This window comes from Microlunatus antarcticus, from assembly GCF_014193425.1.
GTDB classification, from domain to species: domain Bacteria; phylum Actinomycetota; class Actinomycetes; order Propionibacteriales; family Propionibacteriaceae; genus Microlunatus; species Microlunatus antarcticus.
Genome location: NZ_JACHZG010000001.1, coordinates 2616073 through 2672349, shown reverse-complemented (window position 1 = coordinate 2672349; position 56277 = coordinate 2616073). Strand labels below are relative to the sequence as shown.

The 56277-nt window shown below is 73.9% G+C and carries 53 protein-coding genes, 1 tRNA gene and 1 pseudogene (2 of these 55 cut by a window edge); 21 read left to right on the top strand and 34 right to left on the bottom strand.

All coding sequences use genetic code 11. From position 1 onward, the window contains the following. Positions 1 to 1048 carry the 5' portion of a MinD/ParA family ATP-binding protein gene (locus FHX39_RS12495; RefSeq protein ID WP_183338885.1) on the bottom strand. Its footprint begins 422 nt before the window's first position, so only the first 1048 of its 1470 coding nucleotides appear in the window; the start codon lies at positions 1046 to 1048; the stop codon falls past the left edge of the window. Positions 1049 to 1097: 49 nt separating this feature from the next. Continuing rightward, a complete protein-coding gene (locus tag FHX39_RS12490) occupies positions 1098 to 2354 on the bottom strand; it encodes an MFS transporter (protein WP_183338884.1) in 1257 nt (418 codons plus the stop codon). A 45-nt stretch (positions 2355 to 2399) separates the two neighbouring features. Between FHX39_RS12490 and FHX39_RS12485 the strand changes: the two genes are divergently transcribed. Further along, positions 2400 to 3404 (top strand): ArsR/SmtB family transcription factor, encoded by a 1005-nt coding sequence (locus FHX39_RS12485; RefSeq protein WP_198423380.1) that lies wholly within the window; start codon positions 2400 to 2402, stop codon positions 3402 to 3404. Here the strand turns inward: FHX39_RS12485 and FHX39_RS12480 are convergent. Both FHX39_RS12480 and FHX39_RS12475 read right to left on the bottom strand, forming a co-directional pair. After that, complete coding sequence (locus tag FHX39_RS12480; protein WP_198423379.1) at positions 3388 to 3756, bottom strand: hypothetical protein; 369 nt, start codon at positions 3754 to 3756, stop codon at positions 3388 to 3390. The two genes, FHX39_RS12485 and FHX39_RS12480, sit on opposite strands and share 17 nt — an antisense overlap. Then, positions 3753 to 4799: a medium chain dehydrogenase/reductase family protein gene (locus FHX39_RS12475; protein WP_332836804.1), complete on the bottom strand. Its 1047-nt coding sequence runs from the start codon at positions 4797 to 4799 to the stop codon at positions 3753 to 3755. Before FHX39_RS12475 ends, FHX39_RS12480 begins: the two co-directional genes overlap by 4 nt. 103 nt (positions 4800 to 4902) lie before the next feature. Between FHX39_RS12475 and FHX39_RS12470 the strand changes: the two genes are divergently transcribed. Next, the gene (locus tag FHX39_RS12470) at positions 4903 to 5556 is read left to right on the top strand and encodes a TetR/AcrR family transcriptional regulator (RefSeq protein ID WP_183338880.1); all 654 of its coding nucleotides are present in this window, start codon (positions 4903 to 4905) and stop codon (positions 5554 to 5556) included. Between the two features lie 48 nt (positions 5557 to 5604). Here the strand turns inward: FHX39_RS12470 and FHX39_RS12465 are convergent, their stop codons facing one another. The 7 genes from FHX39_RS12465 to FHX39_RS12435 all read right to left on the bottom strand — a co-directional run bounded on the left by FHX39_RS12465 (position 5605) and on the right by FHX39_RS12435 (position 12632). Then, positions 5605 to 6639, bottom strand: a complete 1035-nt coding sequence (locus tag FHX39_RS12465; RefSeq protein ID WP_183338878.1) for an SDR family NAD(P)-dependent oxidoreductase — start codon at positions 6637 to 6639, stop codon at positions 5605 to 5607. Positions 6640 to 6691: 52 nt separating this feature from the next. Next, on the bottom strand, positions 6692 to 7552 hold the full coding sequence (locus FHX39_RS12460; RefSeq protein WP_183338876.1) for a glycosyltransferase family 2 protein: 861 nt from the start codon (positions 7550 to 7552) through the stop codon (positions 6692 to 6694). 2 nt (positions 7553 to 7554) lie between these two features. After that, positions 7555 to 8925 carry an MFS transporter gene (locus FHX39_RS12455; protein ID WP_183338874.1) on the bottom strand — a complete coding sequence of 457 codons (1371 nt, stop codon included), beginning with the start codon at positions 8923 to 8925 and terminating at the stop codon, positions 7555 to 7557. Beyond that, on the bottom strand, positions 8900 to 10210 hold the full coding sequence (locus FHX39_RS12450) for a glycosyltransferase (RefSeq protein ID WP_183338872.1): 1311 nt from the start codon (positions 10208 to 10210) through the stop codon (positions 8900 to 8902). Before FHX39_RS12450 ends, FHX39_RS12455 begins: the two co-directional genes overlap by 26 nt. A gap of 84 nt (positions 10211 to 10294) precedes the next feature. Then, entirely contained in the window at positions 10295 to 10798 is a 504-nt protein-coding gene (locus tag FHX39_RS12445; RefSeq protein ID WP_183338870.1) for a DinB family protein, read from the bottom strand. Positions 10799 to 10827: 29 nt separating this feature from the next. Then, positions 10828 to 11607, bottom strand: coding sequence for a TIM barrel protein (locus tag FHX39_RS12440; protein WP_183338868.1), 780 nt, complete (start codon positions 11605 to 11607; stop codon positions 10828 to 10830). Then, entirely contained in the window at positions 11604 to 12632 is a 1029-nt protein-coding gene (locus FHX39_RS12435) for a Gfo/Idh/MocA family oxidoreductase (RefSeq protein WP_183338866.1), read from the bottom strand. The genes FHX39_RS12440 and FHX39_RS12435 overlap by 4 nt, the downstream gene beginning before the upstream one ends. Before the next feature lie 83 nt (positions 12633 to 12715). Here FHX39_RS12435 and FHX39_RS12430 point away from each other — a divergent pair, with 83 nt between their 5' ends. Next, positions 12716 to 13717 (top strand): LacI family DNA-binding transcriptional regulator, encoded by a 1002-nt coding sequence (locus FHX39_RS12430; protein WP_332836803.1) that lies wholly within the window; start codon positions 12716 to 12718, stop codon positions 13715 to 13717. A gap of 182 nt (positions 13718 to 13899) precedes the next feature. Here the strand turns inward: FHX39_RS12430 and FHX39_RS12425 are convergent, their stop codons facing one another. Genes FHX39_RS12425 through FHX39_RS12400 form a run of 6 tightly spaced genes read right to left on the bottom strand, consistent with a single transcriptional unit; the run spans position 13900 to position 20121 of the window. Beyond that, positions 13900 to 14664: a maleylpyruvate isomerase family mycothiol-dependent enzyme gene (locus tag FHX39_RS12425; protein WP_183338864.1), complete on the bottom strand. Its 765-nt coding sequence runs from the start codon at positions 14662 to 14664 to the stop codon at positions 13900 to 13902. 43 nt (positions 14665 to 14707) lie between these two features. Beyond that, the gene (locus tag FHX39_RS12420) at positions 14708 to 15880 is read right to left on the bottom strand and encodes an epoxide hydrolase family protein (protein ID WP_183338862.1); all 1173 of its coding nucleotides are present in this window, start codon (positions 15878 to 15880) and stop codon (positions 14708 to 14710) included. Between the two features lie 9 nt (positions 15881 to 15889). Further along, positions 15890 to 16843 (bottom strand): PfkB family carbohydrate kinase, encoded by a 954-nt coding sequence (locus FHX39_RS12415; protein ID WP_198423378.1) that lies wholly within the window; start codon positions 16841 to 16843, stop codon positions 15890 to 15892. Next, complete coding sequence (locus tag FHX39_RS12410) at positions 16840 to 17898, bottom strand: ADP-ribosylglycohydrolase family protein (protein ID WP_332836802.1); 1059 nt, start codon at positions 17896 to 17898, stop codon at positions 16840 to 16842. Before FHX39_RS12410 ends, FHX39_RS12415 begins: the two co-directional genes overlap by 4 nt. Next, entirely contained in the window at positions 17876 to 18616 is a 741-nt protein-coding gene (locus tag FHX39_RS12405) for a GntR family transcriptional regulator (RefSeq protein ID WP_183338860.1), read from the bottom strand. Before FHX39_RS12405 ends, FHX39_RS12410 begins: the two co-directional genes overlap by 23 nt. Continuing rightward, positions 18613 to 20121, bottom strand: coding sequence for a purine-cytosine permease family protein (locus FHX39_RS12400; RefSeq protein ID WP_183338859.1), 1509 nt, complete (start codon positions 20119 to 20121; stop codon positions 18613 to 18615). The genes FHX39_RS12405 and FHX39_RS12400 overlap by 4 nt, the downstream gene beginning before the upstream one ends. 124 nt (positions 20122 to 20245) lie before the next feature. Here FHX39_RS12400 and FHX39_RS12395 point away from each other — a divergent pair, with 124 nt between their 5' ends. Further along, the gene (locus FHX39_RS12395; RefSeq protein ID WP_183338857.1) at positions 20246 to 20455 is read left to right on the top strand and encodes a DUF5302 domain-containing protein; all 210 of its coding nucleotides are present in this window, start codon (positions 20246 to 20248) and stop codon (positions 20453 to 20455) included. A 20-nt stretch (positions 20456 to 20475) separates the two neighbouring features. Here FHX39_RS12395 and FHX39_RS12390 read toward each other — a convergent pair whose 3' ends face one another. After that, the gene (locus FHX39_RS12390; protein ID WP_183338855.1) at positions 20476 to 20715 is read right to left on the bottom strand and encodes a hypothetical protein; all 240 of its coding nucleotides are present in this window, start codon (positions 20713 to 20715) and stop codon (positions 20476 to 20478) included. Further along, complete coding sequence (locus FHX39_RS12385; protein WP_183338852.1) at positions 20712 to 20948, bottom strand: hypothetical protein; 237 nt, start codon at positions 20946 to 20948, stop codon at positions 20712 to 20714. Before FHX39_RS12385 ends, FHX39_RS12390 begins: the two co-directional genes overlap by 4 nt. Positions 20949 to 21180: 232 nt before the next feature. Here FHX39_RS12385 and FHX39_RS20715 point away from each other — a divergent pair, with 232 nt between their 5' ends. The 3 genes from FHX39_RS20715 to FHX39_RS12370 all read left to right on the top strand — a co-directional run bounded on the left by FHX39_RS20715 (position 21181) and on the right by FHX39_RS12370 (position 23416). Then, entirely contained in the window at positions 21181 to 21537 is a 357-nt protein-coding gene (locus FHX39_RS20715) for a DUF3099 domain-containing protein (RefSeq protein ID WP_198423377.1), read from the top strand. Then, positions 21534 to 22478 (top strand): ring-cleaving dioxygenase, encoded by a 945-nt coding sequence (locus tag FHX39_RS22150; RefSeq protein WP_183338850.1) that lies wholly within the window; start codon positions 21534 to 21536, stop codon positions 22476 to 22478. Before FHX39_RS20715 ends, FHX39_RS22150 begins: the two co-directional genes overlap by 4 nt. Before the next feature lie 65 nt (positions 22479 to 22543). Beyond that, entirely contained in the window at positions 22544 to 23416 is an 873-nt protein-coding gene (locus FHX39_RS12370; protein WP_183338849.1) for an aldo/keto reductase, read from the top strand. Positions 23417 to 23474: 58 nt separating this feature from the next. On the opposite strand, the gene FHX39_RS12365 is transcribed toward FHX39_RS12370, so the two are convergent. The 6 genes from FHX39_RS12365 to FHX39_RS12340 form a co-directional block, all read right to left on the bottom strand. Further along, positions 23475 to 25211, bottom strand: coding sequence for a CocE/NonD family hydrolase (locus tag FHX39_RS12365; protein WP_183338848.1), 1737 nt, complete (start codon positions 25209 to 25211; stop codon positions 23475 to 23477). A gap of 68 nt (positions 25212 to 25279) precedes the next feature. Next, on the bottom strand, positions 25280 to 26629 hold the full coding sequence (locus FHX39_RS12360) for a dihydroorotase (protein ID WP_198423376.1): 1350 nt from the start codon (positions 26627 to 26629) through the stop codon (positions 25280 to 25282). A gap of 40 nt (positions 26630 to 26669) precedes the next feature. Then, a complete protein-coding gene (locus tag FHX39_RS12355) occupies positions 26670 to 28169 on the bottom strand; it encodes an aldehyde dehydrogenase family protein (protein WP_183338846.1) in 1500 nt (499 codons plus the stop codon). Further along, positions 28166 to 29200, bottom strand: coding sequence for an amidohydrolase family protein (locus FHX39_RS12350; RefSeq protein ID WP_183338843.1), 1035 nt, complete (start codon positions 29198 to 29200; stop codon positions 28166 to 28168). The genes FHX39_RS12355 and FHX39_RS12350 overlap by 4 nt, the downstream gene beginning before the upstream one ends. Then, the gene (locus FHX39_RS12345; RefSeq protein ID WP_183338841.1) at positions 29197 to 29814 is read right to left on the bottom strand and encodes a cysteine hydrolase family protein; all 618 of its coding nucleotides are present in this window, start codon (positions 29812 to 29814) and stop codon (positions 29197 to 29199) included. Before FHX39_RS12345 ends, FHX39_RS12350 begins: the two co-directional genes overlap by 4 nt. Before the next feature lie 43 nt (positions 29815 to 29857). After that, the gene (locus tag FHX39_RS12340) at positions 29858 to 31132 is read right to left on the bottom strand and encodes an MFS transporter (protein ID WP_183338839.1); all 1275 of its coding nucleotides are present in this window, start codon (positions 31130 to 31132) and stop codon (positions 29858 to 29860) included. 186 nt (positions 31133 to 31318) lie between these two features. Between FHX39_RS12340 and FHX39_RS12335 the strand changes: the two genes are divergently transcribed. Both FHX39_RS12335 and FHX39_RS12330 read left to right on the top strand, forming a co-directional pair. Next, on the top strand, positions 31319 to 32341 hold the full coding sequence (locus FHX39_RS12335; RefSeq protein ID WP_183338837.1) for an asparaginase: 1023 nt from the start codon (positions 31319 to 31321) through the stop codon (positions 32339 to 32341). Between the two features lie 50 nt (positions 32342 to 32391). Continuing rightward, positions 32392 to 33066 carry a GntR family transcriptional regulator gene (locus tag FHX39_RS12330; RefSeq protein ID WP_183338835.1) on the top strand — a complete coding sequence of 225 codons (675 nt, stop codon included), beginning with the start codon at positions 32392 to 32394 and terminating at the stop codon, positions 33064 to 33066. Between the two features lie 18 nt (positions 33067 to 33084). Here FHX39_RS12330 and FHX39_RS12325 read toward each other — a convergent pair whose 3' ends face one another. Beyond that, positions 33085 to 34596, bottom strand: a complete 1512-nt coding sequence (locus tag FHX39_RS12325) for a glycosyltransferase 87 family protein (RefSeq protein WP_183338833.1) — start codon at positions 34594 to 34596, stop codon at positions 33085 to 33087. Between the two features lie 134 nt (positions 34597 to 34730). Here FHX39_RS12325 and FHX39_RS12320 point away from each other — a divergent pair, with 134 nt between their 5' ends. Next, complete coding sequence (locus FHX39_RS12320) at positions 34731 to 35363, top strand: DedA family protein (RefSeq protein ID WP_183338831.1); 633 nt, start codon at positions 34731 to 34733, stop codon at positions 35361 to 35363. Here FHX39_RS12320 and FHX39_RS12315 read toward each other — a convergent pair. The 3 genes from FHX39_RS12315 to FHX39_RS12305 form a co-directional block, all read right to left on the bottom strand. Then, positions 35342 to 37474 carry a glycoside hydrolase family 36 protein gene (locus FHX39_RS12315; RefSeq protein ID WP_183338829.1) on the bottom strand — a complete coding sequence of 711 codons (2133 nt, stop codon included), beginning with the start codon at positions 37472 to 37474 and terminating at the stop codon, positions 35342 to 35344. The two genes, FHX39_RS12320 and FHX39_RS12315, sit on opposite strands and share 22 nt — an antisense overlap. A 32-nt stretch (positions 37475 to 37506) precedes the next feature. Further along, complete coding sequence (locus FHX39_RS12310) at positions 37507 to 38904, bottom strand: ABC transporter substrate-binding protein (protein WP_183338827.1); 1398 nt, start codon at positions 38902 to 38904, stop codon at positions 37507 to 37509. Positions 38905 to 39187: 283 nt separating this feature from the next. Further along, positions 39188 to 40210 (bottom strand): LacI family DNA-binding transcriptional regulator, encoded by a 1023-nt coding sequence (locus FHX39_RS12305; RefSeq protein ID WP_183338825.1) that lies wholly within the window; start codon positions 40208 to 40210, stop codon positions 39188 to 39190. Positions 40211 to 40336: 126 nt separating this feature from the next. Between FHX39_RS12305 and FHX39_RS12300 the strand changes: the two genes are divergently transcribed. Next, positions 40337 to 41575 carry a COG4705 family protein gene (locus tag FHX39_RS12300; RefSeq protein ID WP_198423375.1) on the top strand — a complete coding sequence of 413 codons (1239 nt, stop codon included), beginning with the start codon at positions 40337 to 40339 and terminating at the stop codon, positions 41573 to 41575. A 122-nt stretch (positions 41576 to 41697) separates the two neighbouring features. Here the strand turns inward: FHX39_RS12300 and FHX39_RS12295 are convergent, their stop codons facing one another. Then, positions 41698 to 42372, bottom strand: a complete 675-nt coding sequence (locus FHX39_RS12295) for a response regulator transcription factor (protein ID WP_183338821.1) — start codon at positions 42370 to 42372, stop codon at positions 41698 to 41700. A gap of 113 nt (positions 42373 to 42485) precedes the next feature. On the opposite strand from FHX39_RS12295, the gene FHX39_RS12290 reads away from it, so the two are divergent. The 6 genes from FHX39_RS12290 to FHX39_RS12265 all read left to right on the top strand — a co-directional run bounded on the left by FHX39_RS12290 (position 42486) and on the right by FHX39_RS12265 (position 48170). Beyond that, entirely contained in the window at positions 42486 to 43676 is a 1191-nt protein-coding gene (locus FHX39_RS12290; RefSeq protein ID WP_198423374.1) for a glycosyltransferase, read from the top strand. Next, complete coding sequence (locus FHX39_RS12285) at positions 43673 to 45145, top strand: sensor histidine kinase (RefSeq protein ID WP_183338813.1); 1473 nt, start codon at positions 43673 to 43675, stop codon at positions 45143 to 45145. The genes FHX39_RS12290 and FHX39_RS12285 overlap by 4 nt, the downstream gene beginning before the upstream one ends. Before the next feature lie 19 nt (positions 45146 to 45164). Further along, positions 45165 to 45965 carry an ABC transporter permease gene (locus FHX39_RS12280; RefSeq protein WP_183338811.1) on the top strand — a complete coding sequence of 267 codons (801 nt, stop codon included), beginning with the start codon at positions 45165 to 45167 and terminating at the stop codon, positions 45963 to 45965. 99 nt (positions 45966 to 46064) lie between these two features. Continuing rightward, a complete protein-coding gene (locus tag FHX39_RS12275) occupies positions 46065 to 46862 on the top strand; it encodes a COG4705 family protein (RefSeq protein WP_183338809.1) in 798 nt (265 codons plus the stop codon). After that, the gene (locus FHX39_RS12270; protein WP_183338807.1) at positions 46859 to 47755 is read left to right on the top strand and encodes a DMT family transporter; all 897 of its coding nucleotides are present in this window, start codon (positions 46859 to 46861) and stop codon (positions 47753 to 47755) included. Before FHX39_RS12275 ends, FHX39_RS12270 begins: the two co-directional genes overlap by 4 nt. A gap of 118 nt (positions 47756 to 47873) precedes the next feature. Continuing rightward, positions 47874 to 48170 (top strand): antibiotic biosynthesis monooxygenase family protein, encoded by a 297-nt coding sequence (locus FHX39_RS12265; RefSeq protein ID WP_183338805.1) that lies wholly within the window; start codon positions 47874 to 47876, stop codon positions 48168 to 48170. A gap of 64 nt (positions 48171 to 48234) precedes the next feature. Here the strand turns inward: FHX39_RS12265 and FHX39_RS12260 are convergent, their stop codons facing one another. Next, the gene (locus FHX39_RS12260) at positions 48235 to 49755 is read right to left on the bottom strand and encodes a DUF5129 domain-containing protein (protein WP_183338803.1); all 1521 of its coding nucleotides are present in this window, start codon (positions 49753 to 49755) and stop codon (positions 48235 to 48237) included. 185 nt (positions 49756 to 49940) lie between these two features. Here FHX39_RS12260 and FHX39_RS22145 point away from each other — a divergent pair. Then, positions 49941 to 50129, top strand: a pseudogene (locus FHX39_RS22145) (sigma factor); the annotation flags it as partial. 26 nt (positions 50130 to 50155) lie between these two features. Here the strand turns inward: FHX39_RS22145 and FHX39_RS21180 are convergent. From FHX39_RS21180 to FHX39_RS12240, 3 genes are all read right to left on the bottom strand, one after another. Next, positions 50156 to 51529 carry a HupE/UreJ family protein gene (locus tag FHX39_RS21180; protein ID WP_232530622.1) on the bottom strand — a complete coding sequence of 458 codons (1374 nt, stop codon included), beginning with the start codon at positions 51527 to 51529 and terminating at the stop codon, positions 50156 to 50158. Continuing rightward, positions 51526 to 52722, bottom strand: coding sequence for a DUF3500 domain-containing protein (locus tag FHX39_RS12245; protein WP_198423373.1), 1197 nt, complete (start codon positions 52720 to 52722; stop codon positions 51526 to 51528). Before FHX39_RS12245 ends, FHX39_RS21180 begins: the two co-directional genes overlap by 4 nt. Positions 52723 to 53582: 860 nt before the next feature. Beyond that, positions 53583 to 53656 (bottom strand) — tRNA-Met (locus tag FHX39_RS12240). A 209-nt stretch (positions 53657 to 53865) separates the two neighbouring features. Between FHX39_RS12240 and FHX39_RS12235 the strand changes: the two genes are divergently transcribed. The 3 genes in view from FHX39_RS12235 to serA are tightly spaced (at most 34 nt apart) and all read left to right on the top strand, a layout consistent with a single transcriptional unit that may run on beyond the window. Continuing rightward, the gene (locus tag FHX39_RS12235) at positions 53866 to 55113 is read left to right on the top strand and encodes a SpoIID/LytB domain-containing protein (RefSeq protein ID WP_183338801.1); all 1248 of its coding nucleotides are present in this window, start codon (positions 53866 to 53868) and stop codon (positions 55111 to 55113) included. Positions 55114 to 55147: 34 nt separating this feature from the next. Continuing rightward, positions 55148 to 56158, top strand: a complete 1011-nt coding sequence (locus FHX39_RS12230) for a P1 family peptidase (protein ID WP_183338799.1) — start codon at positions 55148 to 55150, stop codon at positions 56156 to 56158. A 23-nt stretch (positions 56159 to 56181) separates the two neighbouring features. Continuing rightward, positions 56182 to 56277 carry the 5' end (the start) of a phosphoglycerate dehydrogenase gene (serA, locus tag FHX39_RS12225; RefSeq protein WP_183338797.1) on the top strand. Its footprint extends 1107 nt past the window's final position, so only the first 96 of its 1203 coding nucleotides appear in the window; its start codon is at positions 56182 to 56184; its stop codon lies off the right edge, out of view.

Genomic DNA, 56277 nt, shown 5'->3' with positions numbered 1-56277 from the left:
ACGCGTCCGCGTCGATGGAGGCCGACGCGGCCGGGTCCTCGTCCGAGGCGAGCACGTCGAACTGGGCCGCCCCCTGCGTACGGACGTAGTTGTCGAGGTCGCCGACGCGGGCGCCGCGCACCTGTTGGAACCGTTCCAGGTCGGCCAGCAGGTCGACGGCCGTGTTGGTGTGGCGGGCCGGGACGGCGCGCCAGCCGAGCGTGCCGCGGGTCTCGTTGTTGTCCCAGGCGAGGGTGTAGCCGCCGCGCAGCGTCGCGAACGTGGCGGCCAGCAGCATGACCGCCGTCGTCTTCGACGCCCCGCCCTTGGGGTTGACGACCACGACGGTGCGCGGACCCGGCAGCGAGCGCTGGATCGTCGCGACGGCCTCGCGGTGGCGGAGCTCCAGCGGACCGGGGCCGGGCTTGATCAACCCGAACGTCGCCTTCCGCACGAAGGCCTGCCACCCGGCCTGCGCCGGACCGGGCGCGGGGGCCGGGCGACCGCCGAGGAGGTCGTCCAGCGTGGGGGCCGCGCGGCGGGGCTGTCCCTCGTACGGCGGCTGCCTCGGGGCGGGCGGCGGCGGCAGGGGCGCGAGCGGAGCGGCGGCGGCAGCGGGGCGCACCGACGCGGGCGGCGTCCACGGCTGGGGGCCGGACCACCCGTTGCCGGGCGGCGCCGCGGGTGCCGGAGGAGGCGGTGCGGCCGAGGGCGAGGGCGCAGGTGCCGCCGCGTCCGGGGGTGCGATCGGCGCTGCGGCCGGCTCGACGAGCTCGGGCGGCGCGGAGGTGGTCGGCGCCGAGCCCGGCCGGTTCTTGGCCGTCTCGACCATCGCGCCGTCCGGGCGGGCCACGAAGGTCCAGGCCCCGGCCGGGTCGGAGGTGTCGAGGACCACGTCGCGGCCGAGCTGCGCGGCGAGGTCGAGGGCGTGCTGGCCGACGTAGGAGCGGGCGTCCTCGATCGAGCCGAGGCGGGCGCGGCTGGGTGACCCGTTCGACACCAGCTCGGCGCCGCCGTACGCGTCGATGCGTGCGACCACGGTCACGGTGTCGTCGTCCTGCGTCGTCATGGTGCCTCCCGCCGCCAGCGCACCTGCGGCCCTGGCGGGTGGGCAGAGCCTAAGACCTGGCGGGCTCGTCGGCGCCGGGTCGTCCCCGGTCACCGCGGAACGTGCGCCGCAGCGCGACCACCGTCAGCACCGACACCCCGCCGAGGGCACCGACGGCGACCGCGGGTCCGAGGAGGGCAGCGAGTGCCCCGGCGGCGATCGGCCCGAGGCCCTGACCGCCCATCAGGCCGCTGGAGAGCAGGCCGAAGCCGAGCCCCTGGTCGCTCTCCGGCAGCGACTCGACGAACCGCCGTTGCAGCCCGATGTGGTACGCGAAGCCGGCCCCGGCGACCGCGGCGAGCGCGACGACGGCCGCGTACGGGAGGCCGAGGGCCCAGGGCACGAGGGCGAGCCCGGCGAGCAGGGCCAGGGGGAGCGTGACCTGCTCGCGGCGGAGCGGCGTCAGGCCCCGGCCGACCGCGACGTCGCCGACGAGCATCCCGACCGGGACGGCGGCGAGCAGCAGGCTCGCCCCGCTCGTCGTCCAGCCCCGGTGGGCCACGTAGCCGACCACGAGGGCCTCGACGCCGGTCAGCAGCCAGGTCGGGACCCACTGCGCGAGCAGCAGGCCGCGGACGACCGGGTCGGCGAGCAGCCGGCGGTTGCCGCGCAGGGTGGCCCGGACGGCGCCGCCGGGGACGTTCTCGTGCGTCACGGGGTGGTGGCCGAGCCCGGTGCGGACGACCACGGCGCCGATCACCAGCGCGACCCCGGAGACCAGCAGCAGACCGCGCGGCGAGACCACCAGCAGCAGCGCTCCGCCGAGGGCCAGCCCGAGGACCTGCGCGACCGACGAGACGGCGCTGAGGAGGGAGCGCCCGACCACGAAACGGTCACCGGTCAGCAGCGTGCGGGTCAGCCGCCCGGTCGCCGCGTTGCCCACCGGGTCGAAGGCCCCGACGACGAAGACGAGGGCGAGCATGACGGCGACGGGCAGGTGGACCAGGCCGATGAGCAGCCCGGGCAGGGCCCGCAGGAGCAGGGCCACGACCAGCAGGGTCCGGGCGGGCAGCCGGTCGGCCAGCGAGGTGAAGAGGGACCCGCCGATGAGCTGGGGGGTGAAGCCGATCCCGTACGCGACCGCGGACCAGAAGACGGAGCCCGTCGTGGCGAGCACGAGGACGGACAGCCCGAGGATCTCGGTGGTCGTGGAGAGCGCGCGCAGCAGGAAGGCGCCGAAGAGCACGCGGACCTCGCGTCCGGCGAACACCTCGCGGTAGGTCGCGCCGCGCTCGGGGACGCGCGGGGAGGTGCTGGTCGTGGTCACGTGGCGAGCCTGCGCCGCCGGCGCGGCCGAGGCTACTGTTTCGTCGTGGCACGAAAGGTCTTGCGGCTGGGGGTGGGTCCGGACGACCTGGCCCGCACCCGTTTCGCCGTCTCGCCGCTGTGGGAGCTCGTGCACGCGATGCGGGCCGTCGCCGGTCGGGGACGCGGCCGCGGTCCGGCCGAGCCCTGGGTGGTGCGCGCCCGGGACCGCTTCGCCATGCTGCGCCGGGAGACCGACGTCGAGGCGGTGCTCGCCCTGCAGCCACCGGGCTGGGGCGCCGACTTCGTGGTCCCGCCGCCGCGCGGGGTCGCGTCGACCATCCACGAGCTGCTGGACGACGTCCGGGCCACCCCGCTCGACCAGGCCCGTGAGGAGATCAGCCGAGCCCTGCGCGGGGGGCCCGAGCCCTCGGCCCGGCTCCGGTCGGTGCTGGGACGTGACGACGTCACCACCTACCTCGCCGATGTCCTGGCCGTGGCCTGGGAGCGGCTCCTGGCGCCGGACTGGCCGCAGTTGCAGGCCATCCTCGAGCGCGACGTCGTCCACCGGGCCGGCCGCCTCTCCCGGGGCGGGTGGGCCGCTGCGCTGCGTGACATCCACCCGGACGTCCGCTACGCCGACGGCCACGTCGAGCTGCGGGCCCACGAGGACGAGGACGACGTCGACCTCGGCGGGCGCGGTCTGCTGCTGATGCCCTCGGTCTTCGTCTGGCCACGGGTCGCGTACGGGCTCGAGCCGCTCTGGCCGCCGGTGCTCATCTACCCCGCCCGGGGGGTGGCCGCCCTGTGGAGCCGCGCGCCGTCCGGCGCTCCCGGCGGGCTCGCGCGCCTGCTCGGACCGACCCGGGCCGCGGTGCTGGCGGCGCTCGACGAACCCGCCACCACCACCCAGCTCGTCGCGACGCTGCACCTGAGCGTGGGCGGCGTGGGTGACCACCTCGCGGCCCTGCGGGACGCCGGCGTCGTGAGCCGGGCGCGGACGGGACGTTCCGTGCTCTACACCCGGACGCCCGTCGGCGACGCGCTGGTCGCGGCTAGCGACCCCGGTTGACCGACCAGCGGGCGATCGCCCAGCGGACGACGTACGCCAGCCCGGCCGCGACGATCAGCGCGGCGTGCACGGGGTGCAGGTCCTTGGTCAGGCTCGGGGCCCGGTCGGGGCCGACGGCCCACGCCACGAGCCCGCTGGTGTAGACGGCGGCGAACCCAGCGGCCCACCACCGCAACGGCCGCAGCGGGTGGTGCCGCGAGGTGATGACGACGGTGGTGACGACCGGGACGACGGCCAGCAGCGCGAAGCCGCCCAGGACGAGGGCCGCGGCCGCTCCGGCGGAGACGGCGGCTGACCACGGGACCGGACGGGCGGTCAGGTCGGCGGGCGCGGCGACCAGCCGGTGCGTCATCGGACGTCACCGAGGATGACGACCTTGCCGGCGACGGTGCGCGACTCGGCGAGCTCGAGCGCGGCCGTGATGTCGGCCAGCGGGAAACGGGCGGCGATCTGGGGGACGAGGACGCCGTCGGCGACCAGCTGCAGGACGTGGGTGAGGTCCTCGCGTAGGCGGGCTCGGAAGGCGGCGGCGTGGAAGCGCTTGCCGGCCCAGAAGTTGTAGAAGCCGGCGCGGCGGCCGTTGGGCAGGAGGTTCCACAGCGTCAGCCGGACGAACAGCTTCAGGACCGGCAGCTGGGAGCGGCCGGCGTCGTCCTTGGTGGCGGCGCTGCCGTAGGAGACGAGCGTCCCGCCGCGGCGCAGGATCGACCACGACTGCGCGAGCGCGGGTCCGCCGACGTGGTCGAACACGGCGTCGACGCCGTCCGGCGCCAGGGCCCGGATGCGGTCATAGAGCTGGGGGTCCCGGTAGTCCACCGGGATGGCGCCGAGCGCCCGGACGGCGTCGTGGTGGCGGGGCGCCGCGGTGCCGATGACGGTGAGCCCGGCGTGGCGCGCCAGCTGGACGAGGGTGGACCCGACCCCGCCGTTGGCGCCCAGCACGACGACTGTCGACCCCGCGGCCAGCGAGGTGCTGCGGTGCAGCATCTGCCAGGCGGTGATGCCGTTGACGAGCACGCTCTCCGCGTCGGCGGCGTCGACCTCGTCCGGGACGGCGACCAGGTCGACGGCGTCGACCAGGAGGTCGCTGGCCCACCCGCCCGTCTTCGTCACCGCGGCGTAGCGGCCGCCGACGACGACGGAGCCGGTCCCGGGCCCGACGGCGGTGACCGTGCCCACGACGTCGTAGCCGGGGACGAAGGGGAAGGCGGGCTGGTCGTAGTACTTGCCGCGCCGCATCTGCTGCTCGGCGAAGCTGACGCCGGTGGCCTCCATGCGGAGGACGACCTGGCCGGCGCCGGGAGCGGGGAGCTCGCGGGTCCGGACCTGGAGGCCGGTGGGCTCGACGAGGCCGGGCAGGACGACCTCGGTGGCGAGAAGGGCGGTGGCGTTCACGGTGCTCCGATCGGAAGGTGTGCTTACGGCTGTAAACATACGGGCTTGACCGATCGATCCGCAAGGGCTAACGACCTTAAGTTTCGCGGTGTAACCTGACGGTATGAGCAACGCGACCACCACGACCCCGGTCCCGGACGTCCCGCGTACGCGCAATCGGCGTGGGGAGGGCGGGCGGCTCCGGGACGACATCGTGGCGGCTGCGGCCGGGCTGCTCGACGAGGCCGGGGACGAGCACGCGGTGACGCTCCGCTCGGTCGCCCGTCGCGTGGGGGTCGCGGCGCCGTCGATCTACCGGCACTTCCCCGACCAGCCGTCGATCATGCTCGCGGTCGTCCGGGGGACGTTCGCGGAGCTGGAGGCAGCCCTGGAGGCGGCCTTGGCGGGTGCCGGCACCGACCCGAGGAACCGGCTGCGGGCGCTCAGCGACGCCTACCTGGACTACGCGAGCGAGCACCCGGGCCGCTACCGCACGATGTTCGGCGGGGTCTGGATGCCCGACCTGAGCCAGAGCGCCCTGACCGAGAACGACCTGGTGTCGCTCGGCGGACCGACCCTGGGGATGCTGACCGACACGCTCGAGGCGTGCGTCGCGGAGGGCGTCGCGACCAGTACCGACCCCGCCGCCGACGCGGTCGCGCTGTGGCTGGGGCTCCACGGGCTCGCCCACCAGCGGGCGAGCACGGTGTCCTTCCCGTGGCCGGGCGACATCGTCACCCGGCTCGTCTCGGGGCTCACGCACCTCGACCCGGCCTGAGCCGGGGACCACGGGCGGGCTGTCGCAGCGCGTCCGTGGTCGACGGGCTCAGCGCAGGACGGTCGGCTCCGGGGTGACCTCGCCCGTGTCGCGGAACGACTGGTTCAGACGTCCGGCCGCGCGGCGGCCCAGCGTGGTGAGCCTGTCCACCTGGGCCCGGGCCTTGGGGCTCAGGCGGTCCTGGGCCTGGTGGCCGGGGATCTTCTCGTGCACCGTCGACGACGTCGGGGCGTCGGGGAGGAGCCGCGTCACGACGCCCAGCATGAAGGCGGTCGCGTTGGGGGCGAGGGCGTCGACCCGCTGCGCCACCTTGGCCAGCGGTGTGGGCTGCACGACGGCCCGGCCGGCCAGGACGGCACCGACGATCTGCGCGGCGGCCCGGTCGGCGTCCATGGACAGCAGCGGGATGTTGTCGGCCGAGGAGAACCAGGCGAACTCCGCGCCCTGGTCGCCGACGAACTGCGCGTTGAGGTGCGAGCCCGTCCGCATCAGGCCGGGCTCGACCGTGGTCACGGTGACCCCGGTCCCGGCGAGCTCGGACCGCAGCCCGCGGGCGAAGCCGGTCGCGCCGAACTTCGCCGTGCTGTACGGCAGCAGGTGCGGCGCGGGGATCAGGCCACCGACCGAGGTGACGACGCCGATCCGGCCGTGGCCACGCTTCACCATCAGCGGCGAGATCGCCAGCGCGGTGTTGATCGGGCCCCACAGCATGATGTCGATCGCTTCGCGGAAGTCCTCGCGGCTGAGCGACGCCAGGGGGCCGACCTGGATGACACCGGCGACGTGCAGGAGCACCTCGATGGGACCGGTCTCCTCGACCAGCTCGACGAGCGCCTCGATGCCGGCCTGGTCGCGGACGTCGCACGCCTCGACCTCGACGGTGGCCCCCTCCGTCCGGAGCTGGTCGGCCGCACGTTCGAGGTCCTCGGCGTTGCGGGACGTCAGGAAGAGGCGGTAGCCGCGCCGGGCGAGCACCCGGGCGGCGGCCAGGCCGAGACCGCGGGAGCCGCCGACCACGAGGGCGAGCGGGGCGACGGCCGTACGGTCGACGCTCGGCGGGACGGTGTCGTGAGTCGTCTGCATCCTCCGAGTCTGCGGTCCCGGCCCAACCGGTCGCGGGGCGCAGTCGGCGCGGTCAACGCGGGGGACGTGGACGCCGGACCCGGCGCAGCACGGCGACCGTGACCGTCGCGAGCGCGACCACCCGCCAGCCGCGGCGCCAGCGGCGGGCCGTGGCGGCCTGGTCCGTCCGGATCGCGGGGGCCGGTCCCATCGGCGGGCGGGGGAGCAGGCGGCCGAGCGCGTAGTTGAGGCCGTAGTGGTAGCCGAACGAGACGACCACCGTGTGCACGAGCCCGAAGTCCATCCGGCGCGAGGACGTGCCGACCACGTTCCGCGGGTCCCAGGCGACCGGGCCCCAGGCCTGGAGCCGCCGGCGCAGGTCGACCTCGTCGCCGCCCTGGGTGAGGCGGACGTCGTAGCCGGGGAAGCCCTCGCGGCGGAACGCGACGTTCGTCGCGGTCAGGTAGAGCAGACGGCCGGTCCGCGCGTGCAGCCGGTCTACGAGGACGAAGAAGGCGGGCGGGAAGACGGCGGCCCACCACGGCGGGTCGGCGTAGCGGCAGGGTCCGGCCACGGCGACCACGGCGGGGTCGGCCGAGAGCCGGGCGTCCAGACGGCGCAGCCAGTCGGGCGGCGGGACCGTGTCGGCGTCGGTGGAGGCGATGATCTCGCCGCGGGCGGCGTCGACGCCGGTCTGGCGGGCCTGGCACACCCCGCGTCGCGGCTCCGGGACCACACGGGCGCCGTGGGCGCGGGCGACCGCTGCCGTCGCGTCCGTGCTGGCGTTGTCGACGACGAGGACCTCGTACGACGCCTCGACGTCCTGCGCGGCCAGCGCCTCCAGAGTCGCGGCGAGCAGGTCGGCCTCGTTGTGCGCGGGCACCACGACGCTGAAGCGCGGCCGGTCGGTGCCGTCCGCGGTCGGGTCGGCCACGGTCACGCTTGTGCTCGCGACCAGGGCCGCAGCCGCGAGAACGCGGCCGCCGCGAGCAGCGCGACCGGGACCAGGGCCCAGAAGGCGGGGCCGAAGGCGGCCGCGTACGCGGTGCTCACCTCGGCCTGGGCGGCGGGCGTAGCGGCCGCGAGACGTTCCGGGCTCCAGGTGCCGAGGGGCACCCCGCTCACCGTGCCGGCGCTTATCAGCCGGTGGGTCACCCAGGCGCCGACCAGCCCGGTGCCGACGACGACGCCGATCTCGCGCAGCAGGTTGTTGGTCCCGGTGGCCGTGCCGACCTCCGCCTCGACCACGCCGGCCTGGACGACCACGACGACGACCTCCCAGACGCAGCCGATGCCGGCGCCGAGCAGCACCAGCGCGGGGACGACGCCGACGAGCGACCCCCCGGCGCCGCTGGCCAGCAGGGCGAGACCGCCGGCGACCGCGAGGGCGCCGACGACCAGGAGGGCGCGGACGGGACCGTTGCGGCGGACGACCTGCGCGGCGACGACGGTGAGGATGCCCAGCCCGCCGAACAGGGCCAGCATCAGCACGCCCGCCCATGCCGGGCTCAGCCCGAGCACCAGCTGCAGGTAGGTGGGGAGGTAGACGAGCATCCCGAACGACGACGCGCCCAGCAGCAGCCCGCCCGCGGTGGCGTAGCGGACCTGCCGCCGGCGCAGGACCGCGAGCGGGGAGCGGGGGCGCGCCTGCCGTTCGGGCCGACCGGGCGGCATCAGCGCCACGGCGGCGACCAGGGCGCCGAGCGCGAGCGGCAGGTTGAGCCAGAACGCCCAGCGCCAGCCCGGGCCCGACGCCAGCCAGCCGCCCAGCGGCGGACCGGCGATGACGGCGGTTGCGAACACGGCACCGACCCCGCTCATGACGGCCGCCCGCTGCCGCAGCGGCACGAGCACGGCGACCTCGGCCTGGACGAGGACGAGCAGGCCGCCGGCGCCGCAGCCCTGGACGAGGCGGGCCAGGACGAGGGTGACGGGGCCGGCGGCGAGCGCGCCGAGCACCGAGCCCACGAGGAACAGGGCCACCGCGACGACGAACAGCCGGCGCCGCCCGTACCGGTCGCTCAACCACCCGTACGCGGGCAGCACCGCGGTGCTGGCGACGAGGTAGCCGGTGGTCACGAGGGCGAGCAGGCGCAGGTCGCCGAGGTCGGCGGCGATGGTCGGCAGGGCGGTGGCGACGACGGTCTCGGCCAGCTCCGAGGCGAGCAGCGCCGCGCTCATCCCGACGAGCAGCGCCGCCGACCGGCGGGTCAGCCCGAAGCGGGCCAGCCCCTTCTCGCGCGGCGCGGCGGCGTCGGTGGCGTCGGCGGCGTCGGCGGCCTCAGGTGGTGCGGTCGGCCGGGACACGGGCACTCTCGAGGACCGCAGCGGCGACGACGTCGACGGGGTCGGGCATGGCGGCGAACTCGGCCCGGAGTCGTTCCGCGGCCGCGCGGTAGCGGGGCTGGTGCAGCGCGGCGCGCACGGCCCGGCGGAGCCGGCGGGCCGACGGCCGTCCGGTCCGCAGGTCGATCCCCGCCCCCGACCAGGCCGCGCGGGCGGCGACCTCGGGCTTCTCCTCGCTGGACCCGGCCACGACGACGGGCACGCCGTGGGCCAGGGCCTGCTGCACCCCGCCCCAGCCGCCGTTGGTCACGACGACCGCGGTGCGCGGGAGCAGGTCGGCGTACGGGACGAGCTCGGTCAGCTGGGCGTTGGCGGGCAGCGGGCCGTCGAGGCGCTCGAGGACCTCCTCGACCGGTCGGCCGCCGGTGGTCGCGACCACCCGGACGGGCTCGGCGGCCAGGGCCTCGAGCGTGGGGACGAGCAGCGCCGTCGGGTCCGCGTTGGCGAACGTCCCCTGGGTCACGTGCACCAGCGGCGCGTTCCCGGGCGGCGGGGACCAGGGGCCCCGGGCCAGTTCGGGACGCTCGGGCGGCAGCGGGCCGGTGAAGACGATCGAGGACGGCAGGTCGCGCCGCGGGTACTCCAGCCCCGGGATCGACAGGTGGAACGTGCGGTCGAAGAGCCCGGCCACGTCGAAGTAGCCGACCGGAGACGGCGCCGAGCCCGCCGCGACGAGCTGGGCGTCGAGGTCGGCCTGGAGCGGCTTGAACGGTCCGTGGCGCAGCAGGAAGTCGATCTGCCGGTTGCGGGAGCGGGACACGGCCGTCCGACCGGGCGCCAGGGCCGAGCCGAAGGGGGCGCAGTCCGGGCTGGTCAGCGCGAGCGGGGTGACCGAGACGCCGAGGACGGGCGGGCGCGGGCCGTTCCCGGTGAGCAGCGGCAGCACCCCGAGGAAGGCCGTGTCGGCCACGACCGCGTCGTACGGCGTCGCCGCGAGGGCACGCGTCAGCGCGTCGTGCTGCGGGCCGAGCGGGCGGACGAACATGCCGGTGATGTCGTAGCGGCCGGCGGCGATGCGTGTCCGGTGCTCCCGCCGGGGCAGCCACGCCTCGAGGTCGGCGTCGTCGTAGTCGACCTCGCGCGGCAGCGGCAGGAAGTCCAGGCCGGCGCCGGCGACGGACGCCGCGTACTTGCTCCCGGTCAGGAGCGTGACCGCGTGGCCGCGTCGCCGCAGGCCGCGTCCCAGCGCGAGCATCGGGGACACGTGCCCGAAGATCGGGCTGCTGAGCAGCAGGACCTTCGTCATCAGCTGTCGTGCACCTCCTGGCCTGGGACCACGAACTTACCCAGCCCGGGCGCGAGCACCCGCCGCCACGCGGTGACGCCCGCCTCAGTCGCCGGTGGTGCCGTCGTGGAGCTCGCGCAGGAGGTCGAGGTGCCCGTTGTGACGGGCGTTCTCCTCGACCAGGTGCAGCAGCACCCAGCGCAGGGTCGGGTGCTCGCCGGAGCCGAGCGGCGTGGCCGAGCGGTCGTCGAGGTCGAGGTCCTCGATGAGCTCGGCCGTACGCGAGGCCTGGGCCGCGTAGCCCTCGAGGACCTCGGCCAGCGGCAGGGTCGCGCCGTCCAGGAACTCCTGGTCGGGGGACTCCTCGGTCCACGGCCCGAGGTCCGGCCCGTCGACGAACCGGGTCTCGACCCACGAGTGCTCGACCCAGCGCAGGTGGTTGACCACGCCGCCGATGCTCATCAGCGGCGAGCCGGGCAGCGGGGTGGCCGAGGCTCCCGCCGCGTCCAGCCCCGCGCACTTCTCCGCCGCGGTGTCGCGCGTGTACTGCAGCATCGCGAGCAGCGTGGCCCGCTCGTCCCAGGTCTCCGGCAGGTCGGTTCGAGGCATGCCGGGAGTCTCGCAGGGGCCTCCGACACTCAGAGGGTGAACGCCTCCCGGAACCGGCGGAGCGCGAGCTCGCTGTCGCCGGAGGCGAAGGCCTCGAGCCCGATCACCCCGGTGTAGCCCATCTCCGCCAGCGCCCGGGCGACGGCCGGGTAGCTGATCTCGCCGGTGCCGGGCTCGCAGCGTCCGGGGACGTCGGCGACCTGGATCTCCCCGATCGCGGAGCCGGCCCGGCGGCACAGCTCGACGAGGTTCCCCTCGCCGATCTGGGCGTGGTAGAGGTCGAGCATCATCTTCAGGTGCGGGCTGTCCACGGCCTCGACGAGGGCGAGGGTGTCCGCGGCCTTGGCGAACGGGACGCCGGGGTGGTCGACCGCGGTGTTGAGGTTCTCCAGGCAGAAGACGACGTCGTGCTCCTCGCCCAGGGCGGCGACCCGGCGCAGCGTGTCGACGGCGGCGACCCACATCGGACCGGTCACCTCGGTGACCGGCGTGACGGGTAGGCCGCCCTCGCCGAGGCCGGTGCCGTGCAGGTTGAGCCGCGGGATCCCGAGCCGCTTCGCGACCGGGACCGACTCGGCCGCGGTGGCGAGCAGCGCGTCGGCGCCCTCCGGGTCGGTGAGCGTCCCGCGGACGTAGCCGGTCATCGACGAGAACGACGCACCGGTCGCCACGAGCGCGTCGACGTCCTTGGTCGTCCAGTCCCAGATCTCGACGCCGAAGCCGAGGGCGTCGATGCGGCGGACCCGCTCGACGAGCGGCAGGTCGGTGAAGACCATCTCCGCGCAGACGGTGAGCGTGAAGGGGCTCATGCGCCGAGCCCCGCCTCGGTCACGGCGACGGGGGCGTGGGCCTTGACCGAGTCGACGCAGGCCAGCGCGACGGCGAGCGCGCGCCGGGCGTCACGGCCGGTGACCACGGGCGGCCGACCCTCGCGCACGGAGGCCACGAGCTCGACGAACTCACCCGTGTACGCGTCGATCATCAGCTCGACGTCGCCGCGCGCGGTGTCGTACGCGGCGCCCTGCGCGGTGAAGGTGCGCAGGCTGGACCGGGCCCCGTCGCCGACCGTGACCATCCCGGCCGACCCGAAGACCTCGGCCCGGACGTCGTAGCCGTACGCGGCGGAGAAGCTCGCCTCGGCGACCGCGCGGGCGCCGTTGTCGAAGGTGATCACGACGACCGCGGTGTCCAGCAGGCCCTGCTCCTTGAAGTCGGGGGCGACGAGCGCGTCGGCCGTCGCGTACACCTCGACGGGGCTGGCGCCCGGGTTGAGCCAGAGCAGCGCGTCGAAGTCGTGGATCAGCGTCTGGGTGAAGACGGTCCACGGCGGCACGGCGGCCGGGTTCGCCAGCCCGGGGTCGCGGGTCAGCGACCGCATCAGCTGCACCTGGCCGAGGTCGCCGCGCTCGACCGCGGCGTGCGCGGCAGCGAAGCCGGCGTCGAAGCGGCGGTTGAAGCCGACCTGCAGGGTCACGCCGGCGGCGTCGACCGCGGCCAGCGCCCGGTCCATCTCCGCCAGGGTCATCGAGGCGGGCTTCTCGCAGAAGACCGGCTTGCCCGCCCCCGCGACGGCGACGATCAGGTCGGCGTGGGCGGTCGAGGACGCGGTGATGACGACGGCGTCGACCCCCGGGTCGTCGATCAGGGCCTGGGGGTCGTCGTACGCGGTGGCGCCGTAGCCCTCGGCGAGCTCGGCGGCGGCTCCCGGCCGGGCGTCGGCGACGGCGGCGAGGACCGCGCCGGGCACGCGCTCGGCGATCACGCGGGCGTGCGAGGTGCCGATGCGGCCGGCCCCGATCAGGCCGAGACGGACGGGGGCGAGCGGGTGCGGCATGGATCTCCTTCAGAGGACTAGAGCGCGCTAGTTCTACCGCGCGGCGGGAGCGTCCGTCAACCGACCGGCCCTAGGGTGAGCCCGTGCCCGGCCGCCCGACGATGACGGACGTCGCCGAGCGCGCGGGCGTGTCCCGGGCGCTCGTGTCGATCGTCTTCCGCGGCGTGCCCGGGGCGAGCGAGCAGACCCGCGACCGGGTCCGGGCGGCCGCCGCCGACCTCGGCTACTCGCCCGACCGCCGGGCCCGGCTGCTCAGCAGCCGCCGCACGCGGGTGCTCGGCGTGGTCTTCGGGCTCGGGCACGCGTTCCACGCCGACCTGCTCGCCGGCCTCTACCGCGCGGCGGGTTCGCACGACCAGGAGCTGGCCCTCAGCGGCACCACGGGCGACCGCGACGAGGGCCAGGCGGTGGCCGACCTCCTCGCCCTGCGGTGCGACGCCGTGCTGCTGCTCGGCAGCGGGCTGTCGGAGGACGCGCTCGCCGGACTCGCCGCCTCGGTGCCCACCGTCTCCGTCGCGCGCGCCACGAGCGCCCCGGGGGTCGACGTCGTGCGGACCGACGACGTGGCCGGCGCCGCCCTGGCCGCGCGGCACCTGCTCGAGCTCGGGCACACCCGGCTGGTGCACGTCGACGGCGGGTCGGCCGCCGGGGCGGACGAGCGGCGGCGCGGGTTCCGTACGGCGGTGGGGTCGGCCGGCCTCGGACCGGCGGACCTCGAGCCCGGCGGGCTGACCGAGGAGGCGGGCGCCGCGGCCGCCGGGCGGCTGCTCGCGCGGGCCGACCGCCCCACCGGGGTGGCGGTGTTCAACGACCAGTCGGCCGCGGGCCTGATGGACGTGCTGCAGCAGGCCGGGCTGCGCTGGCCCGCGGACCTGAGCGTGGTCGGCTACGACGACAGCCCGCTGGCCCGTACGCGCTGGGCCCACCTGACGACGGTGCGCCAGGACGTCGACGCGCTGGCCCGTCTCGCGGTGCGCCGAGCGGTTGACCGGGTCGAGGACCCCGAGGCGCCGGCCCACGAGGACCTCGTCGCCCCCAGCCTTGTCGAACGTTCCAGCACCGGACCGCCGCACGCCGCCCGCTGAATCCGGCGAAAGGCCAGCGCGAGCACGCTCCCTGAGCCCGTCGAAGGGCCCCGGAGGGGTTGGCATCAGGCGAGAAGCCAACCTCTTCGAGGCCCTTCGACAAGCTCAGGGAGCGTGAGCTGGCTGGCTCAGGGAGGGTTGCTGGGCTCAGGGGGTGTCTGGCTCATGAGCTCTCGACGGGCTCAGAAGCCGGGGAACGCCGTCCGCAGGGCGGGGAGGCGCGGGTCGTCGAGGCCGGCCGGGGTGTGGGCCGGGTCGAGGCGGCCGTAGACCAGGCGGACCAGGGCCTCGGCGGGCAGGGTGAGCGGGTCCGGGCCCGCGTCGTCGGTCGGCACCAGGCTCGCCGGGCTCCCGGCGGTGAGCAGGAACGTGCGCGCCGGGCTCGTGGTGACGACGACGACCGGCTCGAGGCCGTCGACCTCGTGCCCGCCCCGGGCGACGGTCGCGGGCAGCTGGTCGACGAGGAGGTCGACCGCGTCGGCCCAGACCTCGGCGGTGTCGTCGAGGGCGACCTCGATGTCCCAGGTGTGCACCGCCAGCTCGCCGAGCCGCGTGGCCAGGAGCCCGGCCAGGTCCTGCTCGCTGCCGAAGGCGGTCAGCGAGAACCGCTCGCGCTGCTCGTCCGGGGTCTGCTCGACCCGCGTCACGAAGGCCTCGTCCGTGGCCACGCTCTGCGCGACCTGCTCGGTCGGCGGCAGCGCGTTCCAGCGGTCCCAGATCCCGCCGAAGACGTCGCCGCCCGGCGCCGGTCCGCCGACCAGGCCGGCGTCGAGGAAGAGGTCGAAGATCTCGGCCTGGCTGCCCAGGTGCGAGGCGGTGTCGGCGATCGACCAGTCGGTCGCGTACGAACGACCTCGGACGGCGTCTTCGGAGAGCGGGCGGAGGACGGCGGCGAAGTGGTCGTGCGTCGAGCGCACGGCCTCGATCCAGGCGCTGGTGGTGACCATCGTGGGTTCTCCTGAGCGAAGGGCCTTCAGGGTAGGCCGCGGGTCAGGCCCGACTCGCCGCGGTCCGGTAGGGCCGGAAGAACGTCCGCAGCTCCTCGGCGTAGAGCTCGGGCTGCTCGAACGCCGCGAAGTGGCCGCCGCGCGCCGGCTCGGTGAGGCGGACGAGGTTCGTGGTCCGCTCGAGCCAGGCCCGCGGCGGTCGCAGGATGTCGCCGGGGAAGAGCGAGAAGCCGGACGGCACCTCGACCCGCCGGGCCAGCTGGGCGGGCGGGATCGCGGCGTTGGCGGCGTACATCCGCGTCGACGAGCCGATCGTCCCGGTGAGCCAGTAGATCGTCAGGTTGGTCAAGATCTCGTCGGCGGTGAAGACGGAGGACAGGTCGCCGTCGTCGTCGCTCCACGACCGGAGCTTCTCCACGATCCACGCCGCCAGCCCGGCCGGGGAGTCGTTGAGCCCGGCGGCGAGGGTCTGCGGCTTGGTCCGGTGCACGGCGGCGTACGCCCCCTCGGCCGCGCCCCACGCGGCGACGTCGTCGAACCAGGCGTCCTCCTCGGGGCTGAGCCCGTCCGGGAACGCGGCCCGGCTGGGCAGGCCGCCGTCGGTGCGGTGCACGGCGACGACCCGGTCGGGGTGGTCCAGCGCCAGGTAGCGGCTGACGTGGCTGCCGATGTCGCCACCCGCCGCGCCGAAGTGCTCGTAGCCGAGCGTGGTCATCAGCTCCGCCCAGAGCCCGGCCACGTCGACGGAGCTGAGCGGGTGCCGTGGCCGCTCGCTCCAGCCGAAGCCGGGCAGGTCGGGCACGACGACGTCGAACGCGTCGGCCGGGTCGGCCCCGTGCGCGCCGGGGTCGGTCAGGAGCGGGATCACCTTGAGGTAGCGCCAGACGGAGTCGGGCCAGCCGTGGGTGAGCACGAGGGGCAGGACGGGTCCGGCCGCCTCGACCGCCCGGGCGTGGACGACGTGGACCCGCAGGCCGCCGACGTCGACCAGGTGGCGGGGGAGCCGGTTGAGCGCCTCCTCCTGCGCCGGCCAGTCGAAGCCGTCGGCCCAGTACGCCACCAGCTCGCGCAGGAAGGTCAGGTCGGTGCCGAGCGACCAGCCCGCGTCGGCCGGCTCGTCGGGCCAGCGCGTCGCGCGCAGCCGTCGGCGGAGGTCCTCCAGGAAGGCCGGGGAGGTGCTGGACCGGAACGGTGTCGGCGCGGCGTCGGAGGGCACGGGCCGACCCTAGGAGTGCGGGCCCGCCCCGGCGAGCGCAGCCTCGACCTCGGCGTACGTCGGCCCGGTGGCGGGACCGACGCGCTGGACGCAGAGCGCGGCGGCGGCGTTCGCCCAGCGCGTGGCGGGCGCCGGGTCCTCTCCGCGCTGCAGGGCGGCGGCGAACGTGCCGAGGTGGCAGTCGCCGGCGCCGCTGGTGTCGGTCGGGTCGAATGGCGCCAGCGGCACCGCGACCCGGACGGCGTCGTCGGGACAGGCCGTCTCCAGCAGCCAGCAGCCGGCGGCGCCGTCGCGGACCAGGACTCCGGCGCGGGGGAGCGGCAGGGTCCTCGACCAGGCCCGGACCGCGTGCTCCGCATCCGAGGCGCTGGTCAGGAGGCCGGCCTCGTGCGCGTTGAGCGACACCCAGTCGGCCCGGCCGAGGACGGCCCGGAGCAGCGCGGGGTCGAGGTCGCCGGCGATCGGACCGGGGTCGAAGAACGTGCGGTGCGTGGTCGGCAGCCCGGCGAACCACCGGGCGGCGACCGGCCCGTGCGCGTACGCGAGGTCGTAGCCCGAGAGCCACACCGCGTCGTCGGGGCGGAGCGGGGTGCGGTCCAGCTGCTCTGAGGTCAGGCGGCCCTCGACGCCCGGGTGGGTCGCGTACGTCCGCTCGGCCGCCCCGTCGACCAGGCCGATGCAGAAGCCGCTGTCGTCCTCGGGCGACGGGGGCAGGCCGAGCGTGATGCCCTCGGCCGCGAGGTCGGCCCGGATCTGGTCGCCGAACCGTCCGGTCCCGTGCGGACCGAGGTACGCGCCGGGCAGCCCCTGGCGCCGCGCCGCGGCCAGGAGGTTGAAGCCCCCGCCCGTGGTGACCAGCGCGCTCGTGGCGAGCACGTCGCCCCCGGGGACGGGCAGGTGGGGGACGAACATGACGACGTCGACCAGCATGCCGCCGACCATCACCAGCCGGCCCGGGGTCACGTGCCGTCCCGCAGCGCCAGCAGCGCGTGGACGAGGGGGACCACGTCGAGGTCGTTGCCGGCGGTGACGAGCGTGACCGCCTCGGGCGGGAAGGCCGACGCGCCGTTCAGCGCCCCGCCCAGCGCCCCGGCCATGGCGGCGACGGTGTCGCTGTCGCCGCCCAGGTCCGCCGCGGCGAGGCAGACCCGCCAGGGGTCGTGGGGGGCGAGCGCGAGCAGGGCGAAGGCGGCGGGGACGGACTCCTGCGTGGCGATGCCGGTCCCGACGAGGTACGAGACCGCGTCGAGCGCGGCCGCCTCGGAGCTCGCCCCGCGTACGACGTCCACCGCCCAGACGATCCGGGTGGCCACGTCGGAGCCGGCGACGTAGGCGCCCCGTCGCGCCCCCTGACGGGCCGCGAGCACCGCCGCGTCCAGCGCGTCCTCGTACGAGCCGCCGTCGACCCCCGTGCTCACCGCGGCGGCGACCGCGGACGCGCCGGCGATGGCGACGCCCGTGTTGTGGGTCAGGGTGCACACCTCGGCGACGCGGTCGACGAGCCGGTCCAGCGGCCGGGGCCCGACGACCAGGCCCACGGGGGCGATCCGCATCGCGGCGCCGTTCGTGTCGCCCCACCGGCCCGACTCGCCCGGGTCCGCGCCGTCGGCGAGCGCCGTCAGCGCCCGTCGGGTCGACGGGCCGAGCAGGTCGAGCGACCCGTCGGCCTCCATCCGGGCCTCCCAGGCCAGCAGGTCGCGGGCGAGCCGCTCCGCCCGCACGTGGCCGTCCCCGGCGACCAGGGCGCGCGCGACGATCAGCGCCTGGTCGGTGTCGTCGGTGACGTGGCCCGCGGGCAGCCCGCGGCTGATCGTGTTCGCCTCGGGGCCCGGCTCGAACCAGCGCAGGCCGCCGAACAGGCTCCGGACCGTGTCGCGCGACAGGTCCTGCGTCGGCATGCCGAGCGCGTCGCCGATCGCCAGCCCGAGGAGCGCTCCCTCGGCCCGGTCGGTGCGGGACGTCGGGCGCGGGTCCGTCCGGCGGCGATCGGTGGGCTCAGGCACCTCCGTGGTCGGCACGGCTGCTCCTCGCGCTGTCGTGGTGCAGGTGGAAGTGGTTCGGGTCGAGCCAGCTCGTGACGAACTCGACGACCTCCTCGGCCTCGTTCCGCCCGACGGAGAAGAGCTGCAGCCAGGGGTCGCCCACGGCCCGCTCGAGCGCCTCGGCCTCGGGCGCGCCCAGGAGCGTCAGCCGTGCCCACTCCTCGAAGTGCGCGACCACGACGCCGCGCTGGGCGAGGCTCGCGGTCAGGCTGCCGTCGACGAGACGTTCCGCGGTGAGGTCGGCCAGCGCGGGGCGGAAGGGCAGCCGGCTGTGCTCGAGCGAGACCGGCGTGCCGTCGACGACGCGGACGCGGTCGACGGCGAGGAAGTCGTCCGAGCCCAGCCCCAGCCACGCCGCCAGCGCCGGGTCCTCCTGGACGCGCTCGAAGCGCAGCACGCGCGAGGTGGCGTCGAGCCCGTGCGCGGCGAACTCCGCCGACCAGCTCTGGGTCGGCGCGAGCGCGCGGCCGTCATAGGTGACGAACGACCCGGAGCCGGCCTGGGTGGCGATGTAGCCGCCGCGCTGCAGCTCGGCCAGCGCCTGGCGCACGGTCGCCCGGCTGACCTGGAACCGTTCCGCCAGGGCGTGCTCGCCGGGGAGCCGCTCGCCGCGGGCCAGCTCGCCGGACCTGATCTCGGCCACGATGCGCTCCCGTACGGCGTCGGGCTTGCTCAGCGGGACCGAGGTGGTCATGCCGGCGTCCGCACCCCGTCGACCGGCGCCGCCTCCTGCTCGCGGACACGACGGCGGGAGGCGAGCAGGGTCACGACGAACCCGACGACCAGGGCGGTCAGGACGCCGACGTTCGCGTACGCCCAGGCGCCGTCGCGACCGCCCAGGCCGAGCGGGCCGAGCAGGTAGCCCTGCCAGCTGAGCCAGCCCGCGCTGGCGTTGGTGACCAGCCCCCAGCCGAGCAGGGTGGCCCCGACGAGCGTGGCGACGGCGGTGGTCCGGAATGCCCCGTAGCGACCGGCCGGCTCGAAGAGCTCCGGCTCGGCGTACGCCCGTCGGCGCAGCGCGACGTCGGCGAGCATGATCCCGCACCACGCAGCCACCGGCACGCCGAGCGTGATCAGGAAGCCCATGAACTGCCCGATGAAGTCGCCGGCGAAGAAGACGACGTAGATCGACCCCGCCACCATCAGCACGCCGTCGACCAGCGCGGCCACGTAGCGGGGGACGCGGATGCCGACCGCGAGCAGCGACAGCCCGGAGGAGTAGATGTCCATCGCGGCCCCGCCGACGAGGCCGAGCACCGCGACGAGCACGAACGGCACGAGGAACCAGGTGGGCAGGAGGTCCGCCAGCGCGCCGATCGGGTCGGCCCCGACCGCCGTGCTCAGGGTGTCCGAGGAACCGGCGAGCAGGAGCCCGTAGACCAGCAGCACCACGGGGGCGACGGAGGCGCCGAAGGTGGTCCAGCCCGCCACGCCGGCGCTGGACGCCGACCGGGGGAGGTAGCGGGCGTAGTCGGCGGCCGCGTTCACCCAGCCGAGCCCGAAGCCGGTCATCACGAAGACCAGCGCGCCGATGACGGCCTGGCCCGACCCCGCGGGCACCGCGGCGACCGCGCCCAGGTCGACGTGCGACGACGACAGCAGGATGAAGGCGATGGTGAGCACGCCGGTGACCACGGTGATGATCTTCTGCAGCCGCATGATCACGCGGAAGCCCATCACGCCGCCGACGATCACGAGACCGGCCACCACGACGAGCGCGATGATCTTGGTCGGGCTGCCGCTGGCCCAGCCGAGCCGGGAGAAGACGGTCGCCGTGGCCAGGGTCGCGAGGATCGTCAGGACGGTCTCCCACCCGACGGTCAGGACCCAGCACAGGAACGCGGGGATCCGGTTGCCGAGGACCCCGAACGCGGCCCGGCTGAGCACCAGCGTCGGCGCGGAGCCGCGCTTGCCGGCGATGGCGACGAAGCCGCAGAACAGGAAGGACACCACCACCCCGACCACGCCGACGACGGTCGCCTGGAGGAAGGACACGCCGAAGCCGAGGACGAACGAGCCGTAGCTCAGGCCCAGGACGGAGATGTTCGCGCCGAACCACGGCCAGAACAGCGAGGCCGGGCGGCCGTGGCGCTCCTCCTCCGGGATCACGTTGAGGCCGTTGGCCTCCACGCCCGAGGGCGCGCGGCTCGGCCGGTCCTCGAGCGTGCTCGGGACCTGGGTGTTCACGGTGTCCGTCATCTCCACCTTGCGCGTCGAGACAGACCTGTATGGACCTGTCCGAAAAACCTTAGCGAGCCTGAGAACAGTGTGCGGCCGAGGGTGCCGGGCCTGCGGTCCTCCGGACAGGGGACACAATGGCGCCATGAGCGCCAACGAGCCGGAGACCACGGACGAGCCCGGGACGCAGCCGCCGAGCGAGAGCCCGGCCGAGGAGACGAAGCGCAGGTTCCGCGAGGCCCTGGACGCCAAGAAGGCCCGCCACGGCGAGGACCACCTCGACGCCGGGCAGACGCCGGGCCACGCGCACGGCCGCGTCGAGACCAAGCGGACGTTCCGTCGCAAGACCGGCTAGCCGTACGGGGTCGGCCCGGGCTAGCGGGTCACCCTGCTGCTCAGGCCGTCGTCCGTCACGGGGTGCAGGGTGGCCGCCGGCGTCCACTGGACGAAGACCGAGCGGTCGCGGACCACGGCGACCTGCGCCTGCCAGCCCGACGGGTCCCGGCGCCACGCCATGATCAGCCCGGGGCAGGTGTAGCCGCCGCTGCAGTCGACCCAGACGTGACGGTGCGACGGGGTCGGCGGCGGGGCGGGCGTCGGGGTCGGCGGGGTCACGACGTCGGCGACGGGTCGCGCAGCTCGACGAGCCGGGAGGCGTCGACCCACCCGATGATCAGGGTGTCGTCGAACGGGGTCGTGGCGACCAGGGCCTGCCAGGCGGACCCGCCGATGTTGTGGAGGGGAGCGTGCTGCCAGGCCAGGACGACGCCGGCGACGGGCTGGCCGTGCTCGCCGCTGGCCCGGACCCACACGTGCTTCGCGGACGGCTCGACGGGGTGGTAGACCACGGCCCGATCCTAGGTCAATACGAACGCGTGTTCGAATGGGCGACGGATCGAGTCCCGTCTCACGACATCGGTAGGAGCCCGGTGCATCCGTGCGGGACGGCCTCGAATAACTCTTGGAGCGGGCTGACGGACCGGACTAGGCCGTCTGGAGAAGGCGTTGAAGAAGTGTCCCCGGAGGGGGGCGTAGCACCGACCAGCACGACACCGTTCGACGACGACGAGAAGGTCCGACATGGCTGCCCACCCGATCACCCCGAGCATCACCACCGCACGCGCGGGCACCAGCGTCGACACCTCCCAGCGCATCCGCCGCTACACGATCACCATGGCCTTCCGGACGGCGTGCTTCATCCTCGCGGTGACCGTCGCCCACGGGTGGCTGCAGTGGGTCATGCTCGCCGGCGCGGTATTCCTGCCGTACATGGGCGTGCTGCTGGCCAACCAGGCCAACGAGACCGGTCGGCAGAAGCCCGCCCAGGGGGGCGCTCCCGACGACGCCCGTCAGCTGACCGCGGGTCCGGAGCCGGACTACGTCGAGGGCGTCGTGATGTCCGAGGAGGACGACGAGCGGGTGGCCGGCACCCGGTGACCCCGGTCGAGCCCCACGGGATCCACCACGTCACGGCGATCGCCCGTGACCCGCAGTCGAACGTCGACTTCTACACCCGGGTGCTCGGCCTCCGGCTGGTGAAGCAGACCGTCAACTTCGACGCCCCCGACAGCTACCACCTCTACTACGGCGACGAGCAGGGCAGCCCGTCCAGCCTGCTCACCTTCTTCCCCTGGCCCGGCGTCACCCAGGGCCGCCAGGGCGCCGGGATGACCACGACGACCGCCTTCAGCGTGCCCGGCTCGTCGCTGGGCTGGTGGCACGAGCGGCTCCGGAGCCTCGACGTCGACGTCGACGCCCCCGCGAGCCGTGACGCGGAGGAGGTCCTCACGTTCCGCGACCCGAACGGGATGGTCCTCGACCTCGTGGCCGCCGAGGGCGACCACCGATCGGGGTGGGACGGCGTCGCCGACATCCCCGCCGACCACGCCGTACGCGGGCTGCACGCCGTCACGCTCTCGGAGCAGCAGCTCGACCCGTCCGCCGGGATGCTCACCGACCTGCTGGGCATGACCGTGCCGCAGGAGGGTGCGGACCGCGCCCGCTTCGGCATGGCCGAAAGCGGGTCGGGCGCGCTCGTGGACGTGACCGCGGGCGTCCGGGACCGCGGGCTGCAGGCCGGCGGGACGGTCCACCACGTGGCCTTCCGCGCGCCGGACCTGGAGACCATGACGACCTGGCAGCAGGAGCTGCTCGGTCGCGGCGTGAACGTGACCCAGATCCTGGACCGGCAGTACTTCAGGTCGATCTACTTCCGCGAGCCCGGCGGCGTGCTCTTCGAGATCGCCACCGACGCACCCGGCTTCGCGATCGACGAGCCCCTGCTCGAGCTGGGTCGCCACCTCCGGCTGCCGCCGTGGCTGGAGCCCGACCGCGAGCAGATCGCCCGGGCGCTGCCGCCGCTCCGCCTCGACGCCTGAGGGTCGGCACCGGTCGCGGCCGACCTCCCGCAGGTCCGCGGGCTGCTCGGCGCATAATCGCGTCCATGATCCCGCTGCTCCCCTTCGGAACGACCGGTCACGCGAGCACGAGGGTGATCTTCGGCGCCGCCGCCTTCTCCGAGGTGACCCAGGACGAGGCCGACACCACCCTCGAGCTCGTCCGGCGTCACGGCCTCAACCACATCGACACCGCCGCCAGCTACGGCGAGGCGGAGCTGCGGCTCGCCCCGTTCCTGGCCGACCACCGCGACGAGGTGTTCCTCGCCACGAAGACGGGGGAGCGCGAGGCCGAAGCGGCGTGGACGGAGATCAACAAGTCCCTCGAGCGCATGGGGGTCGACCACGTCGACCTCCTCCAGCTGCACAACCTCGTCGACGAGGCGGAGTGGCAGCAGGCGTACGCCCCGGGCGGGGTGCTCGAGGCCGCCGTACGGGCCCGCGACGAGGGTCTCGTCCGCCACGTCGGCGTCACCGGCCACGGCATCACGGTCGCCCAGCAGCACCTGCGCTCGCTCGACCAGTTCGACTTCAGCTCCGTGCTGCTGCCCTACAACTTCCCGATGGCGCGCAACGAGGCCTACCTCGACGAGTTCGAGGCGCTGGCCGCCGTGTGCGCCTCACGCGGCGTCGCGGTGCAGACGATCAAGTCGATCACCAAGGCCCCGTGGGCCGACGGGGCGACGCAGCACGCCGCCACCTGGTACGAGCCCCTGAAGGACCCGGCGGCGATCGACACCGCCGTGGCCTGGGTGCTCGGCCGCCCCGACGTCTTCCTGAACACCGTGGGCGACATCCACGTGCTGCCCCTGGTCCTCGACGCGGTCGACCGCTTCTTCGAGGGCGGTGCGGAGCGCCCGGACGGCGACGTCATGGCCGACCTCGAGCGCCGCTGGGACATGGCGCCGCTCTTCGTCTGAGGGCGGGCCGCCGGACCCACCCCTGGTCGGGCTCGAGGCCCGACCAGGAGCGCGGTCGTCAGGCCGTCGGCGGGACGACGGGCAGCAGCAGGTACGGCTCCCGGCCGGGCTCCGACCACAGGGTGACCGTGCCGTCGAGCTCAGGACGGTCCCGGTCGCCCGGGTACTCGTGCCAGTAGGGGCCGCTGCCCGTCTGCGGCCGGCCGTAGTGGTACTTGGGGTCGGGCAGCCCGTGGTCGTAGTCGGTGCCCTCGACCGTCAGGCCCAGCACGTACCCCTCCGGGATCACGATGCACGTGGGCCAGACCTCCACGTCGACCTCGTAGACCTCGTCCGGCGTCAGCGGCTCGTTGGTGTCGTAGGTGTGCCACGGGCGGTAGGGGAGGCTCCGGGCCGGGTCTGTCTTCCGCAGCGTCGTCCGCAGCCAGCCCTGGCTCAGCGGGGCCTTGGGCTCCATCGCCGACGACCAGAGGACCTCGGTGCCGTCCGGGCGGAACAGGCTGAGCGTGACGAAGAGGTCCGCCTCGGTGGTCGCGGAGCTCACGAACAGCTTGAGGGCGACCGGACCGGTGATCTCGGTCTGCTCTGCGAACGGCTTCGTCCGCAGCTGCAGCCGGGTCTTCCGCGGCTCGTACGACGTCGACGCCGCGGTCGAGGGCAGGGCGGTGCCGAGCCCCTCGCCCGCCAGGTCCAGGTAGTACGGGGTCCACGCGGTCCGGGCCAGCGGCCACTCGTCCTCGTGCCGTAGCTCGAAGTGGTCGGGGTGGCGGACCTGGAGCTGCACCCGGGGGTGGGTGTCGAAGCCGTTGTCCTCGCCCTTGAGGAAGTGGTCGAAGAAGCGGCGCTGCAGCTCGCGACCGTACGGCGTGTAGAACTCGGTCCAGTGCTCGTAGCCGTGGATCTCGAGCCACTTCTGCTCCGAGGCGGCCCGCACGAAACCCTCGGTGTTCCCGCGCAGGTGCAGCGCGACGCCACCCCAGTTGCCCGACGACAGCAGCGGCACGGTGATGTCCTCCAGCCGGGCCGTGCGGTCGGCGTAGAAGTCGTCGGCCAGCGGGTGCTCCAGGAACGTGGCGCCGGGGTCGATGCGGAGCCGCTCGCGCTCGTCGGCCGGCACCTCGACGTCTCCGGTGACGCGACGCCCGTTGTTGGGGTTGACCAGGCCGTCGGGGTTGCCGTGCTGGAAGGGGATGACCTGCGCCTTCATCCAGTTCGGCATGAACTCCGAGATCATGCCGCCGGAGTGGGTGTACTCGCGGTAGTAGTCGGCCGCGCCCTCCCAGGGGGCGATGGCGGCGAGGTGCGGCGGGTTCAGTGCGGCGACCTGCCACTGGTTGGTGGCCAGGTACGAGATGCCGCTCAGCCCGACCTTGCCGTTGCTCCACGGCTGCGCGCCGGCCCACTCGATCGCGTCGTAGAGGTCCTGCGTCTCCCGCGGGGAGAAGAAGTCGATCTCGCCGGGGGTGCCGCCGGTGCCGCGGCTGTCCACGCGGACGAGGACGTAGCCGTGGGGGACCCACTGCTCGGGGTCGGGGTACTCCCACGACTGGTAGGCGTTCGTCGAGCCCTCGAGCGCCTCCGGGTGGTCGCCGGCGAGCGCCTTCCACTGGTTCGCGTACGCCTCCTGGAACGCCACCCCCTTGGGGTAGGGGCACATGGCCACCAGCACCGGGTGCGGCTCGTCGTCGTCGGGGCGGTAGACGTCGGCGGCCAGCGGGGTGCCGTCGTCGGCCGGGATCTGCACGTCCCAGTCGACGCGCATCCCGTCCCGGAGCTCGGACTTCGTCTCGGGCATGGGCCCTCCTTCTTCTCGTGGGGTTCGGGCTTCTCGTGGGGTCGCGTGGCGAACGGGACGTGACCGGGTCACCGGACGCCGGCGCCGGGTAGGAACGTGCCGGCCCGCTCGCCGACCGGACGCCCGTCGGCGGCGACGAGGCGGCCGCGGAGGTAGGTGGAGACCACCCGGCCCGTGACCTCGCGGCCGTCGAACGGCGTCCAGCCGGCCTTCGACAGCACGTCGGCGTTCCGCAGGGTGCGACGCGCTCGGGGGTCGACCAGCACCAGGTCGGCGTCGGCTCCCGGGGCGAGCCGGCCCTTGCGCGGCCACAGCCCGTACGTCTTCGCCGGCGCCTCGCTGTAGACCCGGACCACGTCCTCGTACGCGAGGTGGCCGCGGGCGGCGGCGTCGAGCAGGACGGCCATCGTGCTGTCCAGGCCCGGCAGCCCGAAGTGCACCGACCAGATGTCGCCGTCGGCCTTCTGCTCCAGGGTCGATGGGGCGTGGTCGCTCGACATGTGCGTGAGGGTCCCGTCCCGCAGCAGCCGCCACAGCTGAGCCTCGTCGTCGTCCGTACGGGCCCGCGCCGGGGGTGTGAACTTGCGCAGCGCCCCGTGAGGGTGCACCTCCTCCTCCCGGAGCAGGAAGTACTGCGGGCAGCCCTCGGCCGCGAGCCGGGCGCCGCGGGCGCGTTCCGCGGCCAGGTAGCCGGCCGCCTCGGCGTTGCTGACGTGGGCCACGGTCGCCCGGGCGCCGGTGCGCCGCACCAGCAGCGAGGCCACGGCCACGGCGACCAGCTCGGCGTCGAGGCTGCGCCACTCGGGCAGGATGCCGGCGTCCGTCCGGCCCTCCGCGCGGAGGACGGCCTCGGCGCTCTCGGTCAGCGACTCGTCCTCGCAGTGCAGCAGGCTGACCGCGTCGACGAGCGCGCTGGCGCGCAGGTGGGTCCGCAGCGCCGCCGCGCTGTGGCCGGGCACGCCGTGGGTCGTGCAGGTGAAGACCTTGAAGAACGCGACGCCGGCTGCCCACAGGTCGGCCACCGCCCCTTCCTCGCCCGGCCACGCGTGCGCGGCCAGGCCGAAGTCGACGTACGAGCGGTCGCGCAGGTGGTCGACCTTGCCGTGCAGGTCCGCCACGGTCCGGACCGGACGACCGTGGGTGTGCTCCAGGATCGTCGTCACCCCGGACGCCGCGGCGGCCGCGGTGCCGGACGGGAAGTCCTCGCGGTCGGGCGCGCCGGGGTCCATCAGGTGCACGTGGGTGTCGACGCCGCCCGGGATCACGAGCAGCCCGGTGGCGTCGACGACCTCGTTCGCCTGCGGTCGGGCGGGTCCGACCGCGACGACCCGGCCGTCCCGGACGGCGACGTTGGTCCGCGAGCGGCCGCTGGGGCTGACGACGGTGCCGCCGACCACGAGGAGATCGACGTCGGGCATGGAGTCCTCCTGGACTGGGATGAGGTGACGGGGTGTGCGGTCAGGAGTAGCGCAGGTCGGACGTGGTGCCGAACCAGTCCGGCCCCGGCGGCTGGGTGTTGACGACGACGCTCTGGGCCCGGGTGTACGCGTGGAAGGCGTCGAGGCCGTTCTCGGAGCCGAGACCCGAGTCCTTGAAGCCGCCCCAGGGGGAGGACGGGTCGATCCGGTGGTGGTCGTTGACCCACACGATGCCGATCTCGAGCTGCTGGCTGACGCGCAGCGCCCGGGCGGTGTCGGCCGTCCAGACCGAGGCGGCGAGGCCGAACTGCGCGTCGTTCGCGAGGCGGACGGCGTCGGCGTCGTCGGTGAACGACCGCACGAGCGTGACCGGCCCGAAGACCTCCTCGGTCCAGATGTCCATCGACGACGTCACGCCGCCCAGGATCGTCGGCGGGTAGAACCAGCCGCGGGACAGCTCCGGCGCGGTGGGGACCGCACCCCCGGCGAGGACGGTCGCGCCCTGCTCCACCGCACGCTCGACGGCCCGCGCGGTCTTGTCGCGCTGGGCCTCGGACACGAGCGGTCCGACCTGGGTGCCGGCCTGCATCGGGTCGCCGAGCCGCAGCGCGTCGGTACGGGCGACGAGGGCGGCGACGAACCGGTCGTGCACCGCCTCCGCGACCAGCAGTCGTGAGCCCTGGACGCAGGTCTGCCCGGTGGCGACGAAGGCGGCGAACAGGGACCCGCTCACGGCGACGTCGAGGTCGACGTCGTCGAAGACGATCACCGGTGCCTTGCCGCCGAGCTCGGCGGTCACGGGGATGAGCGAGCGGCCGGCGTGGGCCGCGATCGCCCGGCCGGTCTCGGTGCCGCCCGTGACGTCGACCTTGGCCAGCCCCCGGTGCTCCGACAGCGCGCGCCCGGTCGTGCGACCGAAGCCGTGCACGACGTCGACGACCCCGGCGGGGACGCCGGCCTCCTCGAGCAGGGTCACGAGCATCCCGGGGACGACCGGCGCCAGCTCGCTCGGCTTCAGCACGACCGAGTTGCCCGCCGCCAGCGCCACGGACAGCTTCTTCATGGTGATGAGCAGCGGGTGGTTCCAGGGCGTGATCAGCCCGGCCACCCCGAGCGGGACCCGGCGCACGACGTTGAGGTGGCCGTGCCCGAAGTCGGGGACGGTGCCCTCGGCCGTCTGGGCGACGGCGCCGAAGTACTCCAGCCACTCGGGAAGCCGGCGCAGCTGGGCGCGCATCTCGCGCAGCGGCCGACCGATCTGGCGGGTCTCGAGCTCTGCGAGGTCGTCGATCCGCGCCGCCAGCAGGCCGGCGGCCCGGTTGAGGACGCGCGCGCGATCGCGCGGAGCCTGGCCGCGCCAGCGCTGGTCGTCGTACGCCCGACGGGCCGCCGCCACGGCGTCGTCGACGTCGCCCGGCGTCGCCTCGGCGACGGTCGCGACCGTCTCGCCGCTGAAGGGGTCGACGACGGCGAAGGACGCGCCGTCCGCGCCCGGCCGGTCCGTGCCGTCGACGTGCAGGAACACCTCGGTCGTCGTCATGCGGAGAGCTCTCCTTCGGCAGGGGCGGGTTGCAGCCGGAACAGGGCGTCGGCGGTCACCGAGCCGACGGTGGGGACGACCGGGGAGCCGGACGCCACGGCGGCGAGCTGCTCCGCGTACGTCCCTCCGGCCATGTCGAAGGGGTAGTCGGTGCCGAACATCACCCGGTCGGCCCCGACCTTCTCGATCAGCCAACGGGTGGCGTCGAGGTCGTGCGTGAGGCTGTCGTAGTGGAAGCGCCGCAGGTAGGTGCTCGGCGGGTGCTGCGGTCGCGCGGCCTCGGGGCGTACGCGGTGGCCGTGGTCGAGCCGGCCGATCTGGTAGGGCAGGTGGCCGCCGCCGTGCACCAGCACGAGCGACAGACCGGGCAGCTCGTCGAGCGTCCCGGACAGGATCAGCCGTGACGCGCTGACGGCGGTCTGCCACGGGTTGCCCTGCAGGTTGGTCAGGTAGAAGTCGGCGAGCTCGCCGGTGGCGGCGCCCACGTAGTACGGGTGCAGGACCAGCGGGACGTCGAGCTCGGCGGCCGCGCGCAGGACGGGCCGGAAGGACGGGTCGTCGAGGGGGACGCCCTCGACGTGCGGGCCGATCTGCGCCCCGCGCAGCCCCAGCTCGGTGACCGCCCGGCGGAGCTCGACCGCGGCGGCGTCCGGGTCCTGCATCGGCAGCGTCGCGAGTCCGGCGAAGCGGTCCGGGTGCTCGACGACCATGGCGGCGATCGCGTCGTTCACGAGGCGGCTCGAGGCCACGGCCTCCGCCGCGTCGACCCAGTAGAGGAACAGCGGCGGGGCGACCGACAGCACGGACACGGTCACCTGGTCGCGGTCCATCGCGTCGAGCCGGGCGGCGACGTCGTGGAAGCCGGGCAGCAGGGGGTAGCGGTAGCCCTGGCGGTGCACGACCCACGGCGTGCCGCCGTTGCGGTCCAGGGTGATCCCGTCCGGGGCGCGGCCCTCCTCCATGGCCGCCACCAGCTGGGGCGGGATGACGTGGCTGTGCGTGTCGACGACCCGCGGCGGTGGCGTCGTCACAGCGCGGCGACCGTCTCGTCGAGCGTGGCCACCCAGCCGAAGGCCTGCCGCAGGACGGCGAGGGCCGGCTCGTGCAGGGTCCGGTCCATCGTGTCGACGCAGTCCTCGACGACGACGGCGGCGTAGTCGCGGGTGTTGGCGGCCACCGTGGTGGCCAGCACGCACGAGTTCGTGTTGACCCCGGTGAGCAGCAGCGTCGAGACGCCGCGGGAGCGCAGCACGTGGTCGAGGTCGGTGGCGGCGAAGCAGTCGTAGCGCTTCTTGCCCGTGACCACCACGTCGGTCTCCTCCAGCAGGTCGGGCATCACCTCCAGCCCCGGGCTGCCCGGGAGCTGGTGGTTCAGCACGTTCGCCCGCGTCGCGTCGGTGCCGGCGACGGCCGCCCACCACGGGTTGGAGGCGATCTCGGCGACCGCGTGGTAGCCGGTGACGACGTGGACGACGGGGACGCCCCGCGCCCGCGCCGCCCGGACGAGGACGGCGTTGGCCGCCGTGACCCGGGCGGCGGCCTCGGCGGGCAGCGGCATGGTCGCCACGGCCGGGTCGAGGTGGCCGCGGTGCATGTCGATGGTGACGACGGCGGTGCGGGCGGGGGCGAGCGCGGGGAGAGGCATGCGTCCTTCGGGTGGGAGGTCGGTGTCGGTCCTGGTCGACCGGTCAGTGGTGGCCGGAGGAGACCTTGGCCGTGGTGAACCGGCTCGTGTCGAGGAAGAGCAGCGCGACGACGCCGATCAGCGGCACGAGGCTGAGCTGGACGAGGCTCGCGCCGCCCCAGCCGAGGTTGTTCTGCAGCAGCGCGAAGAGGTAGCCGGCGAGGGCGGAGGGGAGGTACCAGCTCGTGACGAAGGCACCCGACACCTGGCCGACCTTCTCCGGTCGGACCGCGCGCTGCATGGCGGAGTAGGTGTTCGTGAAGAGCAGCCCGCTCCCGGTCGCGCCGGTGAGGAAGGACAGCAGCGACTGCCAGCCCGGCGTCGTCGGGCCGTGGAACAGGACGTACCCGACGATGCTGGCGGCCACCAGCGACCCCATCAGGATCCAGCGCTGGTCGAAGCGGTCGCCGAGCAGGCCGGCCGGGATGCCCATCAGGGCGCCGAGGCCGAACATGCCTGCGGCCTTGCCCGCCTCCACCACGGTGAAGCCGAGCTCGGTCTGGAGGTAGGTGGGGTAGAGGCCCAGGTAGCCGTACAGGGAGACACCGGCGATGGCGGCGACGACCATGAGCACCACGACGTTGCGGTTGTAGACCTTCTCCGGGACGTTCGCGGCCACCTCGGGACGCACGTCGCCCAGCGGCTCCACCTGCTCGGTGAACCGCTTGCTGACGACCACGAGGATGATCGCGGCGATCACGAAGCCCGCGATCGCGTAGACGTAGAACGGCGTCCGCCAGCCGCTGCCGGCCGCGAACTGCGCCCCCAGACGAGGGCCGAGGAAGGCGCCCACGCCGTAGCAGAAGTTCAGGCTGCCGATCGCGAGCGCACGGCGCTTGAAGAAGTACGCGCCGACGGCCGCGAAGAGCGCGGCGTTCTGGATCGCCTCGCCGACCCCGGAGAGCGCGCGGTAGGCGAACATGTCGGCGAACCCGACCGACACCGCCGTCAGCGCGGTGAAGCCCGAGTAGATGACGATGCCGCCCACGATCACGGCGCGCCGCGAGAAGCGGTTGAGCAGGTAGGCACCGGGGACGCCGGCCAGCCCGATGCCCAGCGTGAAGATCGTGGACAGCAGGCCGCCCTCGCCGAGCGAGAAGCCGTACTCGGTCCGGATGGCCGGGAGCAGGACGGGGAACACCTGCCGGTCGGCGGCATTGGTGATGTACGAGAGCCCCAGCACGACGAAGGTGAAGAGCGCGATGCCGAGCGGGAGCCGCGCGAGGGTCGGCGCGTCCCGGTCGGTGGACGAGGGGGCTGAGGGGGCTGAGCTGCTCAAGGAGACCTCCGTAGTTGCGTCCTGGATGTTATAGAATGCATCATGCGATATGTCAACGACGCGGGAGCAGCGTAGGCAGAGCACGATGACGGCGACGTAACAGCCGCGGGTCGTCCGCGCACCGCCGGCCGCCGGCTCTCCCGTACGCGCCCGTCCGTCCCCCGCTGATGCCCAGGAGGCCCCGCCATGAGCCTGCAGCTGCCCGATCCGCTCCGTGTCGCCGTCGCGTCCCTCGGCGGGACGATCACGATGACGTCCGACCGCTCCGACGGCCGCGGCGTCGTCCCCTCGCTGACCGCCGCCGACCTGCTCCGCTCGGTTCCCTCCCTCGCCCACGTGGAGGTCGAGTCGGCGACGCTGGCGACGGTCCCGGGCGCGTCCCTGGGCCTGGACGACCTCTTCGCCGTGCTGACGTGGGCGCGGGCCGTCGTCGACGCGGGGGCCGACGGGGTCGTCGTCGTGCAGGGCACCGACACGATCGAGGAGACGGCGTACCTGCTCGACCTCTACTGGGACCGGTCGGCGCCCCTGGTCGTCACCGGGGCCATGAGGTCCCCGCAGGCACCGGGCGCGGACGGTCCGGCGAACCTGAGCGCCGCGGTCGTGACGGCCACGAGCGCCGGTGCCCGCGACCGCGGCGTGCTGGTCGTCATGGCCGACCAGGTGCACGCCGCGGCACGGGTGCGCAAGACGCGGTCGAGCGGGCCCGACGTCTTCCGCTCGGACTCCTTCGGTCCGCTCGGCCACGTGGACGAGGGCGCCGTGGCCTTCGGCGGTCCGGCCTGGCGACCGTCGCCGCTGACCACCGGGGCGCCCGACCGTCCGGTGCTCGTCCCCCTGCTGGAGACGTTCCTGGGGGACGACGGGCGGCTGCTGGAGATCGTCGACGACGCCGGGTGTGCCGGGATCGTGGTCGCCGGGTTCGGGGTGGGCCACGTCTCGGCCGGTCTCGCCGCCGTCGTGGGACGCGTCGTCGAGCGCCGCCCCGTGGTGGTCGCCACCCGCACCGGCGCGGGGACGACGTACACCTCCACGTACGGCTTCCCCGGTTCGGAGTCCGACCTGATCGCCCGCGGTGCGGTGCTCTCCGGCTCGCTCGACCCTCGCAAGTCGCGGCTCCTGCTCACCTGCCTGCTCGGCTCGGGTGCGGGAGCGGGGAAGATCGCGGACGAGTTCCGACGGCGCGGGGCGCGCGGCGTCCCCGCGTGACGCCGCGTGGCTACTGTGTGGAACCACACTGACGGTGCAGGAGGCGAAGGATGCCGCTAGGGCAGATGCGCAGCGGCGAGCGACCGAACTTGACCGCGCACGGCTACGTCCTCCAGCGCATGCGCCAGGCCATCCTGGACGGTGAGCTCCCGGCCGGGTCCCGGCTCATCCAGGCCGACCTCGCGAGCCAGTTCGCGGTGAGCATCACCCCGGTCCGCGAGGCGTTGCGCGACCTGGCCGGCGAAGGACTCGTCGTCTTCGACCCCCACCGCGGGTCGCGGGTGCGCAGCTTCGACCTCGCCGAGGTCCGCGAGATCTACGAGCTGCGGATGGCGCTCGAGCCGCTCATGGTCCAGCGCATGATCGGGCGGGTGGCTCCCGACCGGCTCGACGAGGCCGAGCGGCTCATGCGCCGGATGACGCGGACGAAGGACACCGCCGTGTGGTCGGACCTCAACCGTCAGTTCCACGCCTGCTTCGCCGAGGACGACAAGGCCAGCCGGCTGGCCACCATCCTGGGCGGGCTGCGCGACAGCGCGTCGACCTACGTCGGGCTCTCGCTGCGCGCCAGCCCCGAGCGGCGGGCCGAGTCCGACCGCGAGCACGCCGAGATCCTGGACTGCTACCGCCGTGGCGACACCCCGGAAGCCGTCCGGCTGGCGGTGCAGCACATGCGGACGACGTTGGTGACGATCGAGGAGGCCGACGCCCAGGGGCTCCTGTAGGCAGCCCCCTCCGAGCGCCTACCGGGCCGGCGCCACCTGGGGCACCGGTCGGTGCACCCGGTAGCCGCCGACGACGGCGACGACGGGCCAGCCGTCCACCACCGCGCGCGTCCGCCGGCTCAGACCCGGGTCCGTGCGGAAGCGGACGACCACCGAGGTCTGCCCGCTGCCGAGCCGGCGCTGCACGAAGCGCTGCCACTGACCGTTCGCGGAGCGGCTCAGGTGCTCCGCCGCGGCCGGCTGCAGGTCGTAGGAGTAGCCGCTGAGGTCGACGACCACCGGGCAGCGCAGGTCCAGGTCGCGCTGCAGGGCGCCCGTCTCGATCAGGGCGATCGGGTCGTCGGTCGTGACGCAGCCCGGGGCAGCCGCGAGCACCCGCTCCAGGCTGCGGCCGGGGAAGGGCGAGCCGAAGGTGAGCCCGGGCAGGGACGCAGCCACGTACGCGACGAGGACGACGAGGGCGGCCGCGTGCCCGGTGACGCCGGCCCGTCCGACCGGGCGCAGTCGGATCGCGGCGGCACCGACCAGCAGGGCGAGCGCCGGAGCGGCGAGCCCCGTGTACGCGACCGACCACGGCGGCGTCGACAGCAGCACCGCCGTCGTGACCGCCAGCAGCAGCGCGCCGAGCCGGCCGAGCGGGTCGCGCAGGGCGAGCGCGAGGACGGCGACCAGGAGGACGAGCGCGACCCCGGCCAGCAGGTGGGTGCCGACCGTTCCGCGGAGCTCCGACAGGCCGGTGATGTCGACCAGTCGACCAGCGAGGCCGCCGGGGACGCGACGGCGGCCGAGCTGGTCGGCGACCACCATCCGCCACATCGGCCCGGGCGCGGCGACGAAGAAGGGCAGGCAGACCGCGACCGTCCCGCCGACCGCGCCGGCGAGCACGAGACCGGCCCGCCGCGGACCCGCACGGCCCACGGACCAGCCGACGAGCGCGAGGACCACCGCGACGCCCCAGATCTTCGTGCCGGTGGAGACGCCCAGCAGGGCGCCCGCGGCGAGCAGCGGCCAGACCGGTCCGGTCCGGAGGTCCCGCCCGCGGGCCAGCAGCGCCACCGCGCCCAGCAGGCAGACGGACCCGACCGCCTCCAACGAGGTCGTGTGCTCGCTCGTGACGGCGGGGACGAAGACGGCGTAGAACGTCGCGGCGGCCACCGCCGGCCGGAGCCCGCGCGTGCGGACGACGGCGAAGACCAGGACGGTGCTGACCGCGCCGAGCCCGAACCACGCGAGCCGGGCCAGGGCGTACGCGTCGGCGTCACCGACCGCCCGTCCGAGCGCGGCGAAGGGGAGGAGCGCCAGGACGATGCCCGGCGGGTGCAGCAGCAGGAAGTCGGCGTACGGCACGACCCCGTGGGCGAGGGCCGCGGCGGACGCGTAGTAGACGGAGCCGTCGTAGCCGATGCGGCCGAAGAGGCCGCCACCGCGGAGCACCGTGACCAGGCGGACGGCGAAGGCGAGTGCGCCGAGACCGACGGCCCAGCCGACGGTGGCACGGGACACGGTCCGCAACGCGGGCACGGACGACACGGGACCTCCTCTGGGGCGAGGCCTCATCGTCGGTCGCCTCCGCTGAGCCGGGCCTGAGCGCGTCCGTGCGGCTCAGCGTCCGTTCAGCGCCCCCTCCCTAACGTCAGCGGTACCAACACGGAAGAGGTGACCTCGTGCCGCAGCTCGTGAACCTGCTGCTCGCGCTCCCGCCCGCCCTCGTGCTGGTGGCGGCGCTCGTGCTCCCCGCGGTCGAGGCGTCGGCGCTGGTCGGGCTCGTCGTGCCGGGCGAGACGGCGGTGTTCGTCGCCGGCCTCACCGCGCACGCCGGTCACCTGCCGCTCTGGGCCGTCGTGACCGCGGCGGGAACCGGCGCGGTCGTGGGCGACCAGATCGGCTACCGGGTGGGCCGACGGCTCGGGCCCCGGCTGCTCGCGCGACTGCCCCGACGGCTGCAGCGCGACGGACGGGTGGACCGGGCGGTCGCGTTCGTGGGCCGACGCGGAGGCGTCGCCGTGCTCGCCGGTCGCTGGACCGCCGTGCTCCGGGCGCTGATGCCGGGGCTCGCCGGGGCGGGCGGCATGTCCGCACGGACGTTCACCGTCTTCAACCTGCTCGGCGGCGTCACCTGGGCCGCCGCGGTGTCGGCCCTCGGCTACGCGGCCGGAGCGGCCTACCAGCAGGTGCTGGCCTCGATCAACCAGGCCGGGCAGATCGGGCTGGGGGTCGCCCTGCTGCTCGGCCTGGTCCTCCTCGGCGTGCGGGCCACCCGCCGCCGGGTGCGGTCTCAGCGGCCGACCACCTCGTAGACCCGGGCCGACGCACCTTCCACGCCGGGGGAGAGGACGACGCCCCGGTCGGTGTCGGCGACGCGCCACGGCGCAAGCGTCCTCGGGTAGACCTCGTGGAGCTGCTCGGCGCGGGTGCCGGCCGGGAGGTCGAGCGCCAGCTCGGCGTCCGCCCCGCCCCGGTGCCACACGTAGAGCAGCGTGCGGTCGCCGCCCGTGAGGGCGAGGGCGCAGGCGTCCTCGTACCACTGCGGGAGGCCGAGCGGCCAGCGCGGCGTGGCCGCGGCGACGTGGTCGCGCAGGTCCTTCGACACCCGGACGGCGTCGTGGGCGAGCGCCCGCTGCTCGTCGGACAGCTCGTGCAGGAAGCCGGAGAGGTACAGCCGCCCGCTCAGACCGGTCACCATCGTGAACGCGGTCTGCTCGGAGTCCATCCACGCCTGCGGGTAGGCCCAGTTGCCGGCCTGCTCGGGCAGCATCTGGACCGGCGCGCCGGCCGCGACCCACGGGTAGAGGCGGTAGTCCTCCTGGTCGGAGGTGGACTGCAGATCGAACTGCTCGAGCATCGCGAAGTCGGCACGCATGGCGCCGGAGCTGCAGTTCTCGAAGACCACCGCCGGGTGGCGGCGCCGGAGCGCGGCGAACCAGGCCAGGTGCGCGCGGTTGTGGTCCAGCAGCCCGGCGCCCACCGAGAAGGTGTCGTGGTCGGTGCCGGCGCCCGGGGTGACGTTGTAGTCGAGCTTGAAGAACCCGACGCCGAGGTCCTCGATCAACCGGTCGAACGTCGCGTCGAGGTGGGCCCGCGCGGCCGGGTGCCGCAGGTCGAGGAAGTACCGCTCGTGCTCGGCCACCCGACGCCCGTGGCGCAGCAGGAACGCCTCGTCCGGCAGCGCCTGCGCGGCCGGGCTCTGGATCCCCACGACCTCGGGCTCGAGCCAGAGGCCCGCCCTCATCCCGGTGGCACGGATGGCGTCGAGCACCGCGGTCAGGCCGCCGTCGGGGAAGCGCCGCAGCGACGGCAGCCACTCGCCGACGGTCGGCCACCAGTCGCCGCGCTCGGTGTCGTCGTACCAGCCGGCGTCGATGCAGAAGCACTCGGCGCCGGCCGCGGCGGCCGCGGTGATCAGCGGCAGGAGGCGCTCGGTGGTCGGGTCGCCGTTGATGGTGTTCATGTAGTCGTTGAAGATCAGCAGCGACGTCCGGTCCGCCGTCCGCTCGCGCCGCAGCCAGCGACGGTGCGCCGTGAGCGCGGCCACCGCACCCTCGAAGCCGGTCGAGGCGACGGCCACCGACACGGGCACGGTGGTGAACGACTGCGCCGGCTCGAGCTCGACGGACCAGTGGTGGTCGAGGTCCTCCGGGCCGAGCAGGACGAGGCCGACCGAGTTCTCGCCCTCGACGACGTTGTCGACCTCCCAGCGCCAGCCTCCGTTGTGCTCGATCTGCCAGGCCAGGGCCCGGCCCGTGACCCCGTTGACCAGCGCCCCGGTGGGCAGGGCGCGCGCCGTGGACCACGTCGAACGGCCGATCGCCTCGACCGACCCACGCGCGGGCTGCCCGTACGCGGTGGTGTTGACGTCGGCCAGCGTGGCCTGGCTCCACAGCGGACGGCTCGTCCAACGGTTCTCGGCGAGCTGCTCGCCGGTTCCGGACACGAGCAGGAGGTCGCGCGTCGACTCGCCGGGGTGGACGAGGGCCCCCAGGGCGAGCGAGGAGACGGCCTCGAGCACGACGGCCCGGTCGCCGCCGTTGCGCACGGTGGTGGTCACGCGGGCGGCCGCCACCGTGGCCGAGGCGACGAAGGTCGTCGTCACCTCGAGCCCGGTGGAGGGGTCGCGCTGCGTGACGTCGAGGCGTTCCTCGCCGTCGACGGAGGTCGCCTCGTGACCGGTGTGCCGCAGCCGCGACCCGACCCCGGTGCTGGTGAAGCGGGTCGTGTTCCGGGCGCGGCCGTCCCCGGTGATCATCAGCTCGACGAGCGGCTGGCTGGCCCCGCTGGTCGTCGTGCCGGCCTCCGGCTGGATCCCGACGACGGCGACGGGGTGGTCGGGCGAGGTCTCCAGGTCGAGGCGCAGCGCACCCGGGTTCCAGGTGAGCGTCGTGCCGGTCGTGGCGAGTGGTGCGGTGTCCATGCGGTTCGGATGTCCTCGAGGGGTGGGAGGGGCTACTGGAAGAGCTGGTTGACCTGCGTGTTCGCCTCGGTGAGCGAGGACGCCGGCTTCTTGCCCGACAGGACGTCGTCCATCGCCGCCTGCATGACGTTGGTGATCTCGGAGGCGTGGTCGGTGATGGGGAACAGGAACGTCGTCTGGTTGTCGAGGTGGCTGGTGAAGGACGTGATGTCGATCCCCTTCGCCTTCCAGGCGGCCTCGGCCTTGTCGGTGCCCGACGGGATGGCCGGGAACACGACGGCGTCGGCGCCGACGATGTCCTGGCAGGCGGGGGAGCCGAGGAACTCGACCCACTTCGCCGCGAGCGGCTTGTTCTTCGAGCCGACCCAGATCGAGTCGGCCAGGCCGTTGTACATGCTCGCGTTCCTGCCGCTCGGCCCGACCGGGGTCGGCGCGGTCGCGACCTCGACGCTCTCGGAGGCGTAGAAGCCCTTCAGCGTCCAGGAGCCGTCGGCCACCATCGCGTACTTGCCCGCGGCGAAGATGTCGGGGGCGCTCTGGCCGGTGACGGCGGCGACGCTCGGCATGTAGCCCTTGTCGATCAGGCGGGCGACCCAGGCGATCGTGTCCTGGAACTGCGGCTGGTCGTAGTTGTAGTGCGTGCCCCAGGGGTTCTTGTCGGTGAACTGCCAGCCGTTCGAGCCGGTGTACATGCTCCACTGCGTCTGCCCGACCCCGGCGCCGGAGCCGCCGTCGAGCCCGAGCCCGTAGACCTTCACGCGGGACTTGTCGAAGCCCGCCTCGTCGCCGCGCTTCCCGTTCTCGTCGACCGTCAGGTGGGCGATCACCTTCTCGTACGTGCCGCCGTCGGTCGGGTTCCAGACCATCGTCCTCAGCTGGTCCGCGGTCACCCCCGCGGCCTCCGTGAACTTGGAGTTGTAGAACAGCGAGACGGTGTCGAAGTCCTTCGGCAGGCCGTAGCGCTTGCCGTCCTGGCCGACCCACAGGTCGGCCAGCCCGGGCTGGTACTGGTTGACGTCGAAGCCGTCCTTGGCCAGCGTGGCGTCGAGCGGGACGAGCTGGTCCTGGCTGACGAACTCGCCGTACTTCGACAGGTGGTCGGTGAACACGTCCGGTGCGCTGTTGGCCACGAAGCTCGTCGTCAGCTTGTTCCAGTAGTCGTCCCACGCGTACTGGCTGATGTTGATCTTGGTGCCCGGGTTCTGCTGCTGGAACAGGTCGGCGCAGGACTGGTACGCCGGCTGCTGCGCGTTCTCCCACAGCCAGTAGCTGATCTCCCCGGTCGCGGTGGTGGTGTCGAGGGCGCCGCCGTCGGCTCCGGTGTCGCTCCCGCCGTCCGAGCCGCCGCTGCCGCCACCGCACGCGGTGAGGGCGAGGCTGAGGACGGCGGCGCCCACGAGGGCGGCCTTCCAGGTCGTGCGTCGTGCCATCGTCGGCACTCCTTCCAGGGGAGACGACCGCGGCGGGTGCCGCGGCGGGTGACGTCCGGACCGGTCTGCGCCGGCGCGGCTCGAGGTGGTGTCGAGGCCGTCACAGCCCCCCTCCGTCCGACGCTGGACCGGGTGCCGCCGAGGTGATGAGCATCCCTGAGGAACGTATGTGATGAACGTTCATCATCTGGTGGTGGCCGAGACGCTATCCGCTGGCGCGGGTCCTGGCAAGGAGTGGGTGCGGATCAGCTCGTCGGGACGGGCCGCGGCCGTCCGGTGCGGCTCAGGGCGGGGGGCCGCTGCTCTGCCGGACCACCAGGGGCGCCTCGGCACGAGCCGTGGACGCGACGGGCCGGTCCTCCAGACGGGCGTGGAGCAGGGCGAAGGACCGGTGCCCGAGCGCGACGAAGTCCTGACGCACCGTGGTCAGGGCGGGCGCCCAGAACCGGGCCAGCGGGATGTCGTCGAAGCCCACCACGCTCACCTGCCCGGGGACCTCGCGCCCGGCGTCCTGCAGCCCGCGGATCACGCCGAACGCGAGCTCGTCGTTGCCGCACAGGACGGCGGTGACCGTCGCCTCGTCGTCGAGGAGCCGCTGCGCGGCCGCGTACCCGCTCTCGGGTCCCCAGGCCGCCTGCAGCAGGAGGCCGCGCGGGGCGCCCCGTCCCGCGAGGGCCTCCGCCCAGCCGGCGACCCGGGCGCTCGGCTGCCCCCGGCCGGGGATGGCGACCATGTGCACCGTCTCGTGCCCGAGGTCGAGGAGGTGGTGCACCGCGTCGCGGGCGCCGAGGTGGTCGTCGATGTACGCGTGCGGCGCGTCCCGGGGCCGGGGGTCCGCGCTGCCGACGGAGACCGTCGCCAGGTCGCGCGGCACCAGGCCGAGCACGTTCTCGCCCGCCCGGTCGAACTCGAGCACGACGACGCCCGCGGCGCTGTGCGCGACGCTCAGGTCGACGGCCCGGCGCGCGGCCCCGGGGGACTCGTCCTCGACGATGACGATGAGGACGCTGTAGCCCGCCGTCCGCGCGGCCTCCTCGACCCCCTGCAGGGTGGCGGCGTAGCCGTGCCGCGTCGTCTCGCTGAGGACGACGCTGATCACCGAGCTCGAGCCGATCTTGAGGGCCCGGGCCGCCTGGTTGGGGTGGTAGTTGAGCGTGGCCACGGCGGCGAGGACCCGGTCGCGCATCGCGTCGCTGACCGGGGCGCTGCCGTGCAGCACGCGGGTGACGGACGGGAGCGACACGCCGGCCTCCCGCGCCACGTCGACGAGCCGGGCCGGACCGCTCGTCTGCTCGCCGGGGCCCACGCACCGCAGCCTAGGGACCTGGCGGGGGCGGCGCTCGTTCAGTGGCCTCTCAGCGGTATCGGGCGAGGGTCTGCGGAACAGACGGAGCTCGGACGAGCCCGACCGCCGATCCAGGAGATGATCTTGATGACGACGACGACCAGCCCACCCCGCAGCAGCACCTGGCTGACCAAGGTCCCGGTGATCACCGCGACGTTCTGGGTGATCAAGGTCCTCTCGACCACGGTCGGCGAGACGTTCGCCGACTTCCTCGCCGTCGACGTGGGCCTCGGCCCCGCGATCACCGACGTCGCCATGATCGCCGTCCTCGCCGTCGCCCTGACGATCCAGCTCCGCAAGCGCGCCTACACCCCGTGGATCTACTGGCTCTGCGTCGTCCTCGTCAGCATCGTCGGCACGCAGATCACGGACTTCTTCACCGACACGCTCGGGGTCAGCCTGTACGTCAGCACCGCTGTCTTCGCTGTCCTCCTGGCCGTGGTGTTCACCGCCTGGTACCGCCAGGAGGGCACCCTCGCCATCACCTCGGTGGACACCCGCCGCCGCGAGGTCTTCTACTGGGCCGCCATCCTCGTGACATTCGCGCTGGGCACGGCGGCGGGCGACCTGGCGACCGAGGCGCTCAGCCTCGGCTTCCGCAACGGCGTGCTGATCTTCGGCGGTCTGATCGTGGCGACCTACCTGGCCCGCCGGCTCGGGGCGAGCGCGGTCCTCACGTTCTGGGTCGCGTACGTGCTGACCCGCCCGCTCGGCGCCTCGCTGGGCGACCTGCTGACCCAGGACCGGTCGCTCGGCGGGCTCGGCCTCGGCGCCAGCCTGACGAGCGTCCTGTTCCTCGTCGTGATCGTCGCGCTCGTCGCTCGCGAGCAGCTGCTGGTCAACCGGCACGGCGTCGCGGAGAAGGGGAGCGGTCCCCTCGGCGGTCGTCGGCGCGATCTCGGCTGGGCCGTCGGCGGGGCCGTGGCGGTGGTCGTGCTCGGGCTCGTCCTGGCCGGTTCCCGCACGCCGACGACGTCGGCCGCCGCCGGGACCGTTCCGGGGGCGTCGACCTCGGCCGGGCCCGCCGTCCACCCGACCACGGCGCTGGGCGACCTGAGCAGCTTCTCGGCGATCGTCACGTCGGTGCAGGGCCACGTCGCCCAGAACGACCTGGTCGGCGCCAAGACGAACGTCAAGGACCTCGAGCTGGCCTGGGACAGCGCGGAGGCCGGCCTCAAGCCGCGCGACCCGAAGGACTGGCGCCTGCTCGACGGCGAGATCGACGAGGTCCTCACGTCCCTGCGCGCCAGCAGCCCGACGCAGGCCGACTGCGCGTCGAACCTGGACACGCTGGCCCAGACCCTCAAGACGTTCGACGGGGTCTGAGGCTCGACGGGCTCAGGGGGTGGGACGCTCCCTGAGCCTGTCGAACGGGAAGGCGGGTGGAACGCTCCCTGAGCCTGTCGAAGGGCCTCGAAGAGGTCAGCGTCCCGTCCGCCTCAGCGGGCTCAGACGTCGGCGTCCAACCGGTAGCCGAGCCCGCGGATGGTGTGCAGGGTCGTCAGGCCGAAGGGTGCGTCGAGCTTCTTGCGGAGGTAGCCGACGTAGACCTCGACGATGTTGTCGCTGCCGTCGTAGGCGGAGTCCCACACGTTGTCGAGGATCTGGGCCTTGCTCATCACATCACCGGCGTTGCGCATCAGGTAGAGCAGCAGGCCGTACTCGCGGGCGGTCAGGCTGACCGACGTCCCCCGGCGGGTGACCGCGCGTCGCGCCGGGTCGAGGACGAGGCTGCCGACGGTGATGAGCACGGGTCGCTCGGGGGCGCCGCGCCGGACCAGCGCCCGGAGCCGGGCCATCAGGATCAGGAAGCTGAAGGGCTTCGTCAGGTAGTCGTCGGCGCCGAGGTCGAAGGCGTCGGTCTGGTCGTACTCGCCGTCCTTGGCCGTCAGCATCAGCACGGGCGTCCAGATCTTGCGGCGCCGGAGCTGCTTGAGCACGTCGTAGCCGTTCAGGCCCGGGAGCATGATGTCGAGCACGATGGCGTCGTAGGGGTTGGACGTCGCCGCCCAGAGCCCGGTGACGCCGTCGGAGACGATGTCGACGGAGAACCCCTCGGCGACCAGGCCCTCCTTGACCACGTCCGCGAGGCGTACCTCGTCCTCGACCAGCAGGATCTTCACGTGGCACTCCTCTCCTACGGTGACCCTCGCATCGTGGGGCCGCCCGGCTGAGCCGAACCTGAGCGATGATCCGCTCAGGTCGGGCTCAGCGACGGTGCGTCACGGTGTCGACCATGAAGATCGTGCTGGGCGCGGACCAGTACCCCGAGTACATCAACGGAGCGGCCACGTTCACCGCGCGGCTGGCCGCCGGCCTCGCCGACGCGGGCCACACGGTCGACCTGCTCTGGCCCTCCGCCGACGGCGGCCACGACACCTACCTCGACCGGGGCGTGCGGGTGCACCGGCTCAGCTCCGTGACGCTGCCGGGCCGGCCCCGGATGCAGGTCTGCCTGCCGCCGACCACCCGCCGGCGGGTCGAGAACGTGCTGCACGTCGCCCGACCGGACGTGGTCCACGTCCAGTCCCACCTCGGCCTCGGTCGCACGCTGGTGCGCGCGGCCCGCCGCGACGGGGTCCCGGTCCTGGCGACCAACCACTTCATGCCCGAGAACCTGCTGCACCACGTCCCGGTGGTCCGCCGCTTCCCCCGGACCGCCGGTCGGCTGGCGTGGCGGGACCTCGAACGGGTGTACGACGACGCCGACCTGATCAGCGTGCCCACCCGTCGGGCCGCCGACCTGCTCGCCGCCTCGACCACGCTGCGTCCGGCCGAGGTCGTCTCCTGCGGCATCGACCTGGACCGCTTCGCCGTGTCGCGGACGCTCGAGGCCACGTCCCGGCCGTCCCTGCTCTTCGTCGGGCGCCTCGAGCAGGAGAAGCACGTCGACGAGCTCCTCACCGCCTTCGCCCACCTGCCGCGGTCCCTCGGCGCCCGGCTGGAGGTCGTCGGGATGGGCAGCCTCAGGAGCTCGCTCGAGGCACTGACCCGTTCCCTCGGGATCGAGGACTCTGTCCGCTTCCTCGGGGCGGTCGACGACGACGAGCTCCCCGCGGCGTACGGGCGCGCCGACGTCTTCGTCATGCCCGGGACCGCGGAGCTCCAGAGCATCGCGACCCTGGAGGCGATGGCCACCGGGCTCCCGGTCGTCGCCGCCGACGCGATGGCCCTGCCGCACCTGGTGCAGGACGGCGTGAACGGCCGGCTCTACGCCCCGGGCGACGCTCGGGCGCTGGCCGTCGCCCTCGCGCAGCTGCTCGTCGACCCCGTCCTGCGCGCCCGCCTCGGGCGTGGCAGCCGGACCCGCGCGCAGGCCCACTCCCTCTCCGCGACGCTGGAGGAGTTCGTCGGCCACTACTCCCGGCTCGTCGGCTCCCGCTCCGCCGGGCGCCTCCCCGGGCGGAGCCTCGCCCTGGCGTCGTGAGGCTCGCGACGTCCGGTGGGACGATCGACCTCGCGCAGGTCGGAGCAGCACCGGGAGGTGGCATGGACGCGGGTGGACCGGGCTGGCTGGCGCGCCGCGGTTCGACAATCGGCGTGCGCGGCCGCTCCGTCGCCGTCGCGGTGGTCGTCGTGGTCGTGGCCATGCTCGTCGGCGGCACCGGCCTGGTGCTCGTGCTGGAGCAGTCGCTCGAGCAGGCGGTCGAGGCGACCGGGCGGGCGCGGGCGGCCGAGGTGGTCTCGCGCATCGACGCGAACGGGGTGGCGACGACCGTCGCCTCGCTCGGCGACGAGAGCCGGACCGACGCCGTCACCCTCGTGCTCGACGCGGAGGGGACCGTCGTCGGCAGCTCACGCCGGTCGGCCACCACGGCCCTGTCGGACCAGCGGCCGGACATCGGCGACTACGACTCGGTCGAGCGCGACATCGACACCCTCGACGAGGGCGGGGAGTGGAAGGTCGTCACCACCGCGGTGACCTCGGCGAACCAGACCTGGTACGTCCAGGTCGCGGTCCCGATCCGGATCCAGCGGGACACCGTGTCGACGGTGGCCGTGCTCCTCGTCGCCGGTACGCCGCTGCTGCTGGTGGCGGTCGCGGTGGCGGTCTGGGTCCTCGTCGGACGGGCCCTGCGCTCGGTGGAACGCATCCGCACCACGGTGGCCGAGATCGACGCCCGGGCCCTGACCGCCCGGCTCGAGGTCCCGCCGACCCACGACGAGATCGCCGCGCTGGCCCGGACCATGAACGCCATGCTCGACCGGCTCCAGGCCTCGGACCGCGCGCAGCGGGCCTTCGTCTCGGACGCGAGCCACGAGCTGCGCAGCCCCCTGGCCACCCTGAGCACCGCCGCCGAGCTGGCCGGCCGGACCTCCGACGAGGACGCCCGGACGCGGCTCCTCGACACCATGAACGCCGAGCTCGTCCGGATGCGCGGCCTGGTCGGCAACCTCATGACCCTGGCGCGGACGGACGCCCACGACGTCGTTGCGCACCCCACCGACGTCGACCTCGACGACCTGGTCGACCACGAGGCGCGCCGGCTGCGGACCACCAGCACACTCGAGGTCCAGACCCGGATCGAGCCGGTCCGGGTCCACGCCGATCCCGCGCTGCTGGCGCAGCCGCTGCGGAACCTGGTCGACAACGCCGAGCGCCACGCGGTGCGACGGGTGGCGCTGACCCTGCTCACCGAGGACGGCGAGGCGGTGATCCGGGTCGACAACGACGGGCCCGCGATCGACCCGGCCGACCGGGAGCGCGTCTTCGAGCGCTTCGTCCGGCTCGACGCCAGCCGGACCCGGGACGCGGGCGGGAGCGGGCTCGGCCTGGCCATCACCCGGGCCGGGCTCTCCGCCCAGGGCGGCCGGGTGCAGGTGGTCGACCACCCGGACGGCTGGTGCCGCTTCGAGGTCCGGCTGCCCCTCGGACCCGCCGCGACCGCCACGTGACAGTCGGACGTGGTGGTCCGTGACCACCCTCTCGGTCCACCTCGTCGTGGCGCTGGCGGTCCTCGCCGGGATCGCGGTGCTGGCCGCGGCGCTGAGCCGGCTCGGCACGGCCCGGTCGAACGCGGTCGCCGTCGGCCGGGCGGTGGCCCAGCTGGCCCTCGTCTCGCTGGTCCTGACCGCCGTCCTGGGGCGGGTGGAGTGGTCGTTGGCCTTCGCCGTCGTGATGCTCGGGGTGGCGGTCGGCACCTCGGCCCGCCGGATTGGCGTGGGGCGTGCCTGGCCCTGGGTCCTCGTCTGCGTCGCGTCGGGGGCCGTGCCGGTGCTCGTCGTGATCTTCGCGTCCGGGTCGGTGCCGTGGAACGGTGCCGCGATCGTCCCGATGGCGGGGATCGTCATCGGCGGCTGCATGACCGCCAGCAGCCTGAACGGCCGGCGGTGCTTCATCGCCCTGCGCGAGGAGCGCGACACGTACGAGGGGGCGCTGGCGCTCGGGCTGGCCGGGCCGGTCGCGATCCGGCTCGTGATCGGTCGGCACCGCGCCGAGGCGCTCGTGCCCGGCCTGGACCAGACCCGGACGGTCGGGCTGGTGACCCTGCCGGGCGCGTTCGTCGGGGTGCTGCTGGGCGGCGGCAGCCCCGCCCAGGCGGGCGCGGCCCAGATCCTGGTGCTGGTCGGGCTGCTCGCGGCCCAGACCCTGGTGGTCGTGGTCCAGTCGCTGCTGATCGAGCGGGGCCGGCTCGTGCCCGAGGACCTGCGTCAGTCGACCCTCCGCCGGACCACCCGCGCTCAGGTCGGGCTCAGCGAGGGCGTCGGAGACTGAGCCGGCAGCCGGCGCTCGCCATCCTGGGGCGCCGGCCGCGACGACGAGACCAGCGCCGGGCTCGCGTTCCCGCCGACTCGACGTCCCCGAGGACAGCCCGTGACCAGCACCACCACCGCGCCCGTCTCGACCCACGGCGGCACCGACCTCGCCGCGAAGGTCCCGGCGATCACCGTCCTCTTCTGGGTGATCAAGACCCTGACCACCGGGATGGGAGAGGCGCTGTCGGACTTCCTGGCGAACACGAACCTCGTCGCCGCGATCGCCGTCGGCGTGCTGGGGCTCGCCGCCGCCCTCTGGCTCCAGCTGCGCACCCGCCGCTACACCGCGCCCGTCTACTGGCTGGCCGTCGCCATGGTCGCCGTCTTCGGCACCATGGCTGCCGACGGCGTCCACCTGGTCGGGCTCCCGTACGCGGTGACGACGGTGTTCTACCTGGTCGTCGTCGGGGTCCTGTTCTTCTGCTGGCACCGTTCCGAGGGCACGCTCTCCATCCACAGCATCACCACCCGCCGCCGCGAGCTCTTCTACTGGGCGACCGTCCTCGCCAGCTTCGCCCTCGGCACCGCGGCCGGGGACTTCACGGCCGACCAGCTGCGGCTCGGCTACCTGCCCTCGGTCGCGATCTTCGCCGTCGCCATCGCGGTCCCCGCCGTCGGCTGGCGCTTCTTCCGGCTGAACCCGGTCGTGGCGTTCTGGGTCGCGTACGTCCTCACCCGCCCTCTCGGCGCCTCGATCGCCGACTGGCTGGGCAAGCCGGCCGCGCACGGCGGCGGCCTGGGGCTCGGGGACGGACCCGTCGCCGGCGTGGCCGCCGTGATCATCGCCCTGCTCGTCGGCTACCTCGCCGTCCGGCGGACCGACGTCCAGACCCCGACCGCGAGGCACCCCGCGTGAACGTGCTGGCGGTCGGTCTGGCCGCCCTCGGCGCCCTGTTCTTCGGGCTCGCCTCGGTCCGTCAGCACCGGGCTGTCCAGGCGGGTGCCCCGAACACCCGGGCCGGCGTGGGGGAGCGGCTGGCCGCCGGGCTGCGCCTCCTGCGGCAGCCGGCCTGGCTCCTCGGGGCGGGTCAGGCCGGTCTCGGCGGCGGGCTCCACGTCGTCGCGCTCGCCCTCGCCCCGATCACGCTGGTCCAGCCGGTCGGGGTGCTCGCCGTGCCCGTGACGGTCGTGGCGTCCGCCCTGGCCCGGCGCCGACGCCCGTCGCGTGCGCAGGGGCTGGGGACGCTCCTGAGCGTGGCGGGGGTCGCCGCCCTGACCGTCGTGCTGCTCCTGCCGGCCAGCCGACCCGCGACGCTGCCCGCCTGGGGAACCCTCGCGGCGGGGGTCGCTGCCGTGCTCGCCGCCGGGACCGCCGTCGCCCTCCTCCTCGGCCGCCCCGGCGCGCCGGCGTTGTTGCGCTGCGCGAGCCGGGCCGTGGTGGCGGCCGCGCTCTTCGGGCTCGTCTCGGTCCTGGTCCGGACCCTCGGGCAGGTCGTCCGCTCACCCGTCGCGACCGATCCGGCGCTGGTAGCGACCGCGGTGGTCGGCCTCGCCCTCGCGCTGCCGCTCGGGGTCTGGGCGATGCAGTCCGCGTACCTCTTCGGCGCCCCGCAGGTCGTCATCTGCTGCCTGACCCTCGTCGACCCGCTGACCGCGGTCGTCGGCGGGCGGTACCTCCTGCAGGACGGGTCCGCGATCGGCGGACCGGTCCTCGCCGCCGCCGTCGGCTGCGCCCTGGTGGCCGCCGCCGGGGTGGTGCTGCTGGCCCGCGGATACCCGGCGGAGCCCGGCGCAACCGTCCGTCGGTGATCGCGGCCAGCTTGTCGGCAGCAGGCGTCGGCGTTCCTTCGTCCTCGCCCGCGCTTCCTGCGTGCACGATAGCCCGACGCCCTGGTGAACCGGGTCGAGGATCTGGAAGGCTCTGCGGGTGATCCTCGAGCACGCCCTGCTGTCTGTCCGGCCCGGCACCGAGGCCGACTTCGAAGCGGCGTTCGCGGAGGCCAGGACCATCATCGCGAGCATGCCGGGCTTCGAGGGTCTGACGTTGTCCCGCTGCCTCGAGCAGCCGAGCACCTACCTCCTCCTCGTGCACTGGCGTCGCCTGCAGGACCACACGGAGGGCTTCCGCGGATCAGTCGGGTACGAGCGCTGGCGCGCCCTCCTGCACCACTTCTACGAGCCGTTCCCGACCGTCCAGCACTACCAAGAGGTGCTGACCGCCTGACCGTCGTGCGGGTCAGTTACTGCCGGTCGCCATCCAGAACACGTGGTCGCAGCCGAGCAGGCGGTCAGAACCCGCCTGACCCGCCCGTCATCCCACCGCCGCTGCTCGACGAGTCGTTGAACGTCGTCGACGCACCGAAGCCACCCGCGCCGGTCCCCGGTGTGCCGAACAGGTCGCCGGCGGAGCCGGAGGAGACGTCCTGCGACGCCGACGCCGCGATCAGGCTGCCCAGCAGGTACGGCGACAACGACGGGTCGTGGCCCGAGGTCCCCGCCAGCAGGTTCCTCTTCGCCCGGTCGGACAGGCCGCGCCCGACCGTGTGGGCCGCTTCTTCGGCGAAGGTGCGGATCCGGCGGTTCAGGGCCCGCGCCTCGGCCAGGCCGTCGGTCGGCCGGACCTCCCCGGCGCGGACGGACCGGTCGAGGGCGGCGGCGCTCGCCTGCAGCGCTTCGGCCTCCGTACGGATCTTCGTCAGCCTGCGCCCGGGCCGGTCTCCGGCGAGGGCGTCGACGCTGCCCAGGAACGCCGCCAGCGGCCCGCCGACGAGACGCTCGAGCTCGGCTTCCCACCGCTCCTCCCACCCTGCCTCGCGGGCCCAGAACCGTGCGTCGTCCACCCAAGCCGTCAACGTCCGCCTCGGGCTGAGCAGCGCCGTCAGCCGAGCGTGGGCGGCCGGGTCGACCCGTTGCGCGAGCGTGGGGCCGTCAGAGGCGAGCGTCTCGAGCGTGGCGACCGACGCCGCCGGGTCGTAGGTCCACGCCGCTCGACCCGACCGGTCGCGCGGGTGGTCGGGGTAGCCCGTCATCTGGACCTGCTCGATGGCGTCGCGCCACTGCCGCAACGCGTCGGCGACGGCGCTCGGCTCCGGCGTCCACGCCAGCAGCTCGGCCCGGCGCCTGCGCCGCCGCCTCGCCGCGACCACGGCCCACGGGGCGCCGATCAGGGCGCCCACGCCCGCCACGAGGCCGACGATCGCCCCGACCGGTACCGGAGAGGTGGTGTCGGTCGGGTCGTTCTCGGGGGACGTGGGGTAGTAGGTCTGGTCGTCCGAGTCGGGTTCGTCGCTGCTCGTGCCCTCGCCGGCCGCGGTGACGGCCAGGGCCTTCTTCGCCCCGCCGACCACGACGTCGTCCCACCGTCCGGCGCGGGCGTCCGGCCGGACCGCCGCGACGACCTCCTCGACCCCGTCGGAGTCGAGGTCGACGTCGTCGCCCGCGTACACCCCGACCTGGCGCACGTCGGGCGAGACCGCGATCAGGATCAGCCCGTCGCGCAGCCCGTCGCCGTCGCTGCTCAGGACCGCCTTGTCGTCGTGCTCCTCCAGGTAGGTCAGGACGTCGTCGTCGTAGGTGTCCTTGTGCACGTCCGCGTCGTCGCCGGTGGTGAGGACCGCGACCTTGACCCCCGCCTTGTTGCGCAGCGCGTTGATGTCGTGGACGACCGAGCTGTCGTCGAGGATGCGGGCGTCGTCGAAGACCAGCGACGCGCGGGTCGTCGGCGAGGCCGCGAGGGCGGTGCCAGCCGGCACGGCGACGACCAGGGCGGCGGCAGCGAGGACACCGCACGCTCGGCGCAGCAGAGACATCCGACGCTCCTCCAACGCTGGGGTGGACCCGAGGCTGATCACGCTAGCGGCGCGGTGGGGCACTTCCGGCCGACACGACCGACGCCGGCCACCCTGCGGAGCGCCGGCGACGAGCTTCGTGCACGTCGTGCTGAAAACTTCGCCTCCGAGGACAACCGGCCAGGGGGCTCGCACGTGGACAGGGTGTGGAGGCACTGAGCTCGACGGACGCGAGCCGTCCGCGTGACGCGGCGGAGGAGCTCTCGCTCGCCGCGCTCTTCGCGGCGCACTACGTCCGGCTCGTGCGGGTGGCCTGGCTGCTGGTGCGTGACCCCGGACGGGCCGAGGAGCTGGTCCAGGACGCGTTCGTCGACCTCCACCGGCGCTGGTCGCGGCTGCGCACACCGGCGGACGCGGCGGGCTACCTGCACGTGTCCGTCGTCAACCGTTCGCGCTCGGGTGCGGCCCACCGGGGCAAAGACCTGCGGGGTGTTGGGCGGGTCGCTCTCACGCGCTGCAGCCCGGTGAGCGCGAGAGCGCAGACGGCGAGGCCGACGGCGAGAGCGACGGGGTGGTCGACGACCAGGGGCGCGACCGGTTCGAGCGGGTTCACGCCGACGAGACCAGCCCGCTGGGCCAGCCAGCCGGCGGCGAGCACCGCACCCAAGGTCGCGACGCCGATGCGCACGGCCGGGTAGGCAGGGGTCCGGCTGAGCAGGAGCAGCGAGGGCATCACGAGGGCGACGACGAGCAGCTGGGTGAGCTCGATGCCGAGGTTGAACCCGAGCAGCGTCGTGACCAGGCTGGTGCGGCTGAGGTCGAGCCCACCGAGGATGGCGGCGAACGCCACGCCGTGGAGCAACCCGAAGCCGCCGGCGATGAGGACCTCGCCGCGGCGGACGAGGGGGCGCACCGCGTGGACCGCGGAGACCAGCACCGACAGCGCGATGCCGCTCTCGACCAGTCGGGACGGCAGCGCGACCCAGCCCAGGGCGCCGAGGACGAGGGTGCACGAGTGGCCGACGGCGAACGCGGTCACGACGTGCACGACACGTACCCCCGACCGGGCGGCTCCGCCCAGCCCGGTGTCGGGTCGAGCCTGCCAGCGTCGGCCCGCGGCGACCAGCGGTGCGGGCAGCAGCAGCATGATCAGAAACAGCAGGTGGTCGCTGCCGGTGGCGATGTGGTGGATCCCGAGCCGGACCGCTGCCACGAACCCCTCGTCCGCGGGCGCCGCCGAGGTCGAGGCGGGCGTTGCTGACGCCACCGGGACCGACTGCGTCTGCCAGGAGAGCATCGCCAGCGTCGTGTAGGACCCGGTGGAGCCGTAGCGGCCCGAGACGAACACGCGGTGCGACAGCAGCTGGTCGACGATGACGTCGTCGTGCAGCACGAAGTCGCCCACCGGTCCGGAGGCGGGGGTCAGGGTGGCGTCGAGCACGAGGTTGTCGACCCCGTCGACGGGTTCGACCCGGCCATTGGTGACGACGGTCGACCAGGTGCGTCCGCTCGCGTCGGACGCGGACAGGTGTCCCTGGACGTAGGTGCACAGCTCGGCCAGCGTGCTTGCCTCGATGACGGTGCTCGCGGTGAGGACCTGGTCCCGGGCGACGCTGAGCTCGTCGAGCGGCAGCTCGACGGTGGCGCTCACCGAGGTGGTGCCGACGTCGAGCAGCACAGCCGAGGTGCTGAGCGGGTGCGCCGAGGCTGTCGACGCGGTGCCGAGCAGGAGCAGCGTGGCGCACGCGAGCAGCAGGCTCACTCCTCTGCGCCACGACGACGGGTGCCGGCTCATGCGCTGGGGTTGGTGCTGCCGTAGTCGTCGGTCTTGTCGCGCCACACGCCGTGGTAGTGGACGTTCGGGGTGCTCTGGCTCCGGGTGTTGACGAGCTCGATCCACACCCGCGGGCCGTCGATGCGGAGGTAGGTGTCCTCACCGTCGACGGTCTTGCTGCTGGCGTACGCGATCCGGGTCTGGTCGAGCTGGGACTCGTACGTCTTGAGCATGGACGCGGCCTGCCCGGGCGCGGCGTCGTTGACCCAGGCCGCGATCGCGGCGAGGACGAGCTTCTTCTGGTCGGCCGAGAGGCTGCTGACGGCCACACCTTCGGTGGTGGGGAACTTGCCGCTGTCGACGCTCGGGCCCATCAGGATGTCGTCGACCTTGGCGGAGAGCTTGGCCTGCGCGTCCTGGTCGGCACTGAGGGAGTCGAAGGCGGCGAACAGGGTGCCCGCCTTCTCCTTCAACGGCTCCACGGTGGTGTTCCCGACCGTGAACGTCTTGGGCTCGGTCCCGGTGAAGTCGGGCGTGATGCTCGCCGTCGTGCCCTTGTAGGTGTAGTTGCGGGCCAGGTGGTGCCCGCCGAACTGGACCATGAACGGGTCCGTCGTGGACGGGGTGCCGTAGACGGCGATGAAGTAGTCGACGTCGGAGCCGAAGCTGCTGTTGCCGGAGGTGCTGTTGGCCTTCAGCCAGTCGTCGGCCTGCTGGATCGTCTGCACCTGGGCGTACCCCTGCGCACTGAGCATCGTCTTGACCACGGCCAGGGCAGCAGCCTTGGAGGTGTCGCTGAGGGTGGAGAGCGCCACGCCCTTGCGGGGCACCTGTGCGGACGGGTAGTTCGACCAGGTCTGGCGCGAGGCGTTGTCGGTGAAGGCGTAGACGACCTTGGCCTTGGTGGCGTCGTCCAGCGTGGCGAGGAAGGCGTTCGTCGCCGTGACGACGTCGCTGGTGTTGGCGTTCGACGCGTTCGCGCCGTCGGTGTCCAGGTCGACCGCGGTGAAGGTCTGCATGGCACCGCCGGGTGCCCCCTTCCCGCCAGGAGGACCCCCTCCCGTCCGCTGCGAGGACGAGGCGGACGACGACGCCGACGGCGAGCTCGAGGTGGTGGTGTCGGAGCTGCAGGCGCTCACCGAGATGAGCGCGGCAACGGCCAACGAGGCGGCGAAGCTGCGGCGAAGGGCGGGGGTGACGAGGAGGGGGGTCATGGCGTTGAGGAGTCCTTCGACTGGGGAGGCTGGACCCGGGCGGCGTCGGCGCCTCCCGTGAGCAGAACTTCACCAGGCGTTTCTTAGCCGCAGATGAGTCGACCTGGATCGCTTGCCGCGACTGTTGCCGACCGCCTCGGGGGGTGTCCCTACGTCGTGTCGGAGCGCCGTCGAGCGGTCCGGGCGCCGGTGGGGAGGGTGAGCCGCAGCAGCGCGCCCGGCTGGGTCCCGGGTCGGTTCTGCGCGGTCACGTTTCCGCCGTGGCGGGTGGCGATCTCACTGACCAGGGCCAGCCCGAGACCGAAGTGTCGCCAGCCGCCGGTCGCCGCTCGCTGGAGGAGCGGTCGAACGTGCCCGGCAGCGTCTCCGAGGGGGTGCCGGGGCTGTCGTCGAGGACCTCGATCACGGTTGAGCGGCCGGTACGGCGCAGGTGCATCTCGACCGCGCTGGTGGCGTGCTCCAGCGCGTCGTCGACCGGGCGGGGACCGCTCGTGCCAGGGCGGTTTCGGCGCCTTGGACGGTCGTGGGACCGGACACGTGACCTCCGTGCGCAGCGTCGCCCCGGCGTCTTGAGCTGCCGCCTGGGCCGACGCGACGACCGAGCGAGCCACGTCCGCGAGGTCGACCGGCACCTGAGGGACGGGTGTGCGGTGTCGGCCTGGGTCAGCAGGTCCTCCAGGATCGCGACCAGGGCTGCCGTGTCGACGACGATGGCACCCTGTTCCTCACCCGTTGACCAAGGTCGTGGCCGGACCGTGGCCTGTCACGCTGGGGCAGCACGTTTTCACGGATGTCTCCCCGGAACCAGTCAGGGCCAGGTCTCCATGCGGAGAACCTGGCCCTGACTTACATACTTTTTGTAGCGGGGACAGGATTTGAACCTGTGACCTCTGGGTTATGAGCCCAGCGAGCTACCGAACTGCTCCACCCCGCGCCGGTGAACAACAAGTTACGCGACTGCAGCGCAGGGTTCAAATCGAGAGCGCCTGGTGTGCCACAGCGCACACTCCTTCGACTCTCAAGCGACGGTCGACCCAGAAACCACACGAACCTCAACTTTTTCTTCTACAACTCTGGCGTGTCGCTCTTGACATCATGAAACCTTGGGCTCGCCCGTGTCCCAACCCCCCCAGGACGGCCCCGATGACGCGACCCCAGCACCTCCACCGCACCCGGTTCCTGCGAGCGGCGGCCTCGCTCCTGGCGGCCGGCTCGCTGCTGCTGACGGGGGCGCTGACCGCCCCGAGCGCCGAGGCCGACTCCGCGGTCAAGCCGTCGGACGGCAAGTTCGTGATCAAGGGCGCGGGCTTCGGCCACGGGCACGGGATGTCGCAGTACGGCGCGTACGGCGCGGCGAAGAAGGGTCTGAGCTGGAAGCAGATCCTCGCCTTCTACTACCCGGGCACCACGCTGAAGACCCTGAGCTCGTCGACGACGATCAAGGTCTGGATCAGCGCGGACGACGACAACAACCTGCGCGTGCTGCCGGCCGAGGGCCTCAAGGTCTACGACTCGAACGACCACAGCATCACGGTCCCGACCGGCAGCGACTACAAGTCCTGGCGGATCAAGCGGTCGGGGTCGGGCTACAAGCTGGAGTGGCGCGACGGCGACGGCGACTACCACGCGCTGAAGACGCCGCTCGACTCCAGCACCTGGATGGTGTCGACCAAGGCGAAGGTGGTGAAGCTCCGCCTCCCCAACGGGGCCACCCGGGAGTACCGCGGGACGCTCCGGCTGATCAAGCGCGGCACCGGCGGCCGGACGGTCAACAAGGTCAAGCTCGAGGACTACGTCCGATCGGTCGTGCCGTCGGAGATGCCGACCTCGTGGGCGCCGGACGCGGTCCGCGCCCAGGCCGTCGCCGCGCGCTCGTACGCGATCCGGATCCGTGACTTCACCAGCTACAGCGGTTACGACATCTGTGACACCACCGCCTGCCAGGTCTACGGCGGGAAGGCGACGACCACGTCGGGCGGCAGCCGGATCGTGCGGGAGACCACGGCCGGCACGGCGGCGGCGAAGGCCACGGCCGGGACGATCGTCACCTACGGCGGGCAGGTCGCGCTGACCCAGTTCGCGTCGTCCAACGGCGGCGCGATGTCAACCGGTGGCTACCCGTACCTCAAGGAGAAGGACGACCCGTACGACGGCGTCGTCAAGTCCCAGGCCTGGAGCAAGACCGTCACGGCCAAGGCGGTCGCGAAGGCCTACCCGTCGGTCGGCACGGTCAAGCAGCTGACGATCAGCAAGCGCGACGGCTCCGGACGCTACGGGGGCCGCGTCGTGAGCATCAAGATCGTCGGCAGCAAGAAGACGCAGACGGTGACCGGCTCGGCCTTCCAGAGCAAGTTCAGGATGCGGTCGTCGCTCTACAAGATCACGTCCTGACGATCATGGTGGGTGGCGTGATCAGGAAGCACGCATGATCGACGGCTTCGAGGTCGGCCACCGCAGCGCGGACGGGGACGGCTGGCTCACCGGCACGACGGTCGTCCTGGCCCGCGAGGGTGCGGTGGGCGGGGTCGACGTCCGGGGCGGCGGACCCGGCACCCGGGAGACCGACCTGCTCGACCCCTCCACACTCGTGGAACGGGTGCACGCGGTCGTACTCACCGGCGGCAGCGCGTACGGGCTGGCGGCGGCCGACGGCGTGATGGCCGGGCTGGAGGAGCGGGGCGTCGGGCTGCCGGTCGGCCCGGGACCAGGCGAGGTCGTGCCCATAGTCCCCGGGGCGGTGATCTTCGACCTCGGCCGGGGCGGGACGTTCCGGCACCGTCCGGACGCGACGTTCGGCCGCGACGCGCTCGCCGCGGCGACGGCCGCTGACACGGCGCGCGGGAGCGTCGGCGCGGGGACCGGTGCCGTCTGCGGCGGGCTCAAGGGCGGGGTCGGCTGGGCCGAGACGACGCTGCCGTCCGGCGTCCGGGTCGCCGCCCTGGTCGTCGTCAACGCGGCGGGCTCGGCCGTGGACTCGGCCACGGGGCGGCTGTGGGCCGATCGTTCCGGAACGCTGGCCACGCCGAATGCCGACGAGCGCGCGACGCTCGAGCGGGCCCGTCGGGACCCGGCTCCCTCCCTCAACACGACCATCGGCGTCGTCCTGACCGACGCGACGCTGACCAAGGCGCAGGCGCGCAAGCCGGCGGCCGTGGCGCACGACGGGCTGGCGCGGGCCATCGCGCCGGTGCACTCCATGTCCGACGGCGACACGATCTTCTGCCTGGCCTCGGGTCGGCGACCCCTGAGCGACGACCCCGAGCCGGGCTGGGCCGGCCTGGTCCCCGCCTTCAACCTGCTGCTGGAGGCCGCCGCCGACGTGTTCACCGCCGCCTGCCTCGACGCGGTCCTCCAGGCCGAGGGGCGTGGGCCCTGGCGCAGCTACGCCGAGCTGGCGCCGTCGGCGGTCGGGGGCGAGATCCCGGCGACGCGGTGACCCGGGCTTCCTAGACTGCGAGCGTGAAAGCGCTGCTGCTCGAGAACATCCACCCCGAGGGCATCCGGCTGCTCACCGAGCGCGGGATCGAGGTGGAGACGGTCAAGGGCGCCCTGGAC

Coding starts and splice junctions, on each gene's coding strand:
- FHX39_RS12465 (WP_183338878.1), bottom strand. CDS start 6,639: ATGCAGACGACTCACGACACCGTCCCGCCGAGCGTCGACCGTACGGCC.
- FHX39_RS12365 (WP_183338848.1), bottom strand. CDS start 25,211: ATGCCCGAGACGAAGTCCGAGCTCCGGGACGGGATGCGCGTCGACTGG.
- FHX39_RS12360 (WP_198423376.1), bottom strand. CDS start 26,629: ATGCCCGACGTCGATCTCCTCGTGGTCGGCGGCACCGTCGTCAGCCCC.
- FHX39_RS12260 (WP_183338803.1), bottom strand. CDS start 49,755: ATGTCTCTGCTGCGCCGAGCGTGCGGTGTCCTCGCTGCCGCCGCCCTG.
- FHX39_RS12300 (WP_198423375.1), top strand. CDS start 40,337: ATGACGACGACGACCAGCCCACCCCGCAGCAGCACCTGGCTGACCAAG.
- FHX39_RS12235 (WP_183338801.1), top strand. CDS start 53,866: ATGACGCGACCCCAGCACCTCCACCGCACCCGGTTCCTGCGAGCGGCG.
- FHX39_RS12480 (WP_198423379.1), bottom strand. CDS start 3,756: ATGACGCACCGGCTGGTCGCCGCGCCCGCCGACCTGACCGCCCGTCCG.
- FHX39_RS12435 (WP_183338866.1), bottom strand. CDS start 12,632: ATGCCGCACCCGCTCGCCCCCGTCCGTCTCGGCCTGATCGGGGCCGGC.
- FHX39_RS12400 (WP_183338859.1), bottom strand. CDS start 20,121: ATGACGGACACCGTGAACACCCAGGTCCCGAGCACGCTCGAGGACCGG.
- FHX39_RS12335 (WP_183338837.1), top strand. CDS start 31,319: ATGAGCCTGCAGCTGCCCGATCCGCTCCGTGTCGCCGTCGCGTCCCTC.
- FHX39_RS12395 (WP_183338857.1), top strand. CDS start 20,246: ATGAGCGCCAACGAGCCGGAGACCACGGACGAGCCCGGGACGCAGCCG.
- FHX39_RS12445 (WP_183338870.1), bottom strand. CDS start 10,798: ATGCCTCGAACCGACCTGCCGGAGACCTGGGACGAGCGGGCCACGCTG.
- FHX39_RS12310 (WP_183338827.1), bottom strand. CDS start 38,904: ATGGCACGACGCACGACCTGGAAGGCCGCCCTCGTGGGCGCCGCCGTC.
- FHX39_RS12425 (WP_183338864.1), bottom strand. CDS start 14,664: ATGGTCACCACCAGCGCCTGGATCGAGGCCGTGCGCTCGACGCACGAC.
- FHX39_RS12230 (WP_183338799.1), top strand. CDS start 55,148: ATGATCGACGGCTTCGAGGTCGGCCACCGCAGCGCGGACGGGGACGGC.
- FHX39_RS12290 (WP_198423374.1), top strand. CDS start 42,486: ATGAAGATCGTGCTGGGCGCGGACCAGTACCCCGAGTACATCAACGGA.
- FHX39_RS12440 (WP_183338868.1), bottom strand. CDS start 11,607: ATGAGCCCCTTCACGCTCACCGTCTGCGCGGAGATGGTCTTCACCGAC.
- FHX39_RS20715 (WP_198423377.1), top strand. CDS start 21,181: ATGGCTGCCCACCCGATCACCCCGAGCATCACCACCGCACGCGCGGGC.
- FHX39_RS12405 (WP_183338860.1), bottom strand. CDS start 18,616: ATGACCACCTCGGTCCCGCTGAGCAAGCCCGACGCCGTACGGGAGCGC.
- FHX39_RS12355 (WP_183338846.1), bottom strand. CDS start 28,169: ATGACGACGACCGAGGTGTTCCTGCACGTCGACGGCACGGACCGGCCG.
- FHX39_RS12345 (WP_183338841.1), bottom strand. CDS start 29,814: ATGCCTCTCCCCGCGCTCGCCCCCGCCCGCACCGCCGTCGTCACCATC.
- FHX39_RS12315 (WP_183338829.1), bottom strand. CDS start 37,474: ATGGACACCGCACCACTCGCCACGACCGGCACGACGCTCACCTGGAAC.
- FHX39_RS12330 (WP_183338835.1), top strand. CDS start 32,392: ATGCCGCTAGGGCAGATGCGCAGCGGCGAGCGACCGAACTTGACCGCG.
- FHX39_RS12450 (WP_183338872.1), bottom strand. CDS start 10,210: ATGACGAAGGTCCTGCTGCTCAGCAGCCCGATCTTCGGGCACGTGTCC.
- FHX39_RS12245 (WP_198423373.1), bottom strand. CDS start 52,722: ATGACCCCCCTCCTCGTCACCCCCGCCCTTCGCCGCAGCTTCGCCGCC.
- FHX39_RS21180 (WP_232530622.1), bottom strand. CDS start 51,529: ATGAGCCGGCACCCGTCGTCGTGGCGCAGAGGAGTGAGCCTGCTGCTC.
- FHX39_RS12370 (WP_183338849.1), top strand. CDS start 22,544: ATGATCCCGCTGCTCCCCTTCGGAACGACCGGTCACGCGAGCACGAGG.
- FHX39_RS12470 (WP_183338880.1), top strand. CDS start 4,903: ATGAGCAACGCGACCACCACGACCCCGGTCCCGGACGTCCCGCGTACG.